This is a genomic window from Bacillus sp. AR13-1, from assembly GCF_008042285.1.
GTDB lineage: Bacteria > Bacillota > Bacilli > Bacillales > Bacillaceae_G > Bacillus_A > Bacillus_A mycoides.
Genome location: NZ_QNUA01000012.1, coordinates 115,343 through 171,173 on the forward strand (window position 1 = coordinate 115,343; position 55,831 = coordinate 171,173).

Sequence of the window (55,831 nt, forward strand, 5' to 3'; positions counted from 1 at the left end):
TGTTCCATTCTTTAGCTTCATTATGATTGTCGCTTTAGGAGTGGATTATAGCATCTTCGTTATGATGCGATACAATGAGCTAGAAGGGGATTCAGTAACGAAAATTGTAAATGCATCTCGTCACATAGGAGGAGTCGTATTATCAGCGGCACTTATTTTAGGAGGGACATTTGCAGCGTTAATTCCTTCAGGAGTATTGACACTTATACAAGTAGCATCCGTTGTTGGCGTTGCTCTTTTACTATTAGCTTTAATTGTAATGCCGATATTGTTACCTGCTTTAATAGGATTGACGAATAAATTGAAGAGTTATAAAGAGAAAATAATGAATACGAAATAAGAAAAACCTGTAGGGAATGTTTTCTCTACAGGTTTTTTGTATATAAAATATGAAATGAAAAAATGATTCAATGTATTACAGAATGAGAAGCGAATAGGGATATTAGAAAGAGGTCGATGATATACAAAAAATAGCTAGGGGAATGGATAAAAACTATTCGATTTCGTTGTAGAAAGCTAATCAACCGTTGCTATTCATCCAGCTTCTACTATATAATAGCTATAGTCTACAATAATTGAGTCGTAATATGCGATTTTTTAAGACAATCGGTGAGAAAACGCTGAAATAAGCGGTATTAGTAGGAGGACACAAATGATTACAGTAAGTAACGTTAGTTTGCGTTTCGCGGATCGCAAATTATTTGAAGATGTTAACATAAAATTCACGCCAGGTAATTGCTACGGTTTAATTGGAGCAAACGGTGCTGGTAAATCAACATTTCTAAAGATTTTATCTGGAGAAATTGACCAATCAACAGGTGACATACATATTACGCCAGGTGAGCGTCTAGCAGTATTAAAACAGAATCACTTCGAATATGAAGAGTTCCCTGCACTAGAAACAGTAATGATGGGTCACACACGTCTTTATAAAGTAATGCAAGAGAAAAATGCAATTTACATGAAAGAAGACTTTAGTGATGAAGATGGCATGCGTGCTGCAGAACTTGAAGGTGAGTTCGCTGAGCTAAACGGTTGGGAAGCTGAGTCAGAAGCTGCAATCCTTCTAAAAGGATTAGGTATTGGTGAAGATATTCATGATAAAAAGATGTCTGAATTAACAGGGGCAGAGAAAGTAAAAGTATTACTTGCTCAAGCTTTATTCGGTCAACCTGACATTCTATTACTAGATGAGCCTACCAACCATTTGGACTTAAAAGCGATTCAATGGTTAGAAAACTTCTTAATGAACTTTGAAAATACAGTTATCGTTGTATCCCATGACCGTCACTTCTTAAATAAAGTATGTACGCACATGGCTGACCTTGATTTCGGTAAAATTCAATTATACGTTGGTAACTATGACTTCTGGTATGAATCAAGCCAATTAGCATTAAAACTAACGCAAGATTCTAACAAGAAAAAAGAAGAAAAAGTAAAAGAGTTACAAAACTTTATTGCACGCTTTAGCTCAAATGCATCTAAAGCGAAACAGGCAACTTCTCGTAAAAAATTGTTAGATAAAATTACATTAGATGATATTAGACCATCATCACGTCGTTATCCGTTCGTTGGTTTCACACCAGAACGTGAAGTAGGAAATGACCTATTAACAGTTGAAGGTATTTCGAAAACGATTGATGGCGAAAAAATATTAGATAATGTGAACTTCACTTTAAATAAAGGTGATAAAGTTGCATTTATCGGACGTAACGATATTGCGATGACAACATTATTTAAAATTCTTATGGGTGAAATGGAGCCAGATAGCGGTTCATTCAAATGGGGTGTAACAACATCTCAAGCTCATTTCCCAAGAGATAACTCTGAGTACTTCGAGAACAGTGATTACACTTTAATTGATTGGTTACGTCAGTTCTCTCCACAAGATGAGTCAGAAAGTTTCTTACGTGGTTTCTTAGGCCGTATGCTATTCTCTGGTGAAGAAGTAAAGAAAAATGTTTCTGTTTTATCTGGAGGAGAAAAAGTTCGTTGTATGTTATCTAAAATGATGTTAAGCGGTGCAAACGTATTAACACTTGATGATCCGACGAACCATTTAGACCTTGAGTCTATTACAGCATTAAACAACGGTTTAATCACATTTAAAGGAACATTACTATTCACTTCTCATGACCATCAGTTCGTACAAACAATTGCAAACCGTATTATCGAAGTAACGCCAAACGGTGTAGTTGATAAGGTAGCAACGTATGATGAGTTCTTAGAAAGTCAAGAACTTCAAAAACAAGTTGATGCAATGTACAAAGGTCAATAATAATTGATTAAAACCCTCGCTTTCTATTATGAGAGCGGGGGTTTTTTTAAGTAAACAAATATTCGTTTTAATATAAAGTGGGGGGAGGATTAAAATGGATAATTATTCAAAAATAACATTAGCGATGGTAAGAAATTTTTGAAGCGTGGATAAACCCTGAAATGATGAAGAAATGGTTTTTTACATTGGAAGGGACGGATAAAGTAACGGGAAATACTCCTGAAGTAGGAGGGAGTTGGGAAATTATTGATCATCGTGGCGAAAAAGATTATCGAGCAATTGGGGAATATATCGAAATGAATCGTCCTAAAAAAATTAGTATTTACATTAAAAACGCCGCAGTTTAGTGAATTATTAGATAAAATCACAGTTGAAATAAAAGAGAAACAACAAGGATTTAAAATGATATTTTCACAAAATATAATCGTTGCTCATGAAGAAGATTGGACAAAATATGATGTTGAAAAAGCTTTAAAGGGGTGTCATGCTGGCTCTGAGCATGATTGGAATAATATTCATGGGACTGAAAGAATTGGTTAAAAGAAGAGGGAATAGCTACAAAGGATGATAAACGGTAGTCGAAAAAGTGTAGTTTGAGCAAATTGCCCAAACTACACTTTTTATTTTATGAAATTGGGTAGTTTACATGAATGTACCAAAATTGGAGATAGGTTAGTTTGCAAATGAGGAAATAAAGGATTATAGTTTGTGGAGTCATAATTAGTGGATGAGCCTTGGGAGAAAACAGGAAATGTTACAAATGTATTTTGTTAAATAGAAACCAAGGTCAAAATGTTTAAAAAGAAATAGTTGAATAAATAAAAGCTACAAATTATAATTACTAATATTCTTCATATAGTTAAACAAATAAAATCTATTTGAAGAAGAGAAATTGAATAGAGAGACAGACTTATATAAAATAAGCCTTGGATGATCAAAAGAGGTGGAGAGATGCAACAATTTTTATTGAAGAGTAAACGAGTATTAAGTAATCATTTTGGATTTTTCGTATTTGCTGTTATTTTACTTTGGTTAAAAACATATGCTGCATATGTGACAGAATTTAATTTAGGGATATCGAACACAATACAAAAGTTCTTACTGTTTTTCAACCCGTTAAGCTCAGCAGTTCTATTTTTAGGACTCGCATTATTCGCAAAAGGGAAACGAGCTTACATTTGGTTAATTATTATTAATTTGCTAATGTCTATACTTTTATACGCAAACGTAGTATATTATCGCTTTTTCAGTGACTTTATTACGTTCCCGACATTAACACAATCGAATAACTTTGGAGATTTAGGTGGTAGTATTTTTGCATTGCTACACTTATATGATCCACTATATTTCTTAGATACAATCATTTTAATTGTTTTAGTCGCAACGAAATTTGTAAATCCTAAACCAATCCGTGTTGCGAAGCATAAATTATCTCTAGTATTTGTAGCAGGTATTTTATTATTTAGCGTTAACTTAGGTCTGGCAGAATCTGACCGTCCTGAGTTATTAACTAGAACATTTGACCGCAATTATATCGTGAAATATTTAGGGGCGTACAACTTTACGATTTATGATGGTATTCAAAGTGCGAAAGCATCAACAGAACGAGCATTAGCGGATGGAGATAATATGACAGAAGTTAGAAACTATCTTACATCAACTTATGCAAGTCCAAATCCTGAGTATTTCGGTAAAGGAAAAGGAATGAACGTAATTTATATTCATTTAGAGTCATTCCAAAACTTTTTACTAAACTATAAACTAAATGGTCAAGAGGTTACACCATTCTTAAACTCATTTACAAAAGATGCGAATACGTTATACTTTGATAACTTCTTCCATCAAACAGGACAGGGTAAAACATCTGATGCGGAGTTCATGTTAGAGAACTCAATGTTTGGATTACCACAAGGATCTGTTTTTACAAATAAAGCTCATAACACGTATCAATCAGCACCAGCTATTTTAGGTCAACAAGGATACACATCAGCAGTGTTCCACGGTAACTACAAAACGTTCTGGAACCGTGATGAAATTTATAAATCATTTGGTTTTAATAAATTCTTTGATGCGTCATACTACGATATGAATGAAAAAGATGTAGTAAACTATGGCTTAAAAGATAAACCGTTCTTTAATGAATCAATTCCGTTATTACAAACGTTGAAACAACCGTTCTATACGAAGTTCATTACGTTATCGAACCATTTCCCTTATCCGATTGATAAAGCGGAAGCAACGATTGAACCAGCTAAAACAGGTGATTCATCAGTAGATACGTACTTCCAAACAGCACGCTATTTAGATGAATCTGTAAAAGGATTCATTGATTACTTGAAACAATCTGGTTTATACGATAACTCAATTATCGTTATGTACGGTGATCATTACGGTATTTCAGATAATCATAGTGCAGCAATGTCTCAAATAATGGGTAAAGAAATGAACGCATTTGAAAATGCTCAATTACAACGTGTACCATTAATCATTCGCGTACCAGGAATGGAAGGCGGCGTACAACATCAATACGGCGGAGAAATTGACGTTCTTCCAACGTTATTACACTTACTAGGTACAGATACGAAAAATTATGTCCAATTCGGATCAGATTTATTATCACCAGAGCATAAACAAGTCGTTCCGTTCCGTAACGGTAACTACGTAAGCCCAACAGTTACTGCACTTAACGGCAAATACTATGATACAGCGACTGGGAAACCTGTAGAATTTACAGATGAAATAAAACAAAATGAGCAAATGGTTCAAAAATCACTAAAATACTCCGACCAAGTTGTTAACGGTGACTTATTACGATTCTACACACCAGAAGGATTTACACCGGTAGAACCTTCTAAATATAACTATAACAATCGTGATAAAGATAAAACGAAGGTGAAGACGACTGAAGACGGGGAAACGAAATAAATAATAAAAAATCCTACTCGTATAGAAAACGAGTAGGATTTTTTGTTTTAAGATTTACTTTCGGATTTTTGGAGTGCTACTTTTTTAGGCATAAAACATGCAATAATCAAAGCTACAAAGGATAAGACTAACATAAATACGTACGCATCACTTGAGCTGAAGATAGAAGCTAATTTCGTTACTTGCATAGCTGATATGCTTCCGTTCTCACTAGATAACTGTGAAGTATGTGAAGTGGATTGAATTGTATACACAGTAATAATGACTGCTGTTCCTATAGCACCTGCTAATTGACGTACGGTATTATTCACTGCGGAACCATGTGAACCCAGTTCTCTTGGTAAAGCGTTTAAACCTGCTGTATTTAAAGGCATCGAAATGAAACTTAGTCCAATGCGTAGAATAATGGTACGAACCATTAAATACATATAAGTGGTGGATTCGGTCAAATCAATTACACCCCACATCGATATAACGATACATATTAAACCTATAATAAAGAGTGGTTTTGCCCCATATTTATCAAACATTTTACCCGTGATAGGTGATAAGAATGCATTAATTACAGCTCCAGGTAATAGAAGTAAACCTGATTCAAAAGCAGTAAAACCTCGTCCGTTTTGCAAGTAAATCGGTAAAAGAATTAAATCAGCATACATAATCATCGTAATGAGTACGTTAATGACTGATGTAAGAGTGAAAATTTTATACTTAAATACGGATAAATTTAATAGTGGATCGCTAGACTTTATTTGACGTAAACAAAATAGAGTTGTAACAATTATTCCGATGATAATTGTAGTAATAACAATTGGATGATCCCATCCTTTACTTCCTGCACTACTAAATCCGAATATAATACAACCAAAGCCAATCGTTGATAAAATGACACTTACGATATCTAATGTTGCTTTTGTTGTCTCAGCAACATTCATTAAATATTTTAGCGCGAGAATAATAACGATTAATACAAATGGAGCGAATCCAATAAATAACCATCTCCATGATACATATTCAATAATAAAGCCAGATAATGTTGGAGCGATGGCTGGCGCAAAAATTATGGCGAAACCGATGGTTCCCATAATACTGCCACGCTTTTCACTAGGGTATAAATATAAAATAACTGTCATCATTAGTGGCATAATAATTCCTGCTCCAATTGCTTGAATCATTCTTCCTGTTAACAAAATGCCAAAATTCATGGCGCATGCACAAAGAACAGTCCCGATAAACAAAGAGAGCATCGAGCTAATAAACAGCTGCCTTGTTGTAAATCGTTTCATTAAAAATGCAGTAATTGGCACTAGAACGCCATTTATGAGCATAAAGCCTGTTGATAGCCATTGCACGGTTGCAGCTGTAACATCAAATACTTCCATTAAATTACTCATCGCTACATTTAATAGCGTCTGATTTAATGTTGATAAAAAACAACCGGAAATGAGCACAATTAATATAATTTTTTTATTTCTTTCTGATATTTCCTTTTGCATTGGTAAACTCCTTCATTGTTGTCTTGATTTATCGACATTGTGTCGATAAAATTAATGGTAACAAAATAAATTTTCTTTGACCATGAACAGTTTTGTTGAAAATGTTCACTACTCGACATAGAAGGTATGCACTGTCGAGTAAGTAAAGAGAAAATCTATAAAGGAGTTTCAAAATGTCTACACCTAAAAAAGAAGATCCTCGTACAGTACGTTCAAGAGAAATGTTTAAAAATGCTGTTTTTTCTCTCCTATGTGAGAATCCTAGTATTTCAAGTTTAACGGTTCAGAAAGTCGCAACAAAAGCAGGATTAAACCGAACAACCTTTTACTTACATTATCAAGATATTCAAGATTTACTAGACCAAATCACGAATGAGATTTCAAATGAACTTTCAAATAAAATAGCTGATTTAATACATGCAAAAGATTTATCAGAAAAACAAAAGCTAACACAATTACTTGATTATTTATATATCCATCGAAATTATTTATTTATATTATTTAAAATGAATCAATTTGAGGAGCAACTATTTTTATTTTTAAAAGAGTTAATAGAAACGAGAAGAGAGAATACGAAAAAGGATCTGCCTGATGATTATGTTGCGGTTGATATTAAAACAGCTTCATTAGTAGGTATCATCATGTGGTGGATAAGGAATGGACTTCACTTTAGTTCAGATTATATTGCAAATCAAATTTATTTTATGTATAAAGGGTAATAAATGCAAACAATTTATCCGTATTAAAAAAAGATTAAAATAACCTAGTATAATTTAAAGTATCGGGATTAATAAAAATTTATAAAACAAAAGATCCAGAGATAGAAGGGGGATATGCATGAATTTTCAAAATGAAAAAATATCATTACATTTAGAGGTTGTAAATTACCAATATGCAGATGCAAAAGACGAGTGTGATAGAAATTGGTTAAGAGTAAAAGCGAAACTATCAGAAGAAAATAAAGTTTTTGAAACGATGGATCCTTTTTTACAAACATACGATTTACAGTACATGATAAAATGGTTTGAATCTTTACCAAACCCTACATATAACGAACTAGATTTCATAGAACCAAATTTAGCGTTTGAATTTATGGGGGGAAAAGCAGGGGAGTTTAACATTGTTATTCGCTTATCGCTGGAACTTAACCCCGCATGGTGTAAGGAAGAAGAATACGAATTTTCTATCGGTATAACTCAAGAGGATAGGGAGAATATTATTCGTTCTATTGAAGAGCAACAAAGGAAATTCCCAAAACGATAAAAAAAGACTTGATAACCTACAAGAGGGAATCAAGTCTTTTTATTACATACGATTATCATGCCAGAAGTTTAATGGGAAGTGTTCGTTCTCATTATAGGCTTCTAATTCATATCCTCTTTCTTTCAGCCCTTTAATAATACCAGGTACTGCTTTGACTGATTGTGGATGAATATCATGCATTAGAATAACTTCTGTTGGGTTTGTAGCACCATGTAGAACGTTTTCTACGATTTTAGCAGATGCAGCGTCTACTTGCATTTTGTTGTATTTCCAGTCTAATGAATCAATTGTCCAATCCCAAACTTTTAAACCATTTTCAACAACTTTGTTGCGAAGAGCTTCATTTAACCCTGGCATTGAGCCGTAAGATGGACGAGTTAATACTGGAGATTTTCCTAGAACGCCAGCGATTAAGCCTTGGTCTTCTTTCATTTCATCAACGTAATGACCTTCTGTGTAAAGTTTCTTGTAGTTATGAGTCATACTGTGCATCCCAACATAGTGGCCTTCAGCATCTTCACGTTTTACAAGATCAGGGAAAGCTTTTACGTTTGAACCAATTAGGAAGAATGTTGCTTTTGCATTTTCACTCTTTAACATATCTAAAAGCTCAGCTGTGTATTTTCCAGGACCATCGTCAAATGTTAAGTAAGCGACTTTTCTAACTTGCCCGTTATAGTGCTTTGGAGCTTCTTTCGGAGCAAGGGACGTTTGAATTTCACTTACAAGTTGAACAGATTTCGCTTCATCCTCTGTACTTGCTAGAGCGATATGTGTTGATCCGTAAGCAGCTTCGTATGTAAATAATACCCCAGCGCAAATCAACAGAGCCCTTTTCACTAAAGTTGTCATCCGAATTCCATTGTGCATAATTTTCCTACTCTCTATAAAAGTTCTACTCTACTATATTAGCAATTTTAGAGGGGGAAATGCAAAAAAACTTTTTTACAAGCGCAAAAAAGTTTGTTAAAAAGTATGTAAGATTTCACTATTTTGCAGGTTTGAAAAAATGAAACAAGAATTAAATGAATGGAACTGCATGTAAAATGGTTCATTCACGTTTTTTGTTTTAGAAAGGGAGGATAAGTATGAAAAAATTAGCTTGTTTACATGCTCATCATTCAAATATTGAATACATTGACCGAGTGTTGCAATTTTTTGAAATAGAAATACTCCATTTTGTAGATCCAATCTTATCACACAGACTAAAAATAGAACGAGAACAAGCACGAAATAATTTAAAAGATATTATAAAGTATATAGCTGAAAGTGATGTAGATACAATTTTAATAACTTGTACAGATTATATCACGTTATTAGATGAGAATTTCAAAATAGACATACCTATATTGAAAATTGATGAGCCATTTTTTGAAATGATTTGTCAGGTTGAAGAGCCACAGACAATACTATTTACAAATAACCGTACTGTTTCAGGAACGATGGAACGTTTAAGACTATACGCTCAGCAGAATAATAAATCCATACAAGTAAAAGTAGAAGTGATAGAAGGGATATTTGAGTTAATTATGCAAGGGCGTAAAGAAGAGCATGATGCTAAATTAGAAAAGTATTTATATGAAATTATGAAAGATAGAAATGAAATGTTTTTAGTTGCACAATTATCTATGGTAGACGCTACTACAAGGGTAGAAAATATAATAGGAAGGAACATAATAAATCCGTTGAATGCGCTTGTGGAGTATTGTATACAGAGTGTGAATGAACAACCGTGTGAAAAATAAGGAAGAGGATGTTTTTTATTTTAAAGAACATCAATAAAATTTCACATACCGTATTTAAAAAATAAATATAGGAAAACCAAAAAATAATGTAGAATATATCGTACATACATATATGAAGTGAACATAAAACATAAAAGAGGTGGGCATATGTTACTTGAAGAAGTAATGCAGAAATTAGAAGAATATGGAACAGAACAAAACCGTAAAATCTTTAAAAATCATGGGGCAAAAGAGCCGTTATTTGGAGTTAGTTTTGCAAATTTAAAATTGTTGAAAAAGAGGATAAAAAAGGATCATGATTTAGCAATCTCATTATGGGAAACGAAAAATATGGATGCAATGACTTTAGCAACGATGATTTTAGATCCGAAGAAACTAACGTCAGAACAACTAAATAGATGGGTTCAGGATGTTGATTACTATTGTTTAATGGACGTTCTTATGACAGCTATATGTACGTCACCAATCGCGATAGAAAGAATGGAAGAATGGACGAAGTCTGATGATGAATGGATTGGAAGAGCAGGTTGGTCTTTATTAGCAAATATAGCGATTAAAAATAAAACGTTACATGATGAATTCTTCACTCCGTATCTAGAAGAAATTAAAGCAAATATACATAATGAAAAAAATAGAAAAAAAGAAGCGATGAATAGTGCTTTAATCGCGATAGGGATTCGAAATGAAGCTTTAGAGCAACAAGCAATTGAAATTGCACGTGAAATTGGAAAAGTAGAAGTTGATCATGGTGCAACGTCATGCAAAACACCAGACGCAGAACCGTATATAAAAAAAGCGAGAGAAAGAGCTGAAAAAAAGAAAGTGAAATAAGAAAAGGGGAACGGTTATGAAACCAATGGAAGCGGCACAAAGCATAATTACATCACAATTTTCGAATTGTGATGTTGCTTTACTAGGGGGAAGTGTTGCTAGAGGAGAGGCTACAAAAACATCTGACCTTGATATTGTAATATTTGACCAAAGTTTGTCATCTTGTTATAGAGAATCTTTCTATAGTAATGGCTGGCCTGTTGAAGTATTCGTACATAATTTTGAAACGTATAAAACCTTTTTTAAAAGTGATTGTGAGCGCGGGAGACCTTCATTACCTCAATTAGTTTCAGAAGGGATTGTGCTAAAAGGAAAAGATGAAATTGTAGAGATACTTAAAAGAGAAGCGAATGATTTATTAAATAAAGGACCAAAAAAATGGACAGAAGAAACGATGAAGCAGAAGCGTTATTTTATTACGGATACTTTGGATGACTTCATTGGTGCAACAAAGAGAGAAGAAGAATTGTTCATCGCCAATTTATTAGCTGATTTAGTACATGAATATGTTTTAAGAGTAAATGGTCAATGGCTTGGAAATTCAAAATGGTTTATTAGGGTGTTAAGAAGGTATGACGAGCAATATGCAGAACATTTTGTAGCGGCTTTTGATCATTTTTATAAAACAGAGGAGAAAAATGAATTAATTACTTTTGTAGAAAACACGCTAGATCAATACGGAGGAAGAATGTTCGAAGGATTTTCTATAGGGAAATGAAAAGGGGATAGCAAAATGAATGTACCATTCGTTCAATTAAGAGAATTGACACAAGACGATGTAGAAGATCGATATCAATGGTCATTAGATACAGAAGCAACAAAACATTTAGTTGTACCAGATCAATATCCACCGTTCACTCGTGGCGATACGAGAAGATGGATTGAAGCATGCATAAGTCGAAAGAATGGTTATGAACAACGAGCTATCGTTACAAAGGAAGGTATACACATTGGATGGGTAGACCTAAAAAACTTTGATAATACAAATAAAAATGCTGAACTAGGGATTGCAATTGGAAATAAAGAATATTGGGGTAAAGGATATGGAATGGCGGCCCTATACAGTATGTTACAAATTGGCTTTTCTGTATTCGAATTAGAAAAAATATGGCTACGAGTAGACGAAGATAATTTACAAGCTAGAAAGAGTTATGAAAAAGCAGGATTTGTTTGTGAAGGAATAATGAGAAATGATCGGTTACGTAAAGGGAAGTTCATTCATCGCTATCGTTATAGTATGTTAAAAGAAGAATATCAATCTTTATTTAATAGTCTATAAAAATGTTATGTAAACTAAAAGGGGGATGGGGAAAATGATTAGATTACTTACGAAAGAAGATGCGGAAAAATATTGGGACTTACGTTTACAAGCTTTACAAGTAAATCCAGAGGCATTTGTAACAACTTATGAAGAGGCGATTCGCCAGGAAAATCCTATTAAGCGAGTGGAAAGTAATTTAACAGCTACTACTAGTTGTACATTTGGTGCATTTAATGAAGAAAATCATTTAGTTGGAGTTGTCACTTTACTAACAGAAGAGAGAGAGGCGTATAAACATAAAGGTCATATCGTTGCGATGTATGTAGATGCACAAAACAGGCGGAACGGATTGGCACGTGAGTTAATAACAAATGCCATTCAAAGAGCGCGAGATATAAAACTAGAGCAATTGACATTAGGTGTTGTATCTACAAACGAACCAGCAAAAAAATTGTATGAATCAATGGGCTTTAAAACGTATGGAATTGAAAAAAGAGCTATAAAGGTGAATGGTGTGTATAGTGATGATGAAAATATGGTGTTGTTTCTTTAAAGGAAGGATATTATCATGAAAGATCTCCATTTAGAAAAAGATATGAACCCCAACGTGGCAATTTTGTATGCAACGGTTACTGATACATTTAAACGATTGCAAAGGTTAGTCGAAGGTATTGAAAAGAACGAACTATCCTATAAAGGGTCTGAAAATAATGAAAATAACATTGGACAGCTACTTCAGCATTTAGCAGTAGTCGATTTACACTGGGTGTACCGTTTAAAAGGAGAGGGAGTTCCGCCTGCACTTGAAAATAAATATGGACCAATGTTGAATGAAATGGGAAAATTGCCTAGTTTAAGAAAGTAAAAATTACAAGAATTAATGCAAGATTATGAAGCTGTGCAACATATGTTTTATGAGGAATGTATGAAACTAACAGAAAATGATTTAACACGAGAAGTTTTTTATGAAAAGGGAGAAAATGCGACTATAAGGTGGGGAATATGGCATATAGCCGATCATAATCGGTACCATCAAGCTCATATTAGTCGATTACGAAAGTTATATAGAAGTAGACCGCATGTATGATTAAATTTTTGAATATTAATTATATTCATTTTGTTATATAGTAGAAAAAGAAACTATATAAGGGGTTTTATAATGAAAGCTATTGCAGTAGGGATATTGGCATCGTTTTTCTTTGCCTTTACCTTTGTGTTAAACCGGTCGATGGACTTAGGGGGCGGGAGTTGGATTTGGAGTGCATCACTACGGTATTACTTTATGGTTCCAATGCTACTACTTATTGTCATGTATAGAGGGAATTTAAAACAACTCTTGCAATATATGAAAAACAATCCGAAAGAGTGGTTGTTATGGAGTATTGTAGGGTTTGGTCTCTTTTATGCACCGCTTAGTTTCGCGGGTGCGTTTGGACCGGGGTGGCTTGTCGCTTCGACTTGGCAAATTACAATAGTTGCAGGGATTTTGTTAACACCATTTTTTGCGGTAGACCCATTACATAAAAAACTTCCAATGAAAGAATTAGTAATGTCAGGCATTATTTTATTCGGTGTTGTTCTTATGCAAGTAGAACACGCTTCTTCTTTAGGGATTCGTGAAACCATTTTATGTGTGGTTCCTGTACTCATTGCTGCGTTTGCATATCCACTTGGAAATAGAAAAATGATGCAAGTATGTAAGGGCGAATTAGATGTTTTCCAACGAGTTCTCGGTATGACATTAGCAAGTTTACCATTTTGGTTTTTACTATCTGGTTATGAAGTATCAACAGGCGGACTACCGTCAAGTAGTCAAGTTTTCCAATGTTTTATTGTAGCAGTTAGTTCAGGGTTAATCGCAACGGTATTATTCTTCTTTGCGACAGATCTTGTAAAAGATGATCCGCAAAAATTAGCAACAGTCGAGGCGACACAGTCTGGTGAAGTTTTATTTGCATTAGTAGGAGAGCTGCTCTGGTTATCGGCTCCAATTCCGTCTTCTTTATCGTGGGTTGGAATGAGTCTTGTAATTGTCGGAATGATACTTCATAGTTATGTAGCTGTAGTTGTGAAAAAAGAAGAGAAAATAACGGCATAAAAAGATTAGCTCTTTTTCAATAAAGAGCTAATCTTTTTTCATGAGAAAGGATGGAGATAGGATGTTACAACGTGTTGAGCATTTAGAAATAGATCCCATTAAAAAAGTATTAAAGCATGCGACCGGTCCGAGTGAAGCAAGCTTATTTAAAGCAGTTTCAATGTATAAAAATGATCAGGCAGTGCTATATAAATATGGGAATAAGGGTTGCATAGGTATAGCGCTAATTCATACAAATAGAGCGAGAATGTGTCACATAGCTGTTGATGAAAAATATCGCAATCAAGGAATTGCACTTCAAATGATTAAAGAAATAATTAGGGAATATGAGTTAACATATATTGAGGCTGAGACAGATACAGAGGCAGTCGGATTTTACAAGAAATGTAACTTTAAGATTGAAAGCTTGGGAGAGAAATATCTGGGGGTAGAGAGGTTTTATTGTTATTTAGAGAATGAATAAAATAAATAGCTCATCATTTGTGATGGGCTATTTCATATTAGTATAAATTAAGATTGCTAGATTGAAAGTTTTTGATTGTGTTTACCTTTCTATATTTATTTTAAATTAATATACAATAATTTAACTGTTTCCGATATGATAAAAACGACAGAGGTATAGTAATTGGAATGATTAAGTTAAAAATTAAGAAAAATATGATAATATATGTATGTATTAGTTTAAAGCAAAATGGGGGAACAATCGTGAAAATGAATGACATAGTGGCGAATACACAATTTCCAAATACAATCGAAACAATTACAAATGATTTAAAAGCATTAGGGATAGAAAAGGGAATAACAGTTATTGTACATTCTTCATTAAGTTCAATCGGTTGGATATCAGGCGGTGCAGTTGCCGTAGTAGAAGCGTTAATGAAAGTTGTTACAGAAGAAGGAACGATAATTATGCCGACGCAATCTTCGGATTTATCCGATCCAAAACATTGGTCAAGACCACCTGTACCAGAAGAATGGTGGCAAATTATTCGGGATAACGTCCCAGCATTTGATCCACGTATAACACCAACAAGGGCAATGGGAGAAGTAGTTGAATGTTTTCGTACATATCCGAATGTATTGCGCAGTAATCATCCACTCAGTAGTTTTGCAGCATGGGGGCAACACGCAGAAGAAATTACAGCGAATCATTCACTTTCCATAAGTTTTGGTGAAGAATCGCCATTACGAAAAATATACGATTTAGATGGATACATATTATTACTTGGTGTTGGTTATGACTCTAATACGTCTATACATTTATCTGAGGTACGTACAGGTGCACGCGAGTTAATAAAGGTAGGAGCACCTATTATAGAAGAAGGTGTAAGAGTATGGAAAGAATTCGTTGAAATGGATTACGATTCTGATACGTTTGTAGAAATCGGAGTTGAATATGAGCTTAAAGGAACAGTTACGCGTGGGAAGATAGGGAATGCGACGTGCCGTTTTATGAGGCAGCGTGATGCAGTTGACTTTGGAACAGAGTGGTTTCGTGCGAAAAATCAGTAAGGGATGGTTATTATGCAGGAGAAAAAAGTATTAATTACGAGCGGCGGCTGCCTAGAAAAATGGGATCAAGTACGTGGACATACAAATTTAGCAAAAGGTACGATTGGAAGAATTATTGCGGAAGAGCTAATGACAAAGGGCGCACATGTAATATATTTGCATGGCTATTTCGCTGAGAAGCCAATGGATGTAAATAACCAATTAGAATTGCACCCATTTGAGGGGATTATTGATTTACAAGATAAGATGAAAAGTATTATTACACATGAAAAAGTAGATGCAGTTATTATGGCTGCTGCTGGCTCAGATTGGGTTGTCGAAAAGATTTGTGATTCAGATGGAAATGTTCTTAATATGAACGGAAAGATTTCAAGTGACATCGCTCCAATTATTCATTTTCAAAAAGCGCCAAAAGTATTAAAACAAATAAAGAGTTGGGATCCAGAAACGATACTCGTTGGCTTTAAACTTGAAAGTGACGTAAATGAAGCAGAACTTATTGAAAGAGCAAGTAAAAGAATGGAAGATGCAAAAGCAAGTGTAATGGTAGCAAACTCACCGCATTCTTTATATTCTCGCGGTGCTGTGCATCACGTTATTGGACAAGACGGTAATGTGAAGTTATGTAATGGGAAAGATGAAACTGCAAAAGAAATTGTCAATATGTTAGAGCATTTATGTAATCGTATCACTGCGATGTAAATTTAAGCTTTTAGAAAGAGATGCAGTCGCATAGTATGTAATGGAGTTAATATTAAATTAGTGGGGGAACTTAGCCCTCACTAATTATTAAATTGAGTCAATGGAATAAATAGGCCATTAGCTGCTCGTAAATGTGTAATACATGATATATGCATAATGAACATTTTGTGAGGAGTGGATTGTATGGAACATTTATTAAAGCAAGCTATTAAACTTAGAAATGAAAAGAAATATGCGCAGTCTAGAGAGATACTTATAGGATTAACAAACTTTACGAGGGATGCAGAAGTACTATATCAATGTGCTTGGATACATGATGTAATGGGTCTTGAAACGGAGGCGGTTCCGTATTATGAACAGGCAATTGCGAACGGACTTGATGGTGAATCCCTTTGCGGTGCGTATATCGGTCTTGGCAGTACGTATCGTTGTATAGGGGAATATGATAAAGCGATTACTTTATTAGAAGCAGGGATAAAGAAGTTCCCGGAAAATGACGTGATGAAAGTGTTTTTATCATTAGCAAAATATAACGTAAACGAACATGAAGAAGCGATGAAATTACTGTTAGAGACAGTTGTGAAAGTAGATGAGATAAAAGAATTTGAACGTGCTATTTCATTTTATAAAGACCATTTAAATGAGGTTTTTGAATAGAGGAGAGAAGGAATGAATCCATCAATTTCAAGAAGGAAAAAAGGCATTTGGATTGGACTCGTATCTTTAATTATGTTATCAAACTATTTATTGTATGCCCTGCCAATAGTGCCAGCTGCCCCGAAAGAAGTAGTCCTCGGTTCATTATTAGATTTTATGTTTGTAATTCCAGTCATCACATATTTCTTTATTATACGGAAAAGATATTCGTTAACGTATATGTTTCCTGTAGTTATAGCTGGATATGTATTCGCAAGATTTATAATTCCTAGTGATTATTTACAAGCTTTTTCATTTGTTTCGTATGTAATAGTTGCTGGAGAAATTGTGTTCGTATGTTTTGAACTGTTTCTTATATATAAAATTATAAGAGTACTTCCTAAAATAATAAAACGATATAAAGAATATAGAAGTGAGTATTCTTCATTTTCTTATGCGATTGATGCAGCGTTTGATGCTACTATGAAAAGAAGTAAGGCTGTAAGTATCATTCTTACTGAGTGTAAATTAATCTATTATGCATTTTTATCGTGGCGTGAAAAAGTACCAGATGGTGAATGCACATATTCCTATCACAAAAAGACCGGCGCTATAGGTGTTTATATTATGATTATTCACGCAACAGTAATTGAAAGTATCGGTTTTCACTATTTACTTCATCAATGGAATCCAGTAATAGCTTGGATTTTACTCATACTAAACGTATATGCGATGATTTATTTTTTAGCTGAAATACAAGCGATGCGTAAAAATCCAATTGTCGTAACAGAAGAACAAGTTATCATTCAAATTGGATTAGGAAAGAAAGTTGTATTGCCATTTACACAAATTGATAATATTGCATTCTACAAGGGGGAATCCCTAACAGCAAAAGAAGAAAAAGAGGTGCTGGATGCAACTGTTATGGAGTTCATAAAAGAACCTGCTACTTTTGAAATAACGCTAAAAGAGCCAGTGAAAGTGCAGTTGTTGTATGGATTTACTAAAACAGTAAGTCGTGTTCACTTAAATGTTGATGAGAAACGAAAATTTTATGATGCGGTTACTGAAAGGTTAAAACATATGAATGGTGGATAGTGAAAAACTCCTTCTAAATAAGAAGGAGTTTTATTGTGTAATTGTAGACCGTACACTTCTTTATCGCTATATAAACGGATATAATTAAGACTAGAAATAGCATAAGGGGAAACAAAAAAATGAATAAATTACGAACACCTAAAAGTGAAATTATAGAAAGGAAAATCCGATATGACTCGACAATAGTAGATCACAATTGCTTAATACTTGAAAAGAAATCGCAAAGTATCTTGTTATTTTATGAGGTTCAGTATTCATTTACGATGAATACAAATGATTCGAGTTTAACAATCCCAAAAGGAAGTTACACAATTGCATACTACTGGGAAAATCGTCCGTACAATTTATACATATGGAGAGATAAGAACGGAATGTATTTAGGCGCTTATTTTAATGTTGTAAAAAATACGCAAATAACAGACGAACTAGTGTCATTTGAAGACTTAATTATTGATATTATGGTAATGCCAAGTGGAGAATGTTTTATTTTAGATGAGGATGAGTTACCTGAGCCCTTAGAGAGTTTTGAAGGTGGCTATGTGGATGAAGCTCTTTATGTATTAAAGGAAATAATTCAAAAGTCGCTTCCTCAAATGATTGTAGAGACAGAAATGGTGCGGCTAAAATAAAGTTTAATCGATTTGAAAAGAGAATACGTGTTTAATGAAAATGAGTAGTCTCAAGTTATATGATCTAACTTTTTTGATAAATCTAAGGTTAGAAGCATATTTCTTGGGATTACTCTTTTTTTGTAGGAATTTTGTTGCTTAGTTTCTAAATTGATTTTTAAATTTATCAAATAAGATTGACTGAATCAAGTTCAGTCGTTTATGATTGAATCAGATTCAGTCGTGGTAAAAAACATAGTAGGAGATGACGTATGAAAAGAATATCAAAAGAACCCGATATAAGACGCCAAGAGTTAATGGATATTGGTTTTGAACTATATATGAAAAATGGTATGGGAGGATTTAGCATAAAAGATGTTGTTAGTCGGGCTGGTGTAGCAACAGGGTTGTTTTACTATTACTTTAAATCTAAAGAAGATTTTGTTGATGAGACTTTAAATAGCTTCATTGTGAAAAATATGGAGTTAATTGAAGAAATACTTATTTCAAATGAACGGTCTGTAATGCAGAAGATGAAAGATTCTCTAGATATATTTTGGACATTTATTGAAAAATTAGCACCCTATAAAAATGTGAGTTCGTTTCAGACGGAACAACATTTTCAACTGGAACAGAAATTATTCACACGAATTCAACCATTAATTCGACAAGTAATTGAAGAAGGAGTGAAAACGGGGATTTTTTATACTGACAACTCCTCATTAGCTTCTGGATTTATTTTATACGGTCTTAGCAGTATTGCTCATTCAGAAGTAAAGTTGAATCTAGATACGAAGCAAGAAATGGTTAATTTAGTATTAACTACACTACGATACGATCAAAAAGAAGGTGAATGTATATGAAGATTATTATCGATGGAAACAATATTTCACAAGAGCAACTTACAAAATGGAAAAGAGAACGTATTAAAAAAGCATTAAATACATTAGGACATAAAGGGCCTGAAATAAATGATACAGACGTCATGATAAAAAAGCTAACGGAAGTAAAGTTGAAATATTCATATAATGAAATGTATGATAAACTGAAATCAAAACTTAGATTAAGTGGAATAGGTATGCGTATCTGTACTGTTTTATCTGGTGATAGACGAAAATTTTCAAAAACAAGCATCTATTTAGATGGGATTACAGCAGAAGAAGCTATAAATGGAATTGATAGTTTTATGCTTGAACAATCACGTGAAAATAATCAAGTGAATTTATCGGCTTGTCCTGATCACTATGTACTAAGCCCCTTTGGGGAAAATGAATTAGAGGTTATCGAAACTACAGGTAATTCTCCGTTCCCAGTTCAATTTTTCATTGTTTTTGGTGACGAAACGGGATTGAAAACACCTAGAGATAAGTCTTACCAATACCAATCAACAGGTGTTGCACGTATGAAAGATGGTACTATTATTGGTGGAGTTCGGCATCAATTTAAAGATATTGATACTGGGATAGAAGTAAGTCTAGTTGTTGAGTTCCCAGCACTTTGTCCTAATAGTCTTATTAAATCACATCAAATGCATTTAGCATGTGAGTTTTCTTATTGGTTACAGCGGATTAAGGACCATAAAAAATAGTAAGTGAAAAATACCTTTCAAATAAAGAAATATACAATTTTTATGAATATAAATCGAACTGTATTTCAAACATACAGTAACGATGTTCAAACGAATCATATGTGTCTTTAAATAAAGACTAGTTAACTTATAGGAAATGTTTTTATAATATGTAGTTAATTCTATAACGTATCGCTGATTGGAAAAACCGAATCCATTCATTTATATGAATCAGTTCAAGGAGGGGGAAGAAGTGGCAGAACTGTTATTCCCTTTATTAAAAGACGAGAAGCAACAAGAAAATAAAATCGTTGGTGAAATGATAGCTGATGCATATGCTTTAAAAAAATAGTGAGAAATAAAAAACCCGCAAGTTTTTAAGCTTGCGGGTTTTCATCGTAAACAATTAATAAATATGATAAAATTAAGAGGTAACTTATGGTACGGTTGGTTGTTCAATTATCACTTCTCCAAAGTAGGAGGGGGGTGATAATAAGTGAGTGAAATTGCGTTGTTATTGCAAGGTGGACTGTTTCTCATTGCATTGTTAACGTTTATTGTCGTCTTAATTGACAAGCTCAAAAAATAACAACCCACCTATGCCTATAGAAAGTGGGTTGTTGTGTTTGTACGAAACAAATAGGATAAATGAACAATCCAATCTGCTAAGTTACGTGGACTAGTGTGTAGCCGCACACTAGTCTTTTTTATTTATATACAGGTTTTAATTGTTTTATGTGATTGTATTGTTCTTTTCACACTCATTATAACACAGTGTCTTTTCATGAAGAAAGGAGACCGTATGTTCCTATATGGATTAAATAGAACGTGTAGTTTCTTTAAATAGCCCATCCATATACTGTTTTAAACTTTCCACAAAAAATCCTTTTTTGTCTACATTATTTACGCCGACAATTGGTGATGGAAGATTGTATCTTTTTTCTGATAAATGAACAACAACATCAAAAATATCAAATAGGCGAATGAAGCAGAATAGACCGTCTTTATCACTAAGTAAAATAAAGTAATGGTTTTCGCTCGTTGTATTTAATGTATTCCATAAAGAGCTTTTGCTTAAGTCACGAACGATACTCTTTTCCTTTAATTCCATGAAATCGGCATTTAATAGAATGGTAGAAATATCAATCGCATCTGGATCGTCAAAGTAGCCATCAATTGTTTGTACAGCAAAAGTATAAGCCATTTTTAATACACTCATTTTATATTTACGGTTATCTAAAAGCAATTCACGTTGAATAGAACTAGCTACTTTTGTTACGCGCTCTTCTTTCCAAATTTCATTATGTAATGAAATATCGTGCTTTTTACATAGTTTCATAATTAATGCATTGGAATAAAGTATCTCATCACTTACTTCGACTACATCTGTCTCAGCGGCTGCTAGCTCCTCACCATGTTCATTCGTATAGAGAGGGGAATCGATTTGTTTTTTCATTTGCTCAATCTTATATTGACTTAATTTATGTCTAATTAAAGGACGATCAATATTTGTTGTCATATGTTCATGACATGAATCACAAATTGAATTTATGAAATAATATCCACATAATATCTCTGGAATGACATATTGTTCACTAAGTTCTTTCGTATCTTTTCTGCAAATGATGCATTGTGTCATATTTATCACCTTTACCTGCAAATTTGTCTGTAATCTCATTGTAGTGTATTTAATGGGATTTTGGAATATTGTAAAGGAAAATATTATGTGAAATCTAAGTTTAATTTGGTACAATGGAGAGAAGTGCTAGTTTAAAGGAGGACGTTTTTTTGAAATCGAAAGTGCACTTTTGGACATTAGAAGTGCTGATGGTTGTAGGAATTATATTTATTTGCACAAAAATATCGTTTCTATTTCAACCGATTGGTATCTTCATATCAACATTATTTTTCCCAATTTTAATCGCGTTATTTTTATACTTCATATTTAACCCATTGTTAGTCTTTTTGGAGAATAAAAAAGTACCTAGAGGTTTAGCGATTTTACTACTGTATCTTTTTATCATCACATTAACTGGAGTTGCTATTGGAGTAGTTGTTCCAACCATCTCACAACAGTTAATGGATTTAGTAAAAAATATGCCGACTTACATAAAAGAGGGAAAAGTATACATACAAGATCTATCCCATCATAGATTATTTGAATGGCTATCTACACAAAACTACGTTTCCATTGAGACAATTGAGAAAAATGCAATTGAATACTTAAAGGAAATACCAAACACACTTACGTCGAGTGCAACGGCTTTATTTGGTATTATCACGAACGTGGCGTTAGTTATCTTTACAGTACCGTTCATTTTATTTTATATGTTTAAAGATGGACATGCATTTCCAGGAAAAGCTGTTAGTGTATTACCAGAGTCTTACCGTGAAGAAGGACTTCGTATCATAAAGGAAACGAACGAAACATTATCTGCATATATTCAAGGTCAAGCGCTCGTTTGTATGTTTATTGGTGCCTTTACATTTACTGGTTATTTAATCATCGGTTTACCGTATGCTTTCGTTTTAGGAATTATCGCAGCATTTACAAATATAATTCCGAACTTAGGTCCATTTATCGGAGCAGCACCAGCTGTCATTATAGGTCTGTTCGTATCTCCGATGCAAGCTCTGTACGTAATTATTATAGTAACAATCGTACAACAGTTTGAAAGTAACATCATTTCACCGCGTATTATGAGTTCAAAATTAAATATCCATCCGTTGACAATTATCATCCTTATTTTAGGGGTAGGTAATTTCGCGGGAATTATCGGAATGATTTTAGCAGTACCAGCTTATGCGGTAACAAAAACAGTTGTTTCGAACTTAGTGAGATTGTTTAAGACGAAACGAAGTAAACGGAAATAGAATATGTTGAGAAAGATACACCGCTTAATAAAAAGGGGTGTATCTTTTATTTTTTAGTGTATGAAATACTTATTATTGTATATTTTTTACACATCAAATCAGGCGGTGAATTTTTGTTAAATGAACTATGTGGAATCCCTCTGAACTATCCAAATCATTTCTTTACACCGCGTTATTAACATCATAATCGACTCCTTTCATTTCTAATATAAGTTCAAACAATTATAGGTGAGTGTAGTACTTGCTTCTACGATCACGAATTTCATCTATAATCTTTTTATACTGTTCCTCTTGTTTTACTTCATTTGCAGATATAGTTTCTTTTTGAATCGTAATGGTTAAAAAGAAAAGGTGAAACTTCATACATGAATTCCTCCTTTCGAATAGGAATTACAGGTGACTACAATAATGACTTTGTCGTTCTTTTACGTTGTACATAGCCTGCTCAATTTGTCGGTCATGAAGCATATCAGACTCAGACAGTTTGTTTTTTTGAATGGTAATTGTTAAAAATAATACTCTGAATTTCATTGGATATTACCCCTTTATAATTTATTTAGTAAAGACGATTGTAATAAGAGGACTGACGCTCTTTCACATCATCCATAATATTTTTAATTTGTTGTTCACGAGAAATTTCATCTTTTGAAAGTTTACGCTTTTGAATGGTAATCGTTAAAAAGAAAGCTTTAAATTTCATTAGGAAATTACCCCTTTATAATTTATTTAGTAAAGACGATTGTAATAAGAGGACTGGCGCTCTTTCACATCATCCATAATGTTTTTTATTTGTTGTTCACGAGAAATTTCATCTTTTGAAAGTTTGTGTTTTTGAATGGTAATCGTTAAAAAGAAAGCCTTAAATTTCATTAGGAAATTACCCCTTTATAATTTATTTAGTAAAGGCGATTGTAATAAGAGGACTGACGCTCTTTTACTTCGTCCATAATAATTTTAATTTGTTGTTCACGTAAGATTTCAGCTTTTGAAGATTTACGTTTTTGAATGGTGATAGTTAAAAAGAAAGCTTTGAATTTCATTAGGATATTGCCCCTTTAAAAAAAATTTTAATACATTTGTGTATAATACGAACTTTTAATGTCCGTTATTTTATCCATAGTTTGTTTTAATTGTTGTTTACGAAAGATTTCAGCTTCAGATAACGTTTTTTTCTGAAGTGCTGTCGTAAAAAAGAAAATATGAAAAGTCATGGACGAATTCCTCCTTTCGAAAAGGAATTACAGGTGATCGCAATAAAGCACTTGGCGCTCCTTAACATCATTCATAGCTTTTGTAATTTGCTCATTATGAAGAATTTCAGCTTTGGAAAGTGTATTTCTTTGAATCGTAATACTTAAAAACAATACGCTAATAGTCATCGAATGTTGCTCCTTTCTTTAAAAAATAATGTATGAGACTAAAAAATCGCACGAAAAAGCCACAGGAAGATATCGTTTTCCTATGGCTGGGCGTGAAAAAGCCACAGGAAAGTATACGACCTCCTGTGGCGAATTTATGAATTAATAGAAATAAAGTACGATTTTCAATTCTCCGTTAGGGTGGTCGAATTCATATTTAATTGTCCGAAAAACACAGGTGCAGTTAACGCTAAAGTTAAAGCATGTAATTGTAATTTCATCATTTCCTTCGACCTCCTTTTAGAATATTTTTCTTACGTTAGTAATTATATACAATTAATGGATAATTGTAAACGTAAAAAGTGAAAATTTTTAATTTTGATTAAAATGCGTATATTTAAAAGGGCTTTTTAAAGGATACATTGTATGGATTGGATAATAAATAGAACGTGGGGGTGTCTAATGAAGTATATGAATAGAATAGCAGGTGTTATGCTAACAATTTTATTAGTTGTTACTGCTTGTTCTAATGGGGAGCAAATAAAAGAAATATCACATATTGAACCTGGGGCTTTTAAAAAATATATGGGGACATACGTTGGAAATAATTCCGATGTGTTTGCGATTGTTACAAACTTACCTGGTGGTGAAAAAGTTCAAAGTATAAATTTGAAAAATGAGAAGATCGCGGTGAAATACGGTGAGAAAAAGAACGGTAACTTAACAGAAGATATCATTGAGACGTATTGGTTTGACGAAAAGGATACGATGAAAAAGAACTTTCTCTTTAATGCTATTTATCTTGCAGTTTTAGTACCGAATGCGAAAGGGTATGAGTTTCAGATTGAAAATCAAAGTTTTGCATTAAAAAGAGAAGAACTTTTACCCATACTGTATAAAGAATTTAATGATTTGCCAAAGGATGATCTTATATGGAATAAGGGAATCGTAATGAATTTCTTTTACGGTAATCAAGAAAAAATAGAAAAGCTAGTTAATAATAAAGATTTTCGAAAGCAATTTTTTAATGAACATCCTGTGCGGAAATCTAAGTGATATGGAGGAAGATGTGGTTATTTTATGATTGAAAATACGGACATTTTTTTAAGGGAGTCATTCAGTATTGAATGATTCTTTTTTTGATGAAAATTATGGAAAAAAATATAACGTTGTGCTATGGTTAATTACATAAGTAATGAACCTATGAACCTAAGGTGGTGAAATCGTGAAACCTACTCTAGAACAAAATAAGTTAATATACATACAAATTGCAGAAACAATTGAATCTGATATTTTAAAAGACATATTACTTGAAGAAGAACAAGTTCCGTCGACAAATCAATTTGCGAAGATGTTACAAATTAATCCGGCTACAGCTGCAAAAGGAGTAAATCTACTAGTAGATGAGGGGATTTTATATAAAAAGAGAGGGATCGGGATGTTTGTTACAAAGGGAGCAAAAGAAGTCGTACTAAAAAAAAGACAAAATACTTTTATGACCGAGTATTTACCTAAAGTGTGGGAAGAAGCAAAAGTACTAGAAATATCAAAAGACGAATTGATGGACATGATACACAAAATTACGAAGGAGGGGAAAGAGGGATGATTGCACTTGAAACGAAAAACTTGTCTAAAAAATATAAAAAGAAATTAGCTGTTAACGAAGTAACTATTTCATTGGAAGAGCATAAAATATATGGTTTGCTTGGAAGAAACGGAGCGGGGAAAACAACTTTATTAAACATACTCGCAGGTCAGATTATTTCAAGTAGTGGAAGCGTATCTGTATTTGGTGAAAATGTATTTGAAAATAGTAAAGCGATGCGAAATATTTGTTTCGTAAAGGTGAAAGAAAACATTAATTTAAGTAGTAAGGTAAAAGATGTTTTTTATTTGTGTAACATGTTTTATGAAAATTGGGATCAAGAATATGCTGAGGAACTTATTAAAAAATTTCAATTGAATGCAAAAGAAAAGTATTATGATTTATCCCATGGTATGCAAACAATTGTTGGTATTATTAAAGGTTTAGCTAGTAGAGCACCAATTACTATTTTTGATGAGCCGACTACCGGTTTAGATGCAGCACATCGAGAGTTGTTTTACGAATTACTATTGGAAGATTATAGTGAATATCCACGAACAATCATCTTATCAACACATTTAGTTGAGGAAGTGTCCCATGTTATAGAAAATGTAATCATATTAAAAGAAGGATCATTAGCTGTTCAATCCTCTGTGGAAGATTTTTTAGAAAAAGGACACATAATATCAGGACATAAAGATAAAGTGACAAATTTTTTAATGGGGAAAAATGTTGTAAAACAAGAGTTGTATGGGAATAAAGAGATTTCTGCGATATGGGGAGATCTTTCTGCTAGAGATTATGAGCTAATAGAAACTGAAGGGTTAGAAATAGACAGAGTAACACTGCAAAAACTATTTATTTATCTAACAGATAATGAGGTGAAATGAAAATGCTTTTAAAACAATTAAAGTTACATATGAAATTTCATTATAAGGCTATTCTTATCTTTTGGTGTGTGGCATTACTTATAAAATGGACAACAACTGCAACTGATATAAAGGGACTAAAGGTAGCATTTTTACATGATATCTTCAATAATTCATCTATTGCAATTGCAATATTTATTGTGGCAAGTGTTTTTCTTGTTCAAGATGACATATTTCGTACAGTTGTCTCATTTGGCGTTACTAGATTACAATTCTTTATTGGTTCAGTATGTTTTATCATATTACAATCAGTAATTTTTTCATTTCTACAAGTTTTGCTTTTACAAGGTACATTTTATGAAACGAAACATATAAATTTAGGAGCACATACAATCGAACAATTCTTTGCACAGTTCGTGTTCTATCTATTATTAGCTAGCTTATTTCAATTAACAACTATTTTTCAGAAAAGATTTAATTGGATAGGCTTTGCTTTTAGTGTGATTTTTTTCTTGGGGTTGACGAGTACAATTTATGGTAAGGTAGGTTTGAAAGAATTGGTATTTATTGATAGTAAATCGTTACTTGATATACCCAATTTTATATCAATTTCGATAGTACTTATTTTTATATACTTTATAATTAGCGCTCTATTTATTCGTAAAGTTTCTTTTGAGGATACGATTTAAGCACAAATACTTTAAGAGAGAAGGAAGACTGTATGGGAGATACTTCTTCACTAATAACCGTTTTTTTATGCGTGGCACTGCTAATTTTTTGGCGACGATATCGTTCTATGTATAAGCCGATAAAGGGAACGGGAAAACGTATTTTGTGGCCATTACTATTTTTAACACCGGGTATTTTATTGTTTTTTGGTCCAGTATATCCAGCTATATTACAAGTGACTATAGCAGCATCCATTGGGGTGATTTTCGCAATCCCACTTATATTTCTAACAAACTATGAGCGAAGAGAAGACGGAAACATTTATACGAAAAAAAGTGCTGCCTTTTTAATTACTTTTATCGGAATTGTTATTTTAAGATATAGTTCAAGACAATATATCGTTGGCTTAGATCCGCAAATAATTGGTTTATTATTTTACGTCGTTGCGGTGTCTTATATTATTCCGTGGAGAATTGCTTGTTATATAAAATTCAGGAAAGTTTGGCGCGGGAATAGTAATCATGTGATATAAAAATAAAAACTTCTCATTTGAGAAGTTTTTATTTTTATGGGCTATTTGCTTGTAATACAAGTTTCGAAACATCTTTAACAGAACCTATTTCAAATGCCCTCATACGAGCATTTACTGCACGTTTAAATTGCTCTGTTTGAGGTGTCGCTCCTGTAACAGTTGGGAGAAAACATAGCACAGAGTTAGCAACTGAAATAGCGAAGGATATTCCTAGTTTTCATGAGAAGTTAAATTGTGTAATTGATAGAATTAGTGTGGAACGAATTGGTGAGAATGGAGAATCAATTATTGAATTTGAAGTACCATTGCAAAAAAGCTGACAAAAGTCAGCTTTTTTATTTCGAACTATGAAGTAAAGCACCAATTGCACCACTATAACCGCCGTCTTGTAAAAAGACTGGTATTTTGTTTTGATATTCTGTATAGCTACTAATAATATTTTGAAGATGTACGTTATTACATAGAGTAGAACCGATGTAAATGATATGGTCAATATTTTTTGCTTCGGCGAATTGAAGACTTAATGCTGTGACGACTTCACCGACAAGTCCTTGAACGGTAGCTAGTATATCTGAACTACTATAATTTGAGTCTGTAATGGTCGCTTTTCCGAAATTGCTAGCAGTTAAGTTATTATCAAGAGGGGAGAGAATCCCGCCATAAATATCTCCAACTGTAATATCTAGACTGTTTCTTGAACCAATTTTCGTAAGCGGAATCACGTCTTCAAAATGATCTATATTTGTTAATAGTTTTGAAAGACCCATAATAGTACCACCGCCAACTCCAGTTCCACCAGCGCGAACATATTGCTTGTCGTGAACATAGTGAATGGAAGTACCTGTACCGATATTTGTTAATACAAAGCTGTTTATAGCACGTTTTTCTTCTTTTAGTATGTATCGTACTCCTGCTAAAGTAGCTTCAAACTCGTTTAATTCTACTATTTTATATGAACTTGAAAGGAGTTGTTCTAACTGTGTAGCTTTACCACCTGTAATGCATAATTGTGTAATTGAATTATTATTATGAAGCCATTCTTTAATTCTTTCATGTTCATATGAATAAAATTTTTCAAAAACTAATTTGTTCATTTCGTTAAAGTAAGCAATTTTTGTTAATGTTCCCCCAGCATCAATACCAACAACATTCCGCATTTCCCTACCCCTTACTATGTAATCTGTTTAATCAGCTTGATATATTAATAGCTTTTCAATGGTAACGATTGATTGACCGTTTACAGAGGCAATTCCTTTCCCAAGAACAAAACCTCGTCTGTTACGTGTTAATTCATAATGTAAGTCAAGTTTATCACCGGGATACGCATTTTCATGAAATTCCACCCCATCTAAAGAGGAGAGGAAACCAAGTCCTTCAGATTCACCTGTACTTACAAAAGCACTAAGTTGAGCCAGTGCTTCTACAATTAGCATATGAGGCATATAGTTTTGATTTTCATTAATAAACCACTCGTTATTTGTGATCAGTTTGTATCCTATAGCTGATTGAGATTCTTTAACGTTTGTAATTTTATCAATCATTAAAAATGGATAGCGATGGGGAAGAGTATCTTTAATATTCATATCGTACCTCCAGGAATAATAATACCCCTGCTAAAGTTAAGCAGGGGAGTTATTATTAATTCTTAACTAATTCTTCTATTTTTTCAATAGAGAAAATACCGCTATTTTTAATGTTTTCAACTGCTTCTTGTAATACTACTTTATCTTGAACAAGTGCAATACGTACAAAACCTTCGCCATGAGGACCAAATGCATGGCCTGGTGTGACAACGACATTTGCACGATCCATAAGTGCATAAGCGAACTCTAGCGAAGTCCATCCTTTCGGAATTTCAGCCCAAACGAACATACTTCCAGCTGGTTTATTGACATTCCAACCGAATTTGCGGAATCCGTCCACTAAAGTATCTCTACGTTCTTGGTAAATTCCACGGTTTTTTTCACAAAATGCAGCGCCGTGTCGTAATGCAGCGGATGCAGCTTTTTGAATTGGTAAAAACACACCGTAATCTGTATTAGACTTAAATTGCGTAAGCGCGCTGACAATTTCTTCGTTACCAATCATATAACCAATACGGCTACCAGCTAAACTATAACTTTTAGATAAAGAATTAATTTCAACGCCAACTTCTTTTGCACCAGGTACAGATAAGAAGCTAATTGGCTTTTGACCATCAAAATAAAATTCAGCATAAGCAAAATCATGGACAACGATAATATTATGTTTTTTCGCGAATGCGATTACATCTTTAAAGAAATCTTCATGTGCCATTGCTGGAACTGGATTTCCTGGGAAGTTCAAAATCATCATCTTTGCTTTATTGGCGATTTCTTCAGGGATAACTTCTAAGTTAGGTAAGAAATCATTTTCTGTTTTTAATGGCATGTAGTAAGATGTTGCACCGGCCATTTGAATTCCTGTTTCATAAGCTGTATATCCTGGATCAGGAACTAGTATTATATCTCCCGGATTTGCAAAAACCATAGGTAAATGAACGAGTCCGTCTTGTGAACCCATTAATAATAAAACTTCTTTTTCAGCATTTAATATAACGTTATGAGTGTTGTTGTAATATTCAGTTACAGCTTCGTGAAATTCTTGAATACCAGATAATGTATATCCGTAACTTTCTTTTGCACTTGCTGTATGTACCATTTCTTCTCTCACAAAATCAGCAGGAGGCATATCAGGATTCCCGATACTTAAATCGATCATTTTATGACCTGCTGCAATTTTCTCTTTTTTATAGGCCCCTAATTCACTAAATATAGAAGATTGGAATGCTTTCATTCTAGTTGCTAAAGTGTAAGTCATCAAAACCCCTCCTAAAAACAGTGTTTTCTTTCTGTATTTTTAATTATTCTGAAAACACATGTTTACATTTTATCATTTTTTTATGAAAATTAAAACGATTGACAAATTTAGAGGGAGGATAATAAGGGGAAATATAAAAATAACGTAGAAAATATTTTCTACGTTATAAATGAAGATTAATTGTTTGTTTTTTTATATGTACATGTGTTTTCAGTTGTAAAAAAGTATACATTTAATTCATTATCGACAACTTTTAAAGATTGATCCGATGTAAACGAGTTACCATAATCAATACGATACACGTTAGAATTTTTAACAAACGATCCTTTAAATAAATCCTCTTTTTTATTTGTTGTTTGCATTTCCACTAAATTGTGAACAACCTTTTCTTTCTTTTCTTCTTTCACAACTGTTTCAAATTTATAATATACAGGGCATTCACCTTTTTTATTATCAATGACTTCCCAAGAGCCGTATATATCATTATTGCTACATCCACTAAGTAGAACGATTAATATAGGGAAAATAAATAGAAACTTTTTCATTGTGTACTCCTTTCTTATTTGTTTTTATAAACGTGCGAATACGATAGGAATATTGTAAAAAATAAAGTTTAAATTTTCATAAAGAATTTTTAAATTTCACATAAAAATTTGGAGAAAGATGAGATTTTTAAAATGAAAAGGCATGAATCTAGTGTAATGCTAGATTCATGCCTAGTACTCTATCTTATGTTATGTTTTTTGAGGATAAATGAAGCGGAAAGAAGAATGACAATTCCATTTACAATATATACATTTAAAATAACGAAGACTAGGTTAGCTACTCCCAAACCACCTTTATCGAATATAGATGTGAGTGCTGTAGTAGTCAAAAAGATAATGGGAGTTAACAATAAAAATAGGAAACCTGCAACAATCCTTCTTTTAAAGTTATTTTGAGATAAGGAAATGGCTAAAAAATTAAGGACGCCAAACATGACCAATGAAAAAAGAAGGATAATTAATAATTGGATGCCATAAGACATTTCCACAGCTCCTTTTTGAAAAATCTATAATTTATTTTATTCGAAAGTAGTAGGGGATACTCCTTTAAATATTTGAACTACATAAAGAAAATAGATTTTAATCCTTGAAATTCAAAAAGAATGGACCCAGTAAAATACGGGATCCATTCTTAAGAAGTATTAGTTTTATATATTCGCAGATTGTGACGTTTGTTTTTTAAATTGTTTCTGCTTAGATAAGGAAATAAAAATAATCAACAACGAAATAACTCCGAAGATGAGAACCATATATTGTAACCCAATCGTATCTAAGAAGAAGCCAGTTCCAAGTAAGACAATTTGGAACATAACTCTTTCAAACATATTACGGAATGAGAAGAGACGTCCGTGATAGCTTTTTTCGACTTTCGTTTGGAAAATTGTCGACATAATAGGGAAGAAGCAGCCTACACTAAATCCAAACAAACCAAATGAGGCAAGTGCCATCCATTTAATATCGCTAAAGAACAACGAAAGGTGTGCAAAAGCGGTACAAATTGCGAAGAAGTATAGTAACTTTTCAGGTTTGAAATGATCAGATAAACGTTTAATAACGAAGGCACCTAACATAAATGCTACACCTTCAATTGTATATATGAATCCTTTAATCGTTGGGTCATGTTGCATTTCGCTAATGTTAATAACCATTAAATTGAATCCAGCTATAAATAATAGAGGGATAATACTTAATATAAGTGCTGTAAAAGCAATATGAATTCCTTTTAAAATACGAAATACTTCCATAAAACTATTATCTTTAGCTGATTGTTTACTTGATGTAGCGGATTTTTTATCTTCAAATTGTAGGAAGAAAGTTGAGAGGAATAATAAAGCGTATGCTGCCATTGAGAAGGCATACATATACTGTAAACTCATTACAACTAAAAGAATGCCACCTAGTGAAGTACCTGCAATACGAGCGATTGTACCGATATTCATATGTACACCGTTCATTTGTAATAGCTCATGTTCATTAACGATGAGTGGAATTACAGATTGTAATGCAGGGAAATAAAATGCCGCGGAAATTTGAAGTGCAATCATAAATGCAATCATGAAAGCGATACTTTCATATTGAATAGCGAAAAACATGAAAATAACACTAATAACACGACCAAATCCAGCGTAAAGAAGAACTTTCTTTTTTTCATATTGATCAATGACACGCCCAGCCATTGGACCGACTAGAACACCAGCTAACAGTCCGATAAATAATATAACGGATTTCATAAAATCAGAAGGGACGTATTTTTGCATAAATTCAAGATTACCAAGAATACCAAGCCATAACCCTAGACCAGCAATAAACTCCCCAATTAACACAATCCAAACATTTTTATTACGCCACATAATGTAAAACCTCTCTGTCTTTTAAAATGAAAAACTCGTATATAAAACCTCCTTATTTTATGTATTATTTTTAACGAACTTTTTTAGAGTCAGAGTCTATATTACGTGTTTCATTAATGGATTTCAATCTTTTTGATTTGTAAAAAAAGGATGAATTAAGTGATACAATGGGTAACTAAAAATACAAAAAATTCACAAGTAAATTCAAAGGGAAGGTAAGTGTGGGGAAAATAAAAAAAGTAAGAACGCAGATAATGCGTCTTACTTTTCTCAAAAAACCAAAATAGATTAAATTAGCAACACTTATGATCTTGTCCAATAGCTAAGCCGCTAAAAGACAGAGGACCAACAATGTCTGCACTTGCACCACTAGTAAGGTTTTCTACAGTTAATGAATACTCGTGAGTCCCGCAGCTAACATTTTGATCTATAGCTTGAAATGTTTGCGCGTAAAATTGCTCAGAATCTGTAGATTCAATCCCTACTTGAGCGTTGAAGATTTCTGTATTGTCACGGAAAATTCGGAATAAAACTTGTGAAATCTCAGTTATACCTTTAACCCCAACTGTAGCAATTAATTCTACTCGATTATTACGTGAATCTCTTCTTGAAATTTTTAATTTAATACTTGCTAGAATTGCTTTTTCTGGGGAATGGGGAATTACAAAAGTTGTTTCACCTGTTTTATTTAAAGGTTGAGTAGCTTGATAATCAATGATATGAGTCATATTCGTCACCTCCTCATATACTAAAATATGAAGGTAACGATGAATTAGCTTGGACATATACTATAAGATTTTAAGAGAATTGAGGAGTAATGTTGAATAAAGGGAGATAATATAAAAGCATCAAGAAAAAATCCCAATTATGAGAGTCATTTTTTGATGCTTTTCATACTTTAGGCGGAATATTCTTCTTTACGTACTTCGAAGAATTCATTCCGGCGTAAGTAATTAAAAATTTTTTCCGAAACCTCTTCTTCATGAGACACTAAGAATCGTTGATCAAAAGCATAGAAAGATTGACCTTTAATTAATTTTACGTAGTATATTTTACACGCCTCCTTTAAATTAGGATTCTTAAATACTTTATATTATGATGACCTATCTGGTTGTTAATAATACTTAAAGTTTCAAAGGGGAGAAGTATAAATTCAAAAAAACATTGAAATAGCTTACAAATCTGTAATGTTTTTGTCACCTTTGCCGATAGTTAAAATTAACCAGTATCTTCTATACTACAAATAGGTTCCATAAAACAAGGGGGTAGAAAGATGGAGGAAGTAATTGGAGAAGTTGTAGCAGGGATTTGTGAATTTGTAGTTGAAGTTACGGTGGATGTTTTAGGAGATTTAGTTTCCGGAAATGATGAAGAGAAAGAAACATTATAAAATTTGTAAAAAGTTTAAAGATAAACAATGTGTAAAAGCTGATTTCTAAAGGGAAGTCAGCTTTTATATTTTTTACATTATATTAATAATATCTAAATATTAATCTGTTACGATATTAATGAAATCAATAAAGGAGCTGACCGATATGAATATGCCGAATTCTAGATGTGATGTACCTGATTCTAATACGATTGTAGCGAATATAAATGAAAAAGAATATCACTTTATTGTTCGTATACATCCACTTGCAGGAAAGATGATAGCGCTATTTGAAAATGGGAAAGAATATGGCTTGCTTGATAAGGAAATCGCTAGTAGGGATAAATTTATTAGGTCAGAGCTTACTAAGTTGAAGCATTTCAACATAGATATTCTTTATGATAGTCCTGGGTGGATATGGATTGGCATGGACCAATATGGATTGCATGCAAGAGAGGCTACTAATAGCGAAGTAGAAGTTATTGTGAAGTTACAGGGGGATTAGACGTGTAAGAAGATCCTCAAATTTAAGAGATACTTTGTGGGGGTGTGGGATAATTCCCCATAACCTTTATTGTTTTGTGCTTAAAAATAAAAGAGTTAAATTTTTTTGATAGAAGGTCTCTAGTACAAGAGACGAGACTAAACTAAAAGAGGATTTGAAATTATATAAAGAGAACTTATAAATTAAATATAATACTTTATAGAAAGAAGATGATAAAAGTGAGTAAAGAAGAACTTGTGAAACAACAATTTGGTAGTAATGCAGAGAAGTATGTGAAAAGTAAAATTCATGCAAAAGGACTGGATTTACAATATGTAGTTCAGCAAGTTGAAACTCGTCATAATACTCGTCTTCTTGATATTGCTACTGGTGGTGGACATGTTGCTAATTTGTTAGCCCCAATGTTCAAAGAGGTAGTCGCTCTTGATTTAACAGAAAAAATGTTAGAAAAAGCAAAAGGTTTTATAGAAGGGAACGGACATGAAAATGTATCATTTGTAGCAGGACATGCAGAAAGGTTACCATTTGCTGATGATTCCTTTGATACAATTACATGCCGAATTGCAGCACATCACTTTGTTGATCCTTTGCAATTTATTTTTGAAGTAAATCGAACGTTAGAAGATAATGGATTATTTATATTAATTGATAACGTTTCACCAGAAAATAATGAGTTTGATACATTTTATAACTTTATCGAAAAGAAGAGAGATCCAAGCCATGAACGAGCTTTGAAAAAAACAGAATGGATTACTTTATTAGAAAAACATGGTTTGCAAATGCAGTCATGTCATACTTTTGACAAGAAGTTCGATTTTGATTGGTGGTGCGATATGATGGATGTTCCTACGCAAAAACGTGTAAAGTTAACAGAGTGTATGATGAAAACATCAAATGAAATGCAAGAATTTTTCAAAATTCAATTTGGAAACAATAAAATAGAATCGTTTTATACTGAAATGGCACTGTTCGTATGTAAAAAAAGTTCAACATTAAAAAGATAAATTTCTTGCAGTCTTTCTGATGTACGATATACTTAGTACAGAGAAAATGAGAATTGAGGAATAGTAATAATGATTCGTGTACGTATTGAGGGAACTGAGGAAGAGATGCTTGAATTTTTAGAGAAAATGCCTGACATTCCTGGGTTTGAAAAAACACATATGAGAGAACCGAGAAAAGGGAATAATCCGAAATATGATTCAAGCAAAAGTGTACTAGCATATTTATCTTATAAAAAGATTGAAGTCGCCAATAAATAGGCGGCTTTTTTAATTATCTCTGTTTCACCGCCTTGTCTTTTTCGCATAATAATAATAGTAGATTATGCTGGAGAGGGGTGAGGAAAGTTAATAAAAAAATAATCTTTTTCGGAGATTTTGGTATTGATGATGCAGTAACGTTAATTTATGCGAATAAAACATGCAAATTAGATATTATCGGTATCGTTGCAGAGTATGGAAATGTATCAAGAGAAATTGTTACGGAAAATGTTTATTTTTTAGAAAGATACTATGCTACAAAAGTGAAGATTATTGAAGGTGCCAGTAGACCAATGACAGCTGAAGAACCTTTGTTTTTCCCTGAAATTCATGGGGATCACGGTTTAGGTCCAATTATTCCACCGAAAATGAGAATTTGTGACAGAGAAAATTTTTGTGAATTGATTAAATTAATTGAGCCTTGTCCAGAAGATATTATTATAGTCGCGACGGGACGATTAACAACACTTGCAACATTATTTTTATTGTACCCCAATTTAATGAATCGAGTATGTTCTTATTATATAATGGGCGGTGCTTTTCTATTTCCGGGAAACGTTACACCTGTATCAGAAGCTAATTTTTACGGCGATCCAATTGCCGCGAATATCGTTATGAAATATGCGCAGAATGCTACAATATATCCGTTAAATGTAACGCAGCGTGCTCTTATTACCCCTGAAATGGTCGATATTATTGATAAAGAAGGAACAGGGCAGGCGAAACTCATAAAGCCAATGATCGATTTTTATTACGAGAACTTTTACAAAAAAGAATATCCAGGTATTGCTGGGAGTCCGATTCACGATTTACTTCCGTTCATTTCATTTATAAATGATGATATTTTTGAATATAAAAAATCAGCAGTTTGGATTAGTACGACGAATGATGTAACGAGAGGTCAAAGTGTTGCAGATTTTAGAAAAATAGCTGAGCCAACGACGTTTGATAATCGTCCTATACAAAAAATTGCCGTTGAATTTAATTATCAAGCGTTTAAAGACGAATTTATGAGAACAATATTGAAGCCAGATTGTCCTTAAAAGGGTGAGCAGATTTGAATGATTTTCATAAGACGAATAACTTACGAAAAATGTAACATAACTAATGGTAAGCAATTGTTTCTGATTATAATTTTTATTGGTCAATTATAAAGGAGGAAATGATATGATTTGGTCTTTAATCGTTGGTGGTATATTAGGATGGTTTGCAAGTTTAATTACTGGGAAGGATGTACCTGGTGGTGTAATCGGTAATATTATTGCAGGTATTGTCGGTTCTTGGCTTGGTACAGCGTTACTTGGTAAATTCGGACCTGTTATAGGCGGATATGCGATTGTTCCGGCTTTAATAGGCGCCATTGTTTTGATTTTCATCGTAAGCTTTATATTCCGTGCAATGCGGAAATGAATACAGGGGACTGTCTACATTTGTAAGCAGTCCCTTTGTATTATGTTGTCTAATCTGTTATGCTACTGTTATACAATCAGGAGGTGTCAGCATTGAAATCATTTACAGTAAATTTTCATCAAGAGGATAATGCAAAGGCAACAACAGTACATAAATTAAGTGAAGAGGACTTCGAGAAAGCAACAGAAAAAGGTACTCGCCACCTATTTGATTTAGATACAAACGTTGGTTTCTTCGTATTCTTTGATGCTGAAGATACAGAAGGAAACGAGCAATACTTAATGTTACAATATGAAGGAGATCATGAAGAACCAAGTGCTTGCTACGGATTTGATTTGAAATTGTTCTATCAATTTTTAGCACTATACTTAAATGATCTTGAATTCCAAGGTGAGACAAATGAAGAAGAGGAAGAAAATGGTCCAATTCATCATTTAGCGCACTTACTTTACCATATCGTTGAAGACGGTAAATCTATCGAAGTGTAAAAATACATATTTGAAGCTGTCCTTTAATAGGACAGCTTTTTTAATTATATAAATAGTTAATCTTAATGGATTTCTGATCATGACAAATGATTTGAATAAGATTCAGAAGGAACAAAACATTAAACCAGCAGAGAATGAGTATTCACTTTCTGCTGGTTTTTTGCATTTAAAGGAGATTTTGTAGCAGTTTAATTCAAGTTACAAAAAGGATATAGCGAGTATGGAGAGAAGGTGTATACAAGGAGATGAATAAGATGATTAACAATACAATTCCAAGCTTTTTGAAGATTTTGGAAAGCGATGATATAGGATTACATGACTTGAACAAATATTATGATATGCACCCAGAGGCATTCGAAGAGTATTTTAAGTTTCACTGTCCTAAGACAGAAGAACGTCTCTCTAGTGCGATTGAAAGTATCCTGCAAAACTAGAAGACATTCGTATTATTTCAGAAATTTTACCATCAATTATTCAAGAAGTTAGTAAGGACTATCGCATTCAATTTGGTAGTAATATAGATGTAACTTTTCATATATTTGTAGGTGGAGTTGGTTCTAATGCATTTGTGGAAAGGGAGATTATTGGGGATATATTTTTTGCGGCTGAGAAATTATCTCCTGTAAGGGAGCACCTCCGTGTTATCGTTGCTCATGAAATCGGACATATATATCATAATGTAGCATTACAAGAGAATGGAATGATGCCCTGGTAAGTTTATATCGTGAAGGGGTCGCGACCTATTTATCACAACTAATAGTTAAAGGTTTAAGTGAGTCCGTTTACTATTCATATAGTAGTAATGGTGATCCATCGTTACAATATTATAAAGAAATTGAAGAGAACATTAAGAAACGTTTTTTACAGGATTATGTTGAAGGATGGACAGTTGAAAAAGAGAAAGAATGGTTCCGTCTATCAGGAGGGACTTATTTCGGATACAACCGACTCGGTTATTTTTTAGGAAAATCATATATAGAGTATATGGTTCGTACTTTCGGAGAAACGGAAGCACTTACTTTTTGGGGGAAAAATAATTTGAGGAGTAGTGTTATGGAATGGTTACAAAAGTGAATATATTGAAGAGGGAGGTTGAAAATGATGAAAGTATATATGAAAGTACTTATATTTTTCCTAACTTTAACGTGTGTAGCGGCTTTAACCGCATGTACTAACGCTGAGGAAAAGAAGCAAACTAATTCAACATCAGAAAATAGTACGGAAAAAAAGAGCGATACGTCAGAAATGAGTAAAAAGAATGAAGAGACTGCTCCCAAAAAAGAGAATGAACCTGTGGAAAAACCAAAAGGTCAAGAATCGGTAAAACCTTCAACGGAGTCTAATACGAAAAATACAGTGCTTAATCAAAAATCAATTAACCATGTAAAAGATTTATTTGAGCAAGCGAAAGAAGGTAAAGTACCTAACGTACCATATGCAGCTCATACAGGAGATATTGAAGAAATAGAGAAGGCATGGGGAAAGGCAGATAAGACTGAGCAAGCAGGAAACGGGATGTATGCAACTTTTACAATTAAAAATGTAGCATTTGGCTTTAATAAAGGATCACAAGTCTTTGACGTACGCTCTTACCATTCAGAGCTCAAATCGATTACGTTACAAGAAATCGAAAAGGCTTTAGGAAAACCAGCGTCTGTTAAAGAAAATGGTAATGATAAAATTTATGTTTATAAAGTAAATGACCAGTTTGAATTGAAATTCGTAATTCCAAAATCGACTGGTAAAGTACATCATATTTCTGTGTTCTCACCGGAGGATAGTATTAATAAAATGGCAGGTTAAATGAAGAGCTGTTCCTATAGGGACAGCTCTTTTGTTTTGTTTCTTTCTAACGATTGAACAAAAAAAGCTTGAATGATACCACCGATTATTAATAAGAAGGCACAAATATAAAATAGAGTACTACCGCTTAATTTACTTAATAACAATGCACCTACAAAAGGCCCACAAGTTCTTGAAATATCCCAATGTATACCGTATATAGAAAAATATAATCCGCGTCTATGACTTGGAGCGATTTGTGAAACGAATCGTAGTAAGTGATTCAAAGCTATACTTTGCCCAATTACTAAAAAGAGCAATGTGAAGAATAATGACCATATTGTTGTGGAATAACCGTAGCCAATCGCAGCTAACGTATAGCAAGTATAGGAAATAACAATGATTTTAGGCATAGAAAACTGTTCAGACCATTTCACAAGGGAAATTTGGAGAATCACTTCCATGACAGCTTTACAAGTTGAGATAAACACGAGTACAAATAGAAAATTTGGAAATACACTTTCGGCGAATATACGATAATTTGATTCGGTTTGGGCGTAGAAAAAACTAATCGGTAGCGTAGAAACCATAAGTCCAAACACAGCGTAATGCTTTGAAATAAATTGTTTTGGCGAATATACTTCTTTAGTTTTATTAACGTTTTTCATGAGTGGAGCTGTTTCAGGAAGCTGCGTCCAAACGAGAATAGCATATAGCGTAAGGGCTACACCTTGCAAAATAAATAAATACTCAGGGTGACTAGTATAGAAAAAGGCGCCGATTAATGGGCCAATTACAGAGCCGATTGCTCCCGTAGTATGCAGAACAGCAAATATTTCTGCCTGTTGTTCTTCCTTCGTTAAGTCAGCGATTTGTGCTCGCTGTGCCGGAATATATAAAGAGCGTCCAATACCATTTACTACATACAATAAGGCGAAAAAGGCGACCGATTCAGCAAAAACGAAGCCGCTTACGGCAAAAGCTTGTAAAAGTAATCCGAGTAACATTATTTTCTTTCGGCCGTATTTATCTGTTACACCCCCAGCGATTAATGTAAACACAATATCAGCGAGAGGCTGTAATCCGAAAAGAAGCATTGTAACGATGACATTACCATTTAACGCTTTATTAACGTGAACAATAAAAATGATAGCTAACATCGCTTCAGTCGTTCGGACTAACAATTCACCGAACAATCGAATGAGAATAGGCTTATTATAACGTTTTAAAAGATACTTCATTTTTATTTCCTCCTTTCTATATTGAAATGATAAGATGGAAGCCAGAAATGAAAAAGGGTAGAATGAAAGAGGAAGATTTTTCATCTTTTAGGGGGCGTTTTATGATTATTTTGGAGCAATATATGCACCTGTGGCTCCAGTATGGAAATGGGAGAGCAGAGGGAGAACAATTAGAAATAACAATACAAAATATATCTGAAACTTTATTTTGTACAGAGCGAAATAGTAAATTAATCATAAAAAAATTAGAAGAATTTAATTGGATTATGTGGTTTCCAGGCCGAGGGAGAGGAAATCGTTCAAAGTTGTTATTTCAAAAACATCCACTTTCTTTAATTTTAGAAAGAGGAAAAGAAATAACGAAACAAGGGGACGTAAAAAGTGGAAGTGCATTTATTGAAAGATATAGCTCGTATTTTCCATCACTTCAAACGCAATTTCAAACGTGGATTGATTCGATATTCGGTTATCAAGTCGAAAGGACATCTAAAGGGAGAAGAGATGTGCTACGTTTGCAAGTCCAAATGAATCTAGATATTGCATTAGATCCTGTATACGCTACGATGCGTTCGGAATGTCATATGGTAAAACATATATACGACACGTTAGTGTATATAGACGGAAATACAAACAGTGTAGAGCCAAGACTTGCGTTTTATTGGGAATATGATGACCAGAAATATATATGGACCTTCTACTTACGAAAAGGTGTTCAGTTTCATAACAGGAAAGAATTTACTGCTTATGACGTTGTACATACATTTAAACGATTCTTGAAAGCGAAAAATAATCCGCATGCGTGGATGTTACAGCACGTTGAAAGTTTACATATTCTTGATGACTACATTGTGCAGATTCGTTTATCTACAGATAATAAGCTGTTTTTACATGCTTTAAGTACAGAACAGTGTTCTATTGTAAATGAAGATGGAGATGGAAGGTTAATCGGTACTGGACCGTTTCGATTATGTGAAAAGAATGAGGATGTATTCGTATTAGAAGCAAATGATTTATATTTTCGCGAGCGACCATTTCTCGATCGAATTGAATTATGGAATGTAGAGAACAGCGTAAATACGTGCGATATTTTAGCGAAAGCACACTATAACAATATAGAAAAGCATCATAAAGAACTAACTAGACTTGAGTCGAATGTAACATACATTACATTAAATACCGCAAAAGAAGGACCTATGCAAAACACGATGTTTCGGAAAGCTCTATATAAAATCATTCATAGCAATGCACTTATCGAGGAATTGCAAGGAGCGCGCGGAGAAATAGCAGAAGAATTGGTTCTAACAAAGGGTGGCACTATACATATAAATGAGGACATATATACGCTTATTAAAGAGAGCTCTTACCGTAATGAAACACTGCGACTATATACATTTACAGAACAAGATCATGTTGAAGACTCATATTGGATACAAAAAGAGTGTGCGAAGTATGGCGTCACTATTGAAGTCATTTTTCTTGAAACAAAAGAGTTATTGCAAGCAAGTACGATACAAAAGGCTGATATAATACATGATAGTGCGACAATTAGTGAGCGTATTGAAGAAAGTTTACTATATATGTTTCTTACAAAAAACAGCTTTATTCATCAACATAGCACTATAAAATTTAACGAAGTATTGCAGTCTTATTTTATAGAGAATCAATTAGAGAAACGGATGACACTGTTACACAATATTGAAGACACATTGTTACGCCAAATTCATATTATTCCTTTATATCGTAACAAACAGCAAGTAAGTTCACACGAAAAAGTGCAAAATATAATGATTAATCCACAAGGTTGGATCGATTTTTATCAAATATGGTTTAAGCCTTGATATATAAAGGTTCTTATGCATTTTAGTAAGATGTGTAAGAACCTTTTTTGTATGGAAATGAAGTTTGTTTTGCACATTTTTACGCTACATGTTATAAAAGTTCATTTACAGCGTAACAGTGTTATGTTACATTGTTGTTAGGAAGGAGTGATATACAGTTGATTACAGATTTAATTTCAAAAAAAGATTTATTAGAGTTAACTGGTATTTCATACGGACAGTTATATAGGTGGAAGAGAAAAAATTTAATACCGGAAGATTGGTTTGTACGGAAGTCAACGTTCACAGGTCAGGAAACATTTTTTCCAAAAGAAAAGATATTAGAGCGTATTGATAAAATTCAAACGATGAAAGAGGATCTATCGCTTGATGAATTGGCAAATATGTTTTCACCAAGCGTAACAGAGATTCTTTTAGCAAAGGAAGATCTCATTCGTAAAGAAATTACATCAGAACCTGTTTTACAATTTTTCATGGAGCAAACGAACAAAACGGCAGATTTTCAATTTGCAGATATTCTTTATGTATACGTGTTAGAAGAACTTCTTCAATCAGGAGACGTTAGTTTAGAAGAGGGGAAAATGGTTTTACAAGTTTTACGTGAAAATTATGAAGCGATTAAACATAAAAATTGTGACTTAGTTATTATTCGGAAGTTAGGGATTTCTACATGCTTCTTAGTATCAAGCGTTGAGGATTTAATTTTTGAAAAGGGAACAAAGATTGTTTTACGTGTAGCAATTATGAAATATACCGAAGCATTAAAAACTAAACTGTTGTAGTGGAGGAGAAATAATGCGTACAGAAAATTTAATTATAAACGGATATGGTTCATCAAACGGTGGAGAGTTTCATAAAGTGCAACTAAATGGAAAAGGAACTGTTAATGGAAACGTTGAGTGCGACCAATTTGAATGTAATGGTTACGGAATTGTTACTGGTGATTTGAAAAGTAGCGATGCGAGAATTAGCGGATCAGGTAAAGTTGAGGGTACAGTTAGTGCAGAAATGATGCGAATCGATGGGAAAGGGACAATTACACAAGATGTAAAGGCGACCACTTTAAAAATTGCAGGAAAAGGGACGATAGGTGGTAATGTAACTGGTGAAGAATTTAAAATCAATGGTCAAGCGACGATTGATGGTAATTGTGAAGTTGATATTTTTTCTTCAGAAGGGCAATTTACAGTTGGTGGATTATTAAGCGCAGATGAAATTAATATAAATATTCATGGTACATGTAGAGCGAAAGAAATTGGTGGCCAAACCATTAAAGTAAAACATAGATTGAGTGCTTTTAGTAGACTATTTAAAACAGTATTTGGCTTACAGTTAGAAGCTGAACTGCTAGAAGGTGACAATATCGATATTGATTATGCTCACATTAAAACAGTAAGGGGAAACAATGTTACTGTAGGGCCGAACTGTGAGATTGAACTAATTGAATATACTGGGGTTCTTACTGTTGATAAAAGTGCAAATGTAAAAGAAATTAAGCAAGTTTAAGTTTAAAAGGGAGAGAGGAATCGGTATGGAAAATCAACATAGTCTTACTGTAAATGGATCAGGTAGCTCAGCAGGTGGAGATTATAACAAAGTAAAGATACGCGGCGAAGGAACAATCTCTAATCATATGAGTTGTAATGATTTTAAAACGTATGGTACGAGTGAAGTACGTGGCAATATGAAAGCGAAAAATTATGTCGTGTATGGAGATAGTGAAGTACAGGGGAATATGGAGGCGGAATATGTAAAAGTATATGGCAATGCCCAAGTACAAGGTGACGGACAAATTAATAAAACAAAAGTTAGAGGTATGATAGAATTTAAAGGGAAGCTATCCGGTGATTTCATAGATGTGAAAGGTGCTTTAAATGTAAAGGGAGATATAGAACTAGAGGAATTATTACTAACTGGTGGTCTTGAAAGTGATGGTTTGCTTAATGCTGAAAATATTGAAATCTCACTTCGTTATGAAGGAAGTAAAGTGAGAGAAATCGGTGGGAAAAAGATTACAGTACGTAAAAAAGCGAGATTTATTCCTTTTACAAGTCATGCAGGAAGCCTTCAAACATCAATTATTGAAGGGGATGATATTTATTTAGAACATACAATAGCAGACGTAGTAAGAGGAAATCATGTTATAATTGGCCCTGGCTGTGAAATTAGTGTAGTAGAATATCACACTAGTTTTAATCAGAAAGGTAATGCAGTCGTAAAAGAACATAAACAAATATAAGTAGTATGAGGGAGAGCAAGAAATATGGTTGAGAAGAATAATAAACTCGGCTTCGTTGTTGCCGGTTTATTGCTAGGGATTTTAATGGCATCAATGGATAATACCATTGTCGTAACAGCGATGGGAACAATCGTTGGTGATTTAGGAGGCCTTGAAAACTTTGTATGGGTCGTTTCTGCCTATATGGTCGCAGAAATGGCAGGTATGCCGATTTTCGGTAAACTATCAGATATGTATGGTAGAAAGAGATTCTTTATTTTCGGTTTAATCGTCTTTATGATTGGTTCGGCACTTTGTGGAACTGCTGAAAATATTACACAGTTAGGTATTTATCGTGCCATTCAAGGTATTGGCGGCGGGGCACTAGTGCCAATCGCATTTACTATCGTTTTTGATATTTTCCCTCCAGAAAAGCGCGGGAAAATGGGTGGTTTATTCGGAGCAGTATTTGGTTTATCAAGTATTTTCGGGCCATTACTTGGCGCATATATTACGGATTATATTAGCTGGCACTGGGTGTTTTATATTAACTTACCACTTGGAATTTTAGCACTTATTTTTATTACATTATTTTATAAAGAGTCACGAGTTCATAGAGAACAAAAGATTGATTGGTTTGGCGCAATTACTTTAGTTGGTGCAGTAGTTTGTTTAATGTTCGCCTTAGAATTAGGCGGACAAAAGTATGATTGGGATTCTAGCTTTATTTTAAGTTTATTTGCTGGGTTCGCTATTTTAGTAATTGCTTTTATTGTTATTGAACGAAAAGTAGAAGAACCAATCATTTCATTTGAGATGTTTAAACAACGTCTATTCGGAATGAGTACAATTATTGCCTTATGTTACGGGGCGGCATTTATGTCAGCAACTGTGTACATTCCGTTATTTATTCAAGGCGTATACGGTGGTACCGCAACAAACTCAGGATTATTGTTATTACCAATGATGTTAGGATCAGTAGTAACAGCGCAGTTAGGTGGATTTTTAACATCAAAACTTAGCTACCGAAACATTATGATTATTTCTGCTGTAATTATGCTAATCGGATTATTCTTATTAAGTACATTAACGCCAGAAACAAGTCGTATATTATTAACAATTTATATGGTTATTATCGGTTTTGGAGTTGGTTTTTCATTCTCTGTACTAAGTATGGCTGCTATTCATAACTTCGGTATGGAGCAACGCGGGTCTGCGACTTCAACGAGTAATTTCATTCGTTCATTAGGTATGACACTTGGTATTACAATCTTCGGAATGATTCAAAGGACTGGTTTCCAGGATCAATTAGAAGAAGCGTTTAAAGGTATGAGCGGGGGAATGAATACAAACGCTTTAGGAGATTCAAGAGCTATTCTATCAGAATCGGCAAGATCTCAAATTCCGCCGCAAATATTAGATAAAATTATTGATGCTCTTTCTAGTTCAATCGTTCAGACATTTATGTGGGCGTTAGTCCCCGCAAGTTTAGCGTTCGTATTCGTTTTCTTTATGGGAAATGAGCGCATGGTATATAAAAAAGAACAAAACAAGGTGAAAAGTGAAACATCAAAAGCGTAAAGAAAAAGCTCCTTTCAATTTTGAAAGGAGCTTTTTCTTATGTACGGAGTCGAATTATCCTTCGATAATTTCGTATTCTTCGTCTGCTAATAATAAAATTTGTGTTTTCTTACCTTTGTTTTGAACTTCGATTACATCATATGTACCTAAGTCTCTTAGCTTGCTTTGAGAAGCGTTAACCATAACTTCCATAGAATCAATTAAGATATCTTCTTCAACGTATGATTCAGGTAATGCCATATCTTCAGTATCTAATACACATGTATATAGATTTTGTAAGTTCTCAGCAGTTGGGTTTTGTTCCTCAACATCAATGATGTTTTTTACTGCTTCCATATTTTCTTCTTTTACTTGATATACTTTAATTTTAGTCATTGTTTTAATCTCCTTTATTACGTAATCTTAGAGGCTGCAATTCATCCCGCAATAACGAGCAGTAGACTCCCGCCTCAAGGTGAAGAAGCAAATGATGAGGACGGCAGGAGATAACTGCCCGTAAGAGCCCGATTGGTGAGGGCTAACCATTAGTAGGAGATAAAGCTCCCCGCTAATAGAAGTTTCACTTTATTATAACGCTTTTTTGTTGAAAGATGAAATTGTTATATGCATTTATAGTGAAAAATATATTTTATTACTTATTTGAGGAACGATGAGTTTCTTAATTTGACAGGCATATGTCTGTATACTTATCTAGACTAATATTAGAGTTATATTGTCCAAGCTTTTCTTACATACCTTTCATATTATATTTATTAGGTAAAACATATAGGAAAGGAATGGAGAATCAGTGGATTGTGAGCCGAAACGTGATTGTGGGTGTTGTCAAAATAGTATATGTGAATTTTTGAAAAGTTTACATCCTTATTCTAGGGTTGAGAGTATCGTAATAGACGGAAACGAAATAGTTGTATCCTATTTTATTTCATTTAATGAGATAAAAGGTATAGTGTCGTTTGCACAAGAAGACAGTGAGGTAATATTTGTAGATTGTTCAAGAATTGATGCGATTCGAATAGGGAAAGTTTGTAGTTGTAAAACGAAAGTTAAATTTATTGAAGATGAATTCAGTTTACTTGGAAATGTTTGTCCACATTGTTTAAATGAGGGAAGTACACTATTCTTCGATTTTAATAATCCTGAATTAAGTTTATCTTTACAGGCAACAACGATTGATCCACCTAGATGTATTGAATTTGTAGATGAGCTTGGGAATGTAGTAAAGCAAATTACTATAGTAGGTGAAGCGATTGTTTCTAAAGATTTGGTTCCGGTACCTGAACTGTTAGATTTTCGATTAATCTTATCGGATATAACTGGAAATCCATTGAAATTTGGATTACTGTTTATTAACTTCCCTGATATTACGTTTATCATTCTTTTCGCATCAAATGGATACCTCAACATTTCAAACTGTTTAAAAATAGAGAGTGGAACTGGAAATGCCGAAATAGAAGAGATGAAAAAAGAGATTATTAACGACAATAGTATGATGTACAATTCAATTATTAAGTTAACTAGAATATATAAAAATGGTGAGACGGAATCTTACATTTCTAAGAAGGAGTTATAACGTATTTATCGTAATTAACCCTCGTACACTATAATGAGGGTTTTTACATAAAAATGATTAAATGAAATATTGTTACATTTGAATTTATCCATTTATTGTGTGGAATCGGAAATTTTTTAGCTTCTCTTTAGATACACTAATGAAAGTAAAGGTATTTATTGTTTTCTATACTGTATAGGCCGTAGTAGCGGGAAATAGGCTGGTTTGTACTATCAATTGATACGTGTTATTCCTTAATGCGTCACTGCCATAAACATGCAAATTAGGTACCCTGCTTACGCAACAAAATATGAAAGAAGTCAATTGCAGGGGATATTTATTTAAGTGTAAATAAATATAGCGGTGGAGTAGGCGATTATACAATATTAGTAAAATAATTAAAAAAAGGGCTGCTACGACAGCCCTTTTTTTAATTATGTAAATACCTGCTGTAAGTTTTTTTGGGAGTGAATTTTATTGGGAATAATTAGTCATCATTGTTACCATATATCGCCATCAAGTTAACGAAAATACAATACCAATTCTGATTTTATATTAAGATTTTACTTGCTAAGCTCTCTTTGAGCCCCCATATAGCTTCCAATGATATTTTGATAACTTGGAAGATGCTTAGCAAGTAAAGCTCCGAAACCTTCAACATCATTTCGCCAGTCACGCTGTAATTCTGCTGCAACGCTAAACCAGTTCATTAGTTGCACCCCTCCATGAGCCATACGCATAAGAGCGGCATCAGCAACTTGTTTACTAAAAGTTCCAGATGCATCCGTTACAACAAATACCTCATACCCTGCATTTATAGCTGATAGAGCTGGGAACGCAACACAAACATCAGTAACGACACCTGCGATAATTAACTGTTTTTTACCCGTTGCTTCAATAGCTTTTACAAATTCATCATTGTCCCACGCGTTAATTTGTCCAGGACGCGCTATTTTAGGCGCATTTGGAAATAGTTCGATTAATTGCTGCATGAGTGGACCATTAGGACCGTCTTCGAAGCTAGTTGTTAAAATAACAGGTAAATCAAAAAACTTAGCGGTATTCGCAAGAGCTAAAACATTATTCTTGAATTCATCAACACCATAGTCACGCACTAGACTGGAAATAAGACCTGTTTGATGATCCACTAGAAGAACCGCGGCATCACTTTTTGAAAGACGAGAATACAAATCAGACATTTTATAATCCCCCTTAATAAGCTTATTTACAAATCAATCTTACAGTTATTTATCTTGATTTGGTATGCATGCAAAAATTTATCAACAAATAGTTTTCATTAGAATATTGGGATGTATGTATTTTCATATTGAGAAATTACAAATTTTTCGTTTTGGGAAACAATGTATTAATTGAGTGGATAGCTATGTGGTATGGTCCTAATGCTATCTATTATTTGTGAATAATAATGTTTTTACCTGTAAATAGAAAATGAGATATGAGGACTAAAATGAATCTGAAAATAGCAATTCTTGATTGGTAAATCATTTCAATGAAATTAGATGTTATAATAAAATTGAATTTACTTATAATTTATAATTATTTGATATTTTAGAGTTGAGTTTCATAGACATTTACTTAGATAATAAATAAGTGTGTATAAGAATACTAATAAAAGTTAACTCATGAAAATGTTGAGTCTAGTTGATTTTAAAGAAAGCGGGAATGTAAATGATATATGAGGCAAAAATACATACAAGAAAAAAATTAGTTTCTATGTTCGAGGATTTTAATAATGCTGTTCTACTTTCTTATTTACAAGGACATATGGGCAATGCCTGGGTGAACGATCTTGAAAACCCGACAGTAGCGCAAATTACGGTAGGGATTTTCACATTTTACGCTGGGGATCCAAATGCAAAAGAGACAGAAGAGTTATTACGTAACATCCCTGAAAGAATTTTAGTAATCGTAAATAGTGATCAATGGAAAAAGCGTTTAGAAACATTCCATGAAAGAAAAATAGATAAGTTTTTACGATATAAATTTAAAAGAAATGCAGAAGTGTTTAATCGCTCAAAATTACAATCTTTTATAACTGCACTTCCAAAAGGATATGAATTAAGAAAAATAGATGAGCATATCGCAAATAATCCAACATTACACAACGTTTCTGAAGATTTTACAAGTCAATTTCGATCAATAGATGATTATGTAAATCGAGGTATAGGTTATAGCATTTTGTATAATGGAGAAGTCGTATGCGGTGCATCATCATATAGTATTTATAATGATGGTATTGAAATTGAAGTTGCTACTGATCTTGATCATAGAAGAAAGGGATTGGCAACTGTAGTTTGTGCGACCTTAATATTGGATTGTTTAGAAAAGGGGAGGTATCCAAACTGGGACGCAGCGAATAGTACTTCTGTCAAATTAGCAGAAAAGCTAGGGTATGTTTTTGATAAGGCATATGATACTTATTTTGTAAATAATAAGTGAATGAACGGGAGCGTGTACGGATTGTACAACGTCATAAGACTAGTAAATTAACGTTTAGTAGTCTTATTTTTTATAATTGCAAACAAAAACTAAACTATCCAAAGATAAAAAGGTATTAAAAGAGATGTTAATAAATGAAATTAAGGGAAAAGAATGACGACAAGATTGGTTTCCTAAGAAGAGTTGAAAAATTTGAGAATAAAACAATGATATTAATGATAAGGATGAAGGGATTCCGCAAGAATTTGGGTATAAAAACCGACTTTTTTTAGTCGGTTTTTATTTTTTTCAACAGTAGAGTGATACTAATATTGATTTTTCTTCTATTACTAGTGAATATAATTAACACATCAGTTCCTACTTCCACGATGAGGGTTCAGAAATTCTCTTTTTATATAGGTAGATAATCATAAAGGCTTAATATATTAAGTTATGTGTGTTTAACTAACAATAAATTTGCTATTTTTTTGTAAATGATGAAAGTAACTATTATACAAACCCACGCATTAATAGAAGAGATACATATACAGTATAGAGAGTTAAAAAACTCCAAAATATTGTATAAAGGAGATTATAAAATATGAGCGAACAATGCCCAATTAATGTACCATGTCAGGTAGATGGACAAACTCAAACGCCATTAAGTGATGCAGCTGCAACACCAATTCTTACTCCAGGAACACCGATTGTAAAAATACCAGTTGTATTAGCAGAAAGAACAATTCAAATTGTTGTAGAATCTGATATTTCATTAGATCCTCCAGCAACTGAGATTAAACGTGTGTTAAAAAATGTATTTTTAACACAATGTAAGTTAGTTCCTGTAGCATTTACTCCAGTAGATGCTACACCTTATCGCCGAGTTACAAGAGCAAAATTATTTGTACAAGGATATATTCGTAAAAATATTGAATATGCAAATGATGAGTGTAATGGAGTGCTATATGATCGTATTGCAAATGTTCCATTTTCTGGTTTTGCAGATTTGACAGCAGCTGATTTTCTTTCACTAGCTTTAGTAGCTTCTTCATCAGATACTACATCTCACTTTATTAATCCTAAAAATGGTGATTTACCACGTTTAGACAAATACTTCTTCGAAAATACAGTTTTTTATAATGAGCAACCGTATTGTGAATTAGTAAGCGCACAATTTTTCGAATTAGACTTTTCACCTTGTCCAACAGAATTAAACGAGCCATTTGGAACTCTTCGTGAAAAAATTGTACTAGATCTTACTTTAAAAGTTTTACAAGTACAACAAGTACAAGTATAAGACTAAAAAAGCATTGTCTTTAATAAAAAGACAATGTCTTTTTTATTATTATAAAACATATATAATGATGGAATGGTCGCGTACAAAAAGCATATTTTTATGAATTTCATCAGATGGGGGGATGGTGATGAATAAGCCATGGGTTGGTAAGGAAATATGGAACAAAGTTTACAAATGGAAAATGCTGAATGTTCAAGATGATTCGCGCGAAATAAGAGAAAAAAAGGAAAGTAAAGAAACAGAGTCAAAAAAAGAAGATAAAGCAAAGGGAATAGAGAAAGAAAGTAAAGAAACAGAGTCAAAAAAAGAAGATAAAGCAAAGGGAATAGAGAAAGAAAGTAAAGAAACAGAGTCAAAAAAAGAAGATAAAGCAATGGGGATAGAGAAAGAAAGTAAAGAAACAGAGTCAAAAAAAGAAGATAAAGTAATTGGAATAGAGAAAGAGAGTGAAAAAACTGGATTAACAAAAGAAAATAAAGCGATTGGATTAGAGGAAGAAGAGGTGAAAATTGAATCAGTAAAAGAATATGAAGAAAGAGAATTAGAGAAAGAAGAAATAGCAATTGAATCAAACAAAGAAAGTGAAGAGACTGAACCAGCAAAAGAAAATAAAGTGATTGGATTAGAGAAAGTAGAAGTAGCAAATGAATCAGAGAAAAAAAGTGAAGAAACTGAATCAAAGAGAGAAAGTATAGGTTTAGGATCAAAAATAGAGACTTCAGTGCATTCAATGGTAGTGAAAACGCCATTTTCTATTATTTCAGAAGTGTCTAGCTTTAAAGTATTTCCAAAAATAAATGTGAAAAATCAAGATGCATTTGTATTTCGAAATGAAAAAGATGCGGAGGGGCGTGAATTAGATTCTAAGTTATTAACTACAGTGCAACAGTATCATTCGGAGGCTTATTGTAAATTAGTTTCTTTAAATCTTCATGAAAAGAGAGTGCTTGTTGAATTATATAATCAAAAAGTTAAAGGGAATAATGAAGAGAATAAGGTAGAGACATCTTCATGGATTCCTATTCACAGCATAATATTAGAGAGTGAAAATGGGGGAGAAGTAAGTAATTATATAACAGCCAGACTACCAATAGAAATAGGAAGATATAAAGGTGAAATTAGTTTACGAGAAAAAGTGGTATTTACAGAAAAAGTGATAGGAATAAAAGAGGTGGAACAGGAGATTATTTTGACAAAAACCGAATTTTTAGTACCAAAAGTAAACAAGAATGGACAAAATAAATTTACAGTTGAAAAAGGGAGCTTATTGGTAGAAGGATATATATATCAATGTATTGAATACATATCAGAACAAAGTACATTTCATGACAATGTGTATCAGTTAGTACAAAATATTGTATTGGAATTAATCATTCAAGTGATACAAGAACAGGAAGTACAAGTGCGAATTACATAAAAATGATTATATTCCCTTGATTAGCTCATTATTTTTATTCGTAGCGTATCAATGCGTAATCTTTTGTAAATCATTCAGTGCTATAGAATATCCTCCAAACGGTTTATCCTCAATGAATTCATTTTAATATTTATGAAGGATGATATTATTGCTAGCTAGGATAGTTACTTAATTGTATGGATTTCTTCAGGTTTAAGTTTTAAAAAGGTGCTAACAAGTTTGCCAACGAACTTGCTAACACTTATTTAAAACGGACATAAAATTGGCGTAAATGTTGTTTGATTAATGAAGCTAATTAAATAACATAGATAATTACATCTTATAACCTAGGGTGTAATATAAAGTATATTCACTCCTTTTTTACAAAACTCACAATTTAAATAGTAAAACATGTTTATCGTAATTTTCCAAACACCAATTATATTTTTTTAGAATAATTGGGTGGACGTCTTCTTCTGTAGTATTGACTTCAGTATAGCCGTATTTTTTATAAAAGCTTTCTAGTTCTTCAAAAGGAAGACAATACACATTTTGTATTTGTAATTTTTTCGCAGTTTGTACTAAAAATGAAACAAGTTCCCCAGCTAATTGTAGACCCCTGAATTTAGGAAGAATGAAAATTCCACCCATTTCAATTGTATCTTCATCTATTTGGACTAAACGTCCAACACCCGCATACTCTTTGTTGTATGTAATGATCGCAACCTTATCTCGTGATAAATCACTCGGTACAAATCCGATTGATTCGTATTGGTTATTAATCCATTCTATATCATTAGGTATAGCTAGTTGAATTCCCATTTTTAGGCCTCCATTTGAAATGTTTTAATATTTCTATTATATAAAGAACGATACGAGTTGTAATTCATAATTGGCACAATAAATTATGAAAATAGGAGAAAACGGTATCATTTTTAATAATAGTTCAAGTTTTGAAGAAGAGTGCATATAATATAAAGTCTTTTCCTTTCTTCATTTAAGTTTTACGTATATAATTTAAAAGTACTATTTTTATTTTATATTTTTTATATTTATAACAGAATAGAGGTTTAAAAATGGGTGTTAAAATCATTACGGATAGTGCGGCGGATTTACCGGTAGAATTGCTGCAAGCATATGATATTGATTTAATTCCACTCCGTGTATATGATGAAGCAGAAACAGAGTATTTAGATGGGGTTACATTAAAATCAGTTACTTTATTGCAAAAAATGAGAGAAGGCGCAGTTTATAAAACGTCATTGCCTTCACTTGAAACATTCCAAGAAAAATTTGTTTCCTATGCAAAAGAAGGTAACCCTTGTATATATTTAGCTTTTTCATCTGAATTGTCTGGTACATATCAATCGTCAGTTCTCATTAAAAAAGAAGTGAAAGAAACATACACTGATTTAGATTTAGAAATTATCGATACAAAATGTGCCTCACTCGGTCAGGGTATTGTCGTATTAGAGGCTGCAAAAATGGCAAAAGAGGGCGCATCGAAAGAAGAAATATTAAACCGTGTCGCTTTTCTAATGGAGCATATGGAGCATATCTTCACTGTAGCTGACTTACAGTACCTTGTTAGAGGTGGCCGTTTAAGTAAAGTAGCCGGTTTCATCGGTGGTTTGCTAAACATTAAGCCAATCTTAAATGTGGATGAAGGAAAACTTGTACCACTTGAAAAGGTACGAGGGAAAAAGAAAGTATTAAGCCGAATTGTTGATATTATGGAAGAGCGCGGGAAAGACCTTAAAGGTCAAACAATCGGTATGACTCACGGTGATGATTTAGAAACTGCCGAAGCATTAAAAGCATTAATTACTGAAAGATTCGGCTGTGAAGTATTTATCGTAAATACAATTGGAGCAGCAATCGGAGCGCATACAGGACCAGGTGCGTTAACATTATTTTTCTTAAATGAAGTAGAGTAAAGGATTGATCTTTTGATCAATCCTTTTTTAATTCTAAAATAATTGTTTTATGCGAATGAAAAATATGTAATTACTTCTTAACTTTCTCTTTAAAAGGTAAGAAGGTAGATAGGAAAGTAGTGATAGCTAGTGCAAAGCTGAATCTTTCAGTATGATCAATTACTAAGTCATTTTTCCACTGATAAAGGAAAGAAGCGATTATTAAAAGTAAAACAGCGCCTCCAACATATCTTACTATTTTTCGTGCTGATTCGTTTTTTAGTCTTACAATCATGTTTATCTTCCTTTCGAGTTTACTAAATAATTCGACAAACTAATTACTAGGATGCGATATTGGTAATTCATCTATGAAATTGAGTGAATTTTTATCGGAGAAACA

General features: G+C 33.1%; 69 protein-coding genes and 5 pseudogenes (2 of these 74 cut by a window edge). 50 read left to right on the top strand and 24 right to left on the bottom strand.

The features are described 5' to 3' along the window. From DN408_RS11225 to ltaS, 5 genes are all read left to right on the top strand, one after another. Positions 1-340, top strand: partial view of an MMPL family transporter gene (locus tag DN408_RS11225; RefSeq protein ID WP_147740105.1) — the final stretch only. 2,777 nt of this gene lie to the left of the window's left edge; the window shows 340 of its 3,117 coding nt (coding positions 2,778-3,117); its start codon lies off the left edge, out of view; the stop codon is at positions 338-340. A gap of 312 nt (positions 341-652) precedes the next feature. Beyond that, positions 653-2,278: an ABC-F family ATP-binding cassette domain-containing protein gene (locus DN408_RS11230; protein ID WP_002032778.1), complete on the top strand. Its 1,626-nt coding sequence runs from the start codon at positions 653-655 to the stop codon at positions 2,276-2,278. Between the two features lie 161 nt (positions 2,279-2,439). After that, complete coding sequence (locus DN408_RS11235) at positions 2,440-2,625, top strand: SRPBCC family protein (RefSeq protein WP_002127856.1); 186 nt, start codon at positions 2,440-2,442, stop codon at positions 2,623-2,625. A 55-nt stretch (positions 2,626-2,680) separates the two neighbouring features. Next, positions 2,681-2,818: a hypothetical protein gene (locus DN408_RS11240; RefSeq protein ID WP_233152506.1), complete on the top strand. Its 138-nt coding sequence runs from the start codon at positions 2,681-2,683 to the stop codon at positions 2,816-2,818. 411 nt (positions 2,819-3,229) lie between these two features. After that, the gene (ltaS, locus tag DN408_RS11245) at positions 3,230-5,203 is read left to right on the top strand and encodes a lipoteichoic acid synthase (RefSeq protein ID WP_002127854.1); all 1,974 of its coding nucleotides are present in this window, start codon (positions 3,230-3,232) and stop codon (positions 5,201-5,203) included. 47 nt (positions 5,204-5,250) lie between these two features. On the opposite strand, the gene DN408_RS11250 is transcribed toward ltaS, so the two are convergent. After that, positions 5,251-6,699, bottom strand: coding sequence for a DHA2 family efflux MFS transporter permease subunit (locus DN408_RS11250; RefSeq protein ID WP_147740106.1), 1,449 nt, complete (start codon positions 6,697-6,699; stop codon positions 5,251-5,253). A 173-nt stretch (positions 6,700-6,872) separates the two neighbouring features. Here DN408_RS11250 and DN408_RS11255 point away from each other — a divergent pair, with 173 nt between their 5' ends. Then, a complete protein-coding gene (locus DN408_RS11255; protein ID WP_002013396.1) occupies positions 6,873-7,418 on the top strand; it encodes a TetR/AcrR family transcriptional regulator in 546 nt (181 codons plus the stop codon). Positions 7,419-7,536: 118 nt separating this feature from the next. Then, positions 7,537-7,962 (top strand): WapI family immunity protein, encoded by a 426-nt coding sequence (locus DN408_RS11260; protein ID WP_078179111.1) that lies wholly within the window; start codon positions 7,537-7,539, stop codon positions 7,960-7,962. A gap of 42 nt (positions 7,963-8,004) precedes the next feature. Here the strand turns inward: DN408_RS11260 and DN408_RS11265 are convergent, their stop codons facing one another. Then, positions 8,005-8,832 carry a peptidoglycan-N-acetylglucosamine deacetylase gene (locus tag DN408_RS11265; protein WP_002127847.1) on the bottom strand — a complete coding sequence of 276 codons (828 nt, stop codon included), beginning with the start codon at positions 8,830-8,832 and terminating at the stop codon, positions 8,005-8,007. Positions 8,833-9,050: 218 nt separating this feature from the next. On the opposite strand from DN408_RS11265, the gene DN408_RS11270 reads away from it, so the two are divergent. From DN408_RS11270 to DN408_RS31955, 17 genes and pseudogenes are all read left to right on the top strand, one after another. Beyond that, positions 9,051-9,707, top strand: a complete 657-nt coding sequence (locus DN408_RS11270; protein ID WP_078179110.1) for a hypothetical protein — start codon at positions 9,051-9,053, stop codon at positions 9,705-9,707. A 147-nt stretch (positions 9,708-9,854) separates the two neighbouring features. Beyond that, entirely contained in the window at positions 9,855-10,538 is a 684-nt protein-coding gene (locus tag DN408_RS11275) for a DNA alkylation repair protein (protein WP_078179109.1), read from the top strand. A gap of 16 nt (positions 10,539-10,554) precedes the next feature. Then, positions 10,555-11,256, top strand: coding sequence for a nucleotidyltransferase domain-containing protein (locus DN408_RS11280; protein ID WP_063225791.1), 702 nt, complete (start codon positions 10,555-10,557; stop codon positions 11,254-11,256). Positions 11,257-11,271: 15 nt separating this feature from the next. After that, positions 11,272-11,817, top strand: a complete 546-nt coding sequence (locus tag DN408_RS11285) for a GNAT family N-acetyltransferase (protein WP_078179108.1) — start codon at positions 11,272-11,274, stop codon at positions 11,815-11,817. A 34-nt stretch (positions 11,818-11,851) separates the two neighbouring features. Then, on the top strand, positions 11,852-12,352 hold the full coding sequence (locus DN408_RS11290) for a GNAT family N-acetyltransferase (protein WP_002032747.1): 501 nt from the start codon (positions 11,852-11,854) through the stop codon (positions 12,350-12,352). A 15-nt stretch (positions 12,353-12,367) separates the two neighbouring features. Further along, positions 12,368-12,886: pseudogene (locus tag DN408_RS11295) on the top strand (DinB family protein). Positions 12,887-12,958: 72 nt separating this feature from the next. Further along, positions 12,959-13,897 (top strand): DMT family transporter, encoded by a 939-nt coding sequence (locus tag DN408_RS11300; protein ID WP_002013410.1) that lies wholly within the window; start codon positions 12,959-12,961, stop codon positions 13,895-13,897. Positions 13,898-13,958: 61 nt separating this feature from the next. Further along, positions 13,959-14,360, top strand: a complete 402-nt coding sequence (locus DN408_RS11305) for a GNAT family N-acetyltransferase (RefSeq protein ID WP_002127840.1) — start codon at positions 13,959-13,961, stop codon at positions 14,358-14,360. A gap of 248 nt (positions 14,361-14,608) precedes the next feature. Continuing rightward, positions 14,609-15,409, top strand: a complete 801-nt coding sequence (locus tag DN408_RS11310) for an AAC(3) family N-acetyltransferase (RefSeq protein WP_131243733.1) — start codon at positions 14,609-14,611, stop codon at positions 15,407-15,409. Positions 15,410-15,421: 12 nt separating this feature from the next. Beyond that, complete coding sequence (locus tag DN408_RS11315) at positions 15,422-16,111, top strand: phosphopantothenoylcysteine decarboxylase domain-containing protein (protein WP_078179066.1); 690 nt, start codon at positions 15,422-15,424, stop codon at positions 16,109-16,111. Positions 16,112-16,294: 183 nt separating this feature from the next. Continuing rightward, positions 16,295-16,768, top strand: a complete 474-nt coding sequence (locus DN408_RS11320; protein WP_002013416.1) for a tetratricopeptide repeat protein — start codon at positions 16,295-16,297, stop codon at positions 16,766-16,768. Between the two features lie 12 nt (positions 16,769-16,780). Continuing rightward, complete coding sequence (locus DN408_RS11325; RefSeq protein ID WP_002142204.1) at positions 16,781-17,845, top strand: hypothetical protein; 1,065 nt, start codon at positions 16,781-16,783, stop codon at positions 17,843-17,845. A 119-nt stretch (positions 17,846-17,964) separates the two neighbouring features. Next, the gene (locus tag DN408_RS11330; RefSeq protein WP_078179065.1) at positions 17,965-18,474 is read left to right on the top strand and encodes a ribonuclease FAU-1 family protein; all 510 of its coding nucleotides are present in this window, start codon (positions 17,965-17,967) and stop codon (positions 18,472-18,474) included. 251 nt (positions 18,475-18,725) lie between these two features. After that, positions 18,726-19,316: a TetR/AcrR family transcriptional regulator gene (locus DN408_RS11335; protein ID WP_002127831.1), complete on the top strand. Its 591-nt coding sequence runs from the start codon at positions 18,726-18,728 to the stop codon at positions 19,314-19,316. Continuing rightward, a complete protein-coding gene (locus DN408_RS11340) occupies positions 19,313-20,041 on the top strand; it encodes a hypothetical protein (RefSeq protein ID WP_002127829.1) in 729 nt (242 codons plus the stop codon). The genes DN408_RS11335 and DN408_RS11340 overlap by 4 nt, the downstream gene beginning before the upstream one ends. A 217-nt stretch (positions 20,042-20,258) precedes the next feature. Next, positions 20,259-20,372: pseudogene (locus tag DN408_RS11345) on the top strand (alkanesulfonate monooxygenase); the annotation flags it as partial. A 144-nt stretch (positions 20,373-20,516) separates the two neighbouring features. After that, on the top strand, positions 20,517-20,609 hold the full coding sequence (locus DN408_RS31955) for a putative holin-like toxin (protein ID WP_001289318.1): 93 nt from the start codon (positions 20,517-20,519) through the stop codon (positions 20,607-20,609). Between the two features lie 228 nt (positions 20,610-20,837). Here the strand turns inward: DN408_RS31955 and DN408_RS11350 are convergent, their stop codons facing one another. Further along, entirely contained in the window at positions 20,838-21,659 is an 822-nt protein-coding gene (locus DN408_RS11350) for an HNH endonuclease (protein WP_000189680.1), read from the bottom strand. Positions 21,660-21,808: 149 nt separating this feature from the next. On the opposite strand from DN408_RS11350, the gene DN408_RS11355 reads away from it, so the two are divergent. Beyond that, a complete protein-coding gene (locus DN408_RS11355) occupies positions 21,809-22,894 on the top strand; it encodes an AI-2E family transporter (protein WP_000837889.1) in 1,086 nt (361 codons plus the stop codon). A gap of 222 nt (positions 22,895-23,116) precedes the next feature. Here the strand turns inward: DN408_RS11355 and DN408_RS11360 are convergent, their stop codons facing one another. The 7 genes from DN408_RS11360 to DN408_RS11390 are packed head-to-tail and all read right to left on the bottom strand — an operon-like array spanning position 23,117 to position 24,273. Further along, positions 23,117-23,257, bottom strand: coding sequence for a YrzI family small protein (locus tag DN408_RS11360; RefSeq protein ID WP_002065956.1), 141 nt, complete (start codon positions 23,255-23,257; stop codon positions 23,117-23,119). Positions 23,258-23,284: 27 nt separating this feature from the next. Beyond that, on the bottom strand, positions 23,285-23,425 hold the full coding sequence (locus DN408_RS11365; protein ID WP_000672237.1) for a YrzI family small protein: 141 nt from the start codon (positions 23,423-23,425) through the stop codon (positions 23,285-23,287). A gap of 25 nt (positions 23,426-23,450) precedes the next feature. Beyond that, on the bottom strand, positions 23,451-23,594 hold the full coding sequence (locus DN408_RS11370; protein ID WP_002013394.1) for a YrzI family small protein: 144 nt from the start codon (positions 23,592-23,594) through the stop codon (positions 23,451-23,453). 26 nt (positions 23,595-23,620) lie between these two features. Further along, positions 23,621-23,764, bottom strand: coding sequence for a YrzI family small protein (locus tag DN408_RS11375; RefSeq protein WP_000668953.1), 144 nt, complete (start codon positions 23,762-23,764; stop codon positions 23,621-23,623). 26 nt (positions 23,765-23,790) lie between these two features. Next, positions 23,791-23,934, bottom strand: coding sequence for a YrzI family small protein (locus DN408_RS11380; RefSeq protein ID WP_000668987.1), 144 nt, complete (start codon positions 23,932-23,934; stop codon positions 23,791-23,793). A gap of 27 nt (positions 23,935-23,961) precedes the next feature. Then, entirely contained in the window at positions 23,962-24,105 is a 144-nt protein-coding gene (locus DN408_RS11385) for a YrzI family small protein (RefSeq protein ID WP_000142704.1), read from the bottom strand. A gap of 27 nt (positions 24,106-24,132) precedes the next feature. Next, complete coding sequence (locus DN408_RS11390; RefSeq protein WP_000156202.1) at positions 24,133-24,273, bottom strand: YrzI family small protein; 141 nt, start codon at positions 24,271-24,273, stop codon at positions 24,133-24,135. Positions 24,274-24,714: 441 nt separating this feature from the next. Between DN408_RS11390 and DN408_RS11395 the strand changes: the two genes are divergently transcribed. From DN408_RS11395 to DN408_RS11415, 5 genes are all read left to right on the top strand, one after another. Continuing rightward, on the top strand, positions 24,715-25,308 hold the full coding sequence (locus tag DN408_RS11395) for a DUF4825 domain-containing protein (RefSeq protein ID WP_078178997.1): 594 nt from the start codon (positions 24,715-24,717) through the stop codon (positions 25,306-25,308). Positions 25,309-25,477: 169 nt separating this feature from the next. Next, positions 25,478-25,858 (top strand): GntR family transcriptional regulator, encoded by a 381-nt coding sequence (locus DN408_RS11400; protein WP_000805182.1) that lies wholly within the window; start codon positions 25,478-25,480, stop codon positions 25,856-25,858. Beyond that, positions 25,855-26,727, top strand: coding sequence for an ATP-binding cassette domain-containing protein (locus DN408_RS11405; RefSeq protein WP_002127824.1), 873 nt, complete (start codon positions 25,855-25,857; stop codon positions 26,725-26,727). The genes DN408_RS11400 and DN408_RS11405 overlap by 4 nt, the downstream gene beginning before the upstream one ends. Next, positions 26,724-27,395 carry a DUF4052 family protein gene (locus DN408_RS11410; protein ID WP_179957891.1) on the top strand — a complete coding sequence of 224 codons (672 nt, stop codon included), beginning with the start codon at positions 26,724-26,726 and terminating at the stop codon, positions 27,393-27,395. The genes DN408_RS11405 and DN408_RS11410 overlap by 4 nt, the downstream gene beginning before the upstream one ends. Positions 27,396-27,427: 32 nt before the next feature. Next, the gene (locus DN408_RS11415) at positions 27,428-27,907 is read left to right on the top strand and encodes a CcdC family protein (RefSeq protein ID WP_078178999.1); all 480 of its coding nucleotides are present in this window, start codon (positions 27,428-27,430) and stop codon (positions 27,905-27,907) included. A gap of 34 nt (positions 27,908-27,941) precedes the next feature. Here the strand turns inward: DN408_RS11415 and DN408_RS31365 are convergent, their stop codons facing one another. Continuing rightward, entirely contained in the window at positions 27,942-28,085 is a 144-nt protein-coding gene (locus tag DN408_RS31365; RefSeq protein ID WP_157354806.1) for a hypothetical protein, read from the bottom strand. On the opposite strand from DN408_RS31365, the pseudogene DN408_RS11420 reads away from it, so the two are divergent. Further along, positions 28,060-28,227, top strand: a pseudogene (locus tag DN408_RS11420) (2'-5' RNA ligase family protein); the annotation flags it as partial. The gene DN408_RS31365 and the pseudogene DN408_RS11420 sit on opposite strands and share 26 nt — an antisense overlap. A gap of 15 nt (positions 28,228-28,242) precedes the next feature. Here the strand turns inward: DN408_RS11420 and coaW are convergent. From coaW to DN408_RS11460, 8 genes are all read right to left on the bottom strand, one after another. Then, a complete protein-coding gene (coaW, locus tag DN408_RS11425; RefSeq protein WP_002127820.1) occupies positions 28,243-29,064 on the bottom strand; it encodes a type II pantothenate kinase in 822 nt (273 codons plus the stop codon). Positions 29,065-29,091: 27 nt separating this feature from the next. Then, the gene (locus DN408_RS11430) at positions 29,092-29,490 is read right to left on the bottom strand and encodes a 3-hydroxyacyl-ACP dehydratase FabZ family protein (RefSeq protein ID WP_033729224.1); all 399 of its coding nucleotides are present in this window, start codon (positions 29,488-29,490) and stop codon (positions 29,092-29,094) included. 55 nt (positions 29,491-29,545) lie between these two features. Next, positions 29,546-30,745 (bottom strand): LL-diaminopimelate aminotransferase, encoded by a 1,200-nt coding sequence (locus DN408_RS11435; protein ID WP_078179000.1) that lies wholly within the window; start codon positions 30,743-30,745, stop codon positions 29,546-29,548. Positions 30,746-30,921: 176 nt separating this feature from the next. Then, entirely contained in the window at positions 30,922-31,290 is a 369-nt protein-coding gene (locus tag DN408_RS11440) for a hypothetical protein (protein ID WP_002127817.1), read from the bottom strand. A 179-nt stretch (positions 31,291-31,469) separates the two neighbouring features. Continuing rightward, positions 31,470-31,772, bottom strand: a complete 303-nt coding sequence (locus DN408_RS11445; protein ID WP_000120186.1) for a hypothetical protein — start codon at positions 31,770-31,772, stop codon at positions 31,470-31,472. A gap of 165 nt (positions 31,773-31,937) precedes the next feature. Beyond that, positions 31,938-33,140 (bottom strand): MFS transporter, encoded by a 1,203-nt coding sequence (locus DN408_RS11450; protein ID WP_078179001.1) that lies wholly within the window; start codon positions 33,138-33,140, stop codon positions 31,938-31,940. A 293-nt stretch (positions 33,141-33,433) separates the two neighbouring features. Beyond that, complete coding sequence (gene exsC, locus DN408_RS11455) at positions 33,434-33,868, bottom strand: exosporium protein ExsC (RefSeq protein WP_002165595.1); 435 nt, start codon at positions 33,866-33,868, stop codon at positions 33,434-33,436. 170 nt (positions 33,869-34,038) lie between these two features. Further along, positions 34,039-34,191, bottom strand: a complete 153-nt coding sequence (locus DN408_RS11460; protein ID WP_078179002.1) for a YqbF domain-containing protein — start codon at positions 34,189-34,191, stop codon at positions 34,039-34,041. 484 nt (positions 34,192-34,675) lie between these two features. Here DN408_RS11460 and DN408_RS11465 point away from each other — a divergent pair, with 484 nt between their 5' ends. The 8 genes and pseudogenes from DN408_RS11465 (at position 34,676) to DN408_RS11500 (ending at position 39,977) form a co-directional block, all read left to right on the top strand. Beyond that, the gene (locus tag DN408_RS11465; protein ID WP_002127815.1) at positions 34,676-35,014 is read left to right on the top strand and encodes a hypothetical protein; all 339 of its coding nucleotides are present in this window, start codon (positions 34,676-34,678) and stop codon (positions 35,012-35,014) included. A gap of 218 nt (positions 35,015-35,232) precedes the next feature. Further along, positions 35,233-36,018, top strand: a complete 786-nt coding sequence (locus DN408_RS11470; RefSeq protein ID WP_078178876.1) for a class I SAM-dependent methyltransferase — start codon at positions 35,233-35,235, stop codon at positions 36,016-36,018. A gap of 69 nt (positions 36,019-36,087) precedes the next feature. Beyond that, positions 36,088-36,276, top strand: coding sequence for a DUF3970 family protein (locus DN408_RS11475; protein ID WP_002013371.1), 189 nt, complete (start codon positions 36,088-36,090; stop codon positions 36,274-36,276). A 77-nt stretch (positions 36,277-36,353) separates the two neighbouring features. Continuing rightward, the gene (locus DN408_RS11480) at positions 36,354-37,319 is read left to right on the top strand and encodes a nucleoside hydrolase (RefSeq protein ID WP_002013369.1); all 966 of its coding nucleotides are present in this window, start codon (positions 36,354-36,356) and stop codon (positions 37,317-37,319) included. Between the two features lie 124 nt (positions 37,320-37,443). Further along, positions 37,444-37,686 (top strand): GlsB/YeaQ/YmgE family stress response membrane protein, encoded by a 243-nt coding sequence (locus tag DN408_RS11485; RefSeq protein WP_002013368.1) that lies wholly within the window; start codon positions 37,444-37,446, stop codon positions 37,684-37,686. Between the two features lie 92 nt (positions 37,687-37,778). Further along, positions 37,779-38,174, top strand: coding sequence for a hypothetical protein (locus tag DN408_RS11490; protein ID WP_002084959.1), 396 nt, complete (start codon positions 37,779-37,781; stop codon positions 38,172-38,174). A gap of 254 nt (positions 38,175-38,428) precedes the next feature. Next, positions 38,429-39,248 (top strand): annotated as a pseudogene (locus tag DN408_RS11495) (aminopeptidase). Positions 39,249-39,272: 24 nt separating this feature from the next. Beyond that, positions 39,273-39,977 carry a YjgB family protein gene (locus tag DN408_RS11500; RefSeq protein WP_078178875.1) on the top strand — a complete coding sequence of 235 codons (705 nt, stop codon included), beginning with the start codon at positions 39,273-39,275 and terminating at the stop codon, positions 39,975-39,977. A 14-nt stretch (positions 39,978-39,991) separates the two neighbouring features. Here the strand turns inward: DN408_RS11500 and DN408_RS11505 are convergent, their stop codons facing one another. Beyond that, positions 39,992-41,197, bottom strand: a complete 1,206-nt coding sequence (locus tag DN408_RS11505) for an MDR family MFS transporter (protein WP_002127807.1) — start codon at positions 41,195-41,197, stop codon at positions 39,992-39,994. Positions 41,198-41,259: 62 nt separating this feature from the next. On the opposite strand from DN408_RS11505, the gene DN408_RS11510 reads away from it, so the two are divergent. The 5 genes from DN408_RS11510 (at position 41,260) to DN408_RS11530 (ending at position 46,834) form a co-directional block, all read left to right on the top strand. Further along, positions 41,260-43,035 (top strand): ABC transporter substrate-binding protein, encoded by a 1,776-nt coding sequence (locus DN408_RS11510; RefSeq protein WP_078178877.1) that lies wholly within the window; start codon positions 41,260-41,262, stop codon positions 43,033-43,035. A 158-nt stretch (positions 43,036-43,193) separates the two neighbouring features. Continuing rightward, positions 43,194-43,817 carry a YhbD family protein gene (locus tag DN408_RS11515; RefSeq protein WP_002189908.1) on the top strand — a complete coding sequence of 208 codons (624 nt, stop codon included), beginning with the start codon at positions 43,194-43,196 and terminating at the stop codon, positions 43,815-43,817. A 13-nt stretch (positions 43,818-43,830) separates the two neighbouring features. Beyond that, positions 43,831-44,541, top strand: coding sequence for a bactofilin family protein (locus tag DN408_RS11520; protein WP_002189907.1), 711 nt, complete (start codon positions 43,831-43,833; stop codon positions 44,539-44,541). A gap of 25 nt (positions 44,542-44,566) precedes the next feature. Further along, positions 44,567-45,274 carry a polymer-forming cytoskeletal protein gene (locus DN408_RS11525; protein WP_002189906.1) on the top strand — a complete coding sequence of 236 codons (708 nt, stop codon included), beginning with the start codon at positions 44,567-44,569 and terminating at the stop codon, positions 45,272-45,274. A gap of 24 nt (positions 45,275-45,298) precedes the next feature. Next, the gene (locus DN408_RS11530) at positions 45,299-46,834 is read left to right on the top strand and encodes an MDR family MFS transporter (RefSeq protein WP_002189905.1); all 1,536 of its coding nucleotides are present in this window, start codon (positions 45,299-45,301) and stop codon (positions 46,832-46,834) included. A gap of 54 nt (positions 46,835-46,888) precedes the next feature. Here DN408_RS11530 and DN408_RS11535 read toward each other — a convergent pair whose 3' ends face one another. Next, positions 46,889-47,209, bottom strand: a complete 321-nt coding sequence (locus DN408_RS11535; RefSeq protein ID WP_002032538.1) for a hypothetical protein — start codon at positions 47,207-47,209, stop codon at positions 46,889-46,891. A 412-nt stretch (positions 47,210-47,621) separates the two neighbouring features. Here DN408_RS11535 and DN408_RS11540 point away from each other — a divergent pair, with 412 nt between their 5' ends. Then, a complete protein-coding gene (locus DN408_RS11540) occupies positions 47,622-48,404 on the top strand; it encodes a BC_2878 family exosporium-associated protein (protein WP_078178874.1) in 783 nt (260 codons plus the stop codon). Between the two features lie 542 nt (positions 48,405-48,946). On the opposite strand, the gene ycaC is transcribed toward DN408_RS11540, so the two are convergent. Then, positions 48,947-49,582: an isochorismate family cysteine hydrolase YcaC gene (gene ycaC / locus DN408_RS11545; RefSeq protein WP_002192841.1), complete on the bottom strand. Its 636-nt coding sequence runs from the start codon at positions 49,580-49,582 to the stop codon at positions 48,947-48,949. A gap of 490 nt (positions 49,583-50,072) precedes the next feature. Here ycaC and DN408_RS11550 point away from each other — a divergent pair, with 490 nt between their 5' ends. The 3 genes from DN408_RS11550 to DN408_RS11565 all read left to right on the top strand — a co-directional run bounded on the left by DN408_RS11550 (position 50,073) and on the right by DN408_RS11565 (position 53,536). Next, the gene (locus tag DN408_RS11550) at positions 50,073-50,843 is read left to right on the top strand and encodes a GNAT family N-acetyltransferase (RefSeq protein WP_078179301.1); all 771 of its coding nucleotides are present in this window, start codon (positions 50,073-50,075) and stop codon (positions 50,841-50,843) included. Positions 50,844-51,423: 580 nt separating this feature from the next. Further along, the gene (locus DN408_RS11555; RefSeq protein ID WP_078179262.1) at positions 51,424-52,119 is read left to right on the top strand and encodes a CsxC family protein; all 696 of its coding nucleotides are present in this window, start codon (positions 51,424-51,426) and stop codon (positions 52,117-52,119) included. A gap of 127 nt (positions 52,120-52,246) precedes the next feature. Further along, positions 52,247-53,536 (top strand): BC_2427 family protein, encoded by a 1,290-nt coding sequence (locus DN408_RS11565; RefSeq protein WP_048516839.1) that lies wholly within the window; start codon positions 52,247-52,249, stop codon positions 53,534-53,536. A gap of 369 nt (positions 53,537-53,905) precedes the next feature. Here DN408_RS11565 and DN408_RS11570 read toward each other — a convergent pair whose 3' ends face one another. Next, positions 53,906-54,337 carry a GNAT family N-acetyltransferase gene (locus DN408_RS11570; RefSeq protein ID WP_016127138.1) on the bottom strand — a complete coding sequence of 144 codons (432 nt, stop codon included), beginning with the start codon at positions 54,335-54,337 and terminating at the stop codon, positions 53,906-53,908. A 254-nt stretch (positions 54,338-54,591) separates the two neighbouring features. Here DN408_RS11570 and DN408_RS11575 point away from each other — a divergent pair, with 254 nt between their 5' ends. Further along, the gene (locus DN408_RS11575; RefSeq protein WP_002142141.1) at positions 54,592-55,452 is read left to right on the top strand and encodes a DegV family protein; all 861 of its coding nucleotides are present in this window, start codon (positions 54,592-54,594) and stop codon (positions 55,450-55,452) included. A 70-nt stretch (positions 55,453-55,522) separates the two neighbouring features. Here DN408_RS11575 and DN408_RS11580 read toward each other — a convergent pair whose 3' ends face one another. Next, on the bottom strand, positions 55,523-55,726 hold the full coding sequence (locus DN408_RS11580) for a hypothetical protein (RefSeq protein WP_147740107.1): 204 nt from the start codon (positions 55,724-55,726) through the stop codon (positions 55,523-55,525). Positions 55,727-55,796: 70 nt separating this feature from the next. Between DN408_RS11580 and DN408_RS11585 the strand changes: the two are divergent. Further along, positions 55,797-55,831: pseudogene (locus tag DN408_RS11585) on the top strand (helix-turn-helix domain-containing protein); its annotated part runs 349 nt beyond the window's last position; the annotation flags it as partial.

Excerpts from the sequence above, each read along its gene's own strand:
- DN408_RS11435 (WP_078179000.1), bottom strand. The coding sequence starts at position 30,745 with ATGACTTACACTTTAGCAACTAGAATGAAAGCATTCCAATCTTCTATA.
- DN408_RS11475 (WP_002013371.1), top strand. The coding sequence starts at position 36,088 with ATGATTCGTGTACGTATTGAGGGAACTGAGGAAGAGATGCTTGAATTT.
- DN408_RS11365 (WP_000672237.1), bottom strand. The coding sequence starts at position 23,425 with ATGAAATTCAGAGTATTATTTTTAACAATTACCATTCAAAAAAACAAA.
- DN408_RS11415 (WP_078178999.1), top strand. The coding sequence starts at position 27,428 with ATGGGAGATACTTCTTCACTAATAACCGTTTTTTTATGCGTGGCACTG.
- DN408_RS11290 (WP_002032747.1), top strand. The coding sequence starts at position 11,852 with ATGATTAGATTACTTACGAAAGAAGATGCGGAAAAATATTGGGACTTA.
- DN408_RS11505 (WP_002127807.1), bottom strand. The coding sequence starts at position 41,197 with ATGAAGTATCTTTTAAAACGTTATAATAAGCCTATTCTCATTCGATTG.
- DN408_RS11445 (WP_000120186.1), bottom strand. The coding sequence starts at position 31,772 with ATGTCTTATGGCATCCAATTATTAATTATCCTTCTTTTTTCATTGGTC.
- DN408_RS11385 (WP_000142704.1), bottom strand. The coding sequence starts at position 24,105 with ATGACTTTTCATATTTTCTTTTTTACGACAGCACTTCAGAAAAAAACG.
- DN408_RS11300 (WP_002013410.1), top strand. The coding sequence starts at position 12,959 with ATGAAAGCTATTGCAGTAGGGATATTGGCATCGTTTTTCTTTGCCTTT.
- DN408_RS11240 (WP_233152506.1), top strand. The coding sequence starts at position 2,681 with ATGATATTTTCACAAAATATAATCGTTGCTCATGAAGAAGATTGGACA.
- DN408_RS11340 (WP_002127829.1), top strand. The coding sequence starts at position 19,313 with ATGAAGATTATTATCGATGGAAACAATATTTCACAAGAGCAACTTACA.
- DN408_RS11380 (WP_000668987.1), bottom strand. The coding sequence starts at position 23,934 with ATGAAATTCAAAGCTTTCTTTTTAACTATCACCATTCAAAAACGTAAA.
- ycaC (WP_002192841.1), bottom strand. The coding sequence starts at position 49,582 with ATGTCTGATTTGTATTCTCGTCTTTCAAAAAGTGATGCCGCGGTTCTT.
- DN408_RS11280 (WP_063225791.1), top strand. The coding sequence starts at position 10,555 with ATGAAACCAATGGAAGCGGCACAAAGCATAATTACATCACAATTTTCG.
- DN408_RS11285 (WP_078179108.1), top strand. The coding sequence starts at position 11,272 with ATGAATGTACCATTCGTTCAATTAAGAGAATTGACACAAGACGATGTA.
- DN408_RS11430 (WP_033729224.1), bottom strand. The coding sequence starts at position 29,490 with ATGAATATTAAAGATACTCTTCCCCATCGCTATCCATTTTTAATGATT.
- DN408_RS11450 (WP_078179001.1), bottom strand. The coding sequence starts at position 33,140 with ATGTGGCGTAATAAAAATGTTTGGATTGTGTTAATTGGGGAGTTTATT.
- DN408_RS11335 (WP_002127831.1), top strand. The coding sequence starts at position 18,726 with ATGAAAAGAATATCAAAAGAACCCGATATAAGACGCCAAGAGTTAATG.
- DN408_RS11270 (WP_078179110.1), top strand. The coding sequence starts at position 9,051 with ATGAAAAAATTAGCTTGTTTACATGCTCATCATTCAAATATTGAATAC.
- DN408_RS11320 (WP_002013416.1), top strand. The coding sequence starts at position 16,295 with ATGGAACATTTATTAAAGCAAGCTATTAAACTTAGAAATGAAAAGAAA.
- DN408_RS11500 (WP_078178875.1), top strand. The coding sequence starts at position 39,273 with ATGATGAAAGTATATATGAAAGTACTTATATTTTTCCTAACTTTAACG.
- DN408_RS11525 (WP_002189906.1), top strand. The coding sequence starts at position 44,567 with ATGGAAAATCAACATAGTCTTACTGTAAATGGATCAGGTAGCTCAGCA.
- DN408_RS11550 (WP_078179301.1), top strand. The coding sequence starts at position 50,073 with ATGATATATGAGGCAAAAATACATACAAGAAAAAAATTAGTTTCTATG.
- DN408_RS11535 (WP_002032538.1), bottom strand. The coding sequence starts at position 47,209 with ATGACTAAAATTAAAGTATATCAAGTAAAAGAAGAAAATATGGAAGCA.
- DN408_RS11395 (WP_078178997.1), top strand. The coding sequence starts at position 24,715 with ATGAAGTATATGAATAGAATAGCAGGTGTTATGCTAACAATTTTATTA.
- DN408_RS11565 (WP_048516839.1), top strand. The coding sequence starts at position 52,247 with ATGAATAAGCCATGGGTTGGTAAGGAAATATGGAACAAAGTTTACAAA.
- DN408_RS11555 (WP_078179262.1), top strand. The coding sequence starts at position 51,424 with ATGAGCGAACAATGCCCAATTAATGTACCATGTCAGGTAGATGGACAA.
- ltaS (WP_002127854.1), top strand. The coding sequence starts at position 3,230 with ATGCAACAATTTTTATTGAAGAGTAAACGAGTATTAAGTAATCATTTT.
- DN408_RS11520 (WP_002189907.1), top strand. The coding sequence starts at position 43,831 with ATGCGTACAGAAAATTTAATTATAAACGGATATGGTTCATCAAACGGT.
- DN408_RS11485 (WP_002013368.1), top strand. The coding sequence starts at position 37,444 with ATGATTTGGTCTTTAATCGTTGGTGGTATATTAGGATGGTTTGCAAGT.
- DN408_RS11440 (WP_002127817.1), bottom strand. The coding sequence starts at position 31,290 with ATGAAAAAGTTTCTATTTATTTTCCCTATATTAATCGTTCTACTTAGT.
- DN408_RS11465 (WP_002127815.1), top strand. The coding sequence starts at position 34,676 with ATGAATATGCCGAATTCTAGATGTGATGTACCTGATTCTAATACGATT.
- DN408_RS11255 (WP_002013396.1), top strand. The coding sequence starts at position 6,873 with ATGTCTACACCTAAAAAAGAAGATCCTCGTACAGTACGTTCAAGAGAA.
- DN408_RS11375 (WP_000668953.1), bottom strand. The coding sequence starts at position 23,764 with ATGAAATTTAAGGCTTTCTTTTTAACGATTACCATTCAAAAACACAAA.
- DN408_RS11315 (WP_078179066.1), top strand. The coding sequence starts at position 15,422 with ATGCAGGAGAAAAAAGTATTAATTACGAGCGGCGGCTGCCTAGAAAAA.
- DN408_RS11260 (WP_078179111.1), top strand. The coding sequence starts at position 7,537 with ATGAATTTTCAAAATGAAAAAATATCATTACATTTAGAGGTTGTAAAT.
- DN408_RS11410 (WP_179957891.1), top strand. The coding sequence starts at position 26,724 with ATGAAAATGCTTTTAAAACAATTAAAGTTACATATGAAATTTCATTAT.
- DN408_RS11250 (WP_147740106.1), bottom strand. The coding sequence starts at position 6,699 with ATGCAAAAGGAAATATCAGAAAGAAATAAAAAAATTATATTAATTGTG.
- DN408_RS11510 (WP_078178877.1), top strand. The coding sequence starts at position 41,260 with ATGAAAGAGGAAGATTTTTCATCTTTTAGGGGGCGTTTTATGATTATT.
- DN408_RS11405 (WP_002127824.1), top strand. The coding sequence starts at position 25,855 with ATGATTGCACTTGAAACGAAAAACTTGTCTAAAAAATATAAAAAGAAA.
- DN408_RS11580 (WP_147740107.1), bottom strand. The coding sequence starts at position 55,726 with ATGATTGTAAGACTAAAAAACGAATCAGCACGAAAAATAGTAAGATAT.
- DN408_RS11570 (WP_016127138.1), bottom strand. The coding sequence starts at position 54,337 with ATGGGAATTCAACTAGCTATACCTAATGATATAGAATGGATTAATAAC.
- DN408_RS11350 (WP_000189680.1), bottom strand. The coding sequence starts at position 21,659 with ATGACACAATGCATCATTTGCAGAAAAGATACGAAAGAACTTAGTGAA.
- DN408_RS11230 (WP_002032778.1), top strand. The coding sequence starts at position 653 with ATGATTACAGTAAGTAACGTTAGTTTGCGTTTCGCGGATCGCAAATTA.
- DN408_RS11330 (WP_078179065.1), top strand. The coding sequence starts at position 17,965 with ATGAATAAATTACGAACACCTAAAAGTGAAATTATAGAAAGGAAAATC.
- DN408_RS11370 (WP_002013394.1), bottom strand. The coding sequence starts at position 23,594 with ATGAAATTTAAAGCTTTCTTTTTAACGATTACCATTCAAAAGCGTAAA.
- DN408_RS11575 (WP_002142141.1), top strand. The coding sequence starts at position 54,592 with ATGGGTGTTAAAATCATTACGGATAGTGCGGCGGATTTACCGGTAGAA.
- DN408_RS11235 (WP_002127856.1), top strand. The coding sequence starts at position 2,440 with ATGATGAAGAAATGGTTTTTTACATTGGAAGGGACGGATAAAGTAACG.
- DN408_RS11530 (WP_002189905.1), top strand. The coding sequence starts at position 45,299 with ATGGTTGAGAAGAATAATAAACTCGGCTTCGTTGTTGCCGGTTTATTG.
- DN408_RS11265 (WP_002127847.1), bottom strand. The coding sequence starts at position 8,832 with ATGCACAATGGAATTCGGATGACAACTTTAGTGAAAAGGGCTCTGTTG.
- coaW (WP_002127820.1), bottom strand. The coding sequence starts at position 29,064 with ATGCGGAATGTTGTTGGTATTGATGCTGGGGGAACATTAACAAAAATT.
- DN408_RS11325 (WP_002142204.1), top strand. The coding sequence starts at position 16,781 with ATGAATCCATCAATTTCAAGAAGGAAAAAAGGCATTTGGATTGGACTC.
- DN408_RS11275 (WP_078179109.1), top strand. The coding sequence starts at position 9,855 with ATGTTACTTGAAGAAGTAATGCAGAAATTAGAAGAATATGGAACAGAA.
- exsC (WP_002165595.1), bottom strand. The coding sequence starts at position 33,868 with ATGACTCATATCATTGATTATCAAGCTACTCAACCTTTAAATAAAACA.
- DN408_RS11360 (WP_002065956.1), bottom strand. The coding sequence starts at position 23,257 with ATGAAGTTTCACCTTTTCTTTTTAACCATTACGATTCAAAAAGAAACT.
- DN408_RS11305 (WP_002127840.1), top strand. The coding sequence starts at position 13,959 with ATGTTACAACGTGTTGAGCATTTAGAAATAGATCCCATTAAAAAAGTA.
- DN408_RS11390 (WP_000156202.1), bottom strand. The coding sequence starts at position 24,273 with ATGACTATTAGCGTATTGTTTTTAAGTATTACGATTCAAAGAAATACA.
- DN408_RS11310 (WP_131243733.1), top strand. The coding sequence starts at position 14,609 with ATGAATGACATAGTGGCGAATACACAATTTCCAAATACAATCGAAACA.